The following is a 53,884-nucleotide window of genomic DNA, read 5'->3' as shown; positions in this document are numbered from 1 at the left end:
CGGTTTGGTGGTCATAGCGTGAGCAAAACACCCGGTCCCATTCCGAACCCGGCCGTTAAGTGCCACCGCGCCAATGGTACTGCGACTCAAGTCGTGGGAGAGTAGGTCACCGCCAAACCTAGCAAAAACCCCAACCTCTCTCAAAACGATGAAAACAACCTGTCGCGGGGTGGAGCAGCCCGGTAGCTCGTCAGGCTCATAACCTGAAGGTCGTAGGTTCAAATCCTACCCCCGCAACCAAATTGATTTGCTTGAGGTCGTCCGGTGGCAGCCCGGCGGCCTTTATGGCTTGTCTGGCAGGTCACTCGGCGTGAAGGCCGCGACGGCCTGCGGATCCATTAGACGCTCTTTGAGCAGATCAAGGATCGCGACATAATCGCGACCGACCGATGTGAACCCACCTCCACATCCGCCCCATTTCAGTAACCCGGTCCACAAGTTTGTCCGAACAAACCAAATCCGGGCAGGGACGTGAAACAAATCCCGCCTTTCGGCGTTCTTCACCGACACTGACTTCGGAGGGCTCCCCATGAACAGAAGCACGGCCGCGAAACGCGGCTCGATCGACGCGGTTACTTTCTTCAGGTCTGTCCGGCAGCGATCCCAGGAGCTCACCGCGCCATTGGTGCCCGAAGACATGATGCTCCAGTCGATGGAGGACGCCAGCCCGGTGAAATGGCACCTCGCCCACACCACCTGGTTTTTCGAGGAGTTTATCCTGAAGCCGTATCACAGTGCCTACCGCTCGCCCGACGAGCGGTTCGCCTTCCTGTTCAACTCGTACTACGTGCAGGCCGGTCCCCGCCACGCGCGGGACAAGCGCGCGATGGTTTCGCGGCCCGATGGGGAAGCGGTCACTGCCTATCGAGCGCATGTGGATGCGGCGCTGTGCGATCTCCTGTCCTCTGGATCCGAGGACGCCGACACGGTCGCGGATCTTGTCGAGTTGGGGTGTCATCACGAAATGCAGCATCAGGAACTCCTGGTGACGGACCTGTTGCACGGCCTGTCCTACAACCCGTTGATGCCTGCGTATCGCGACCCTGAGCCGATACCGGTCACCGAAGAGGTCGCGCTGAGCTACACCGGCCATGACGGAGGGCTGATCGAGATCGGGCATGACGGACCCGGGTTTGCCTATGATTGCGAAGGGCCGCGTCACAAGACCTGGCTGGAGCCATTCAAGATCGCAGACCGGCCGGTGACCAACCGCGACTGGATCGCCTTCATGGAGGAGGGCGGCTACGAGACGCCGACGCTTTGGCTCATGGACGGCTGGGCGTGTTGCCAGAAAGAGGGCTGGGATACGCCGCTTTACTGGTGGCGGCAGGACGATGAATGGTGGACCTACACGCTACGCGGGCCGCAGCCGGTAAACCTTGATGCGCCCGTGGTCCATGTCAGCTATTACGAGGCTGACGCCTTCGCCCGCTGGGCCGGGGCGCGTCTGCCGACCGAGGCCGAATGGGAAGTGTCGTTTCGCGACAGGCCCATCGCCGGAAACTTCCTCGATAAGGGCCAATTGCGGCCGCTGCCCGGCGGGGGACCTTGGGGAGACGTCTGGGAATGGACGCAAAGCCCCTTCACGCCTTATCCGGGGTTCCGCCCGCCAGAGGGCGCCCTCGGCGAATACAACGGCAAATTCATGGTCAATCAATACGTTCTGCGGGGCGGGTCCTGCGCGACGCCCCTGGCCCAGATGCGCCCGACTTACCGCACCTTCTTCTACCCGCATCAGCGCTGGCAGATGCTGGGGCTGCGTTTGGCGCAGGACGCCTGATATGGACAAACCCCTCGTCTCGAACCGCGCCCTTCTCATGGATGCGCTGGCCGGACTGCGCGCAAAGCCCAAGCGGATGCATCCAAAGTGGTTCTATGACCATGCAGGGAGCAAAATATTCCAGCGCATTACCGAACTGCCGGAATATTATCCGACCCGCACCGAGATTTCGATCCTGCGCCACGAGATCGACGCCATCGCCTCTTATGTACCTGAAGGCGCGGCGTTGATCGAGCTTGGCAGCGGTGCCAGCACGAAGACCCATATTCTGCTCGGGGCGCTCAAGACGCTTGACGCGTATGTCCCCATCGACGTGTCGGGCGACTTCCTGCTTTCCGTCGCCGACGATCTCGCCCGGGCGTATCCTGCCCTGACCGTCGCTCCGTTGGTGGGCGATTTCCTGGAGGACCTGGCGCTTCCGTCAGCCACCGACGGGGCACCCAAGGTCGCCTTTTTTCCCGGTTCGACCATCGGCAACCTCGAGCCGCCCGAGGCGCTGGACCTGCTGAACCGACTCCGGTCCTGGCCCGACATCTCGGCCTTCATACTTGGCGTCGACCTGGTGAAGGCACCACGGACGCTCATCCTTGCCTATGACGACCCTGCCGGCGTGACGGCCGAATTCAACAGGAACCTGCTGCATCGCATGAACCGTGAAGCGGGTGCTGATTTCCAGACCGAGGAATTTGCCCATGACGCACGCTGGAACGCGGCCCTGTCGCGGATCGAGATGCATCTGGTCAGCCGCAAGGTGCAAGAAATCCACCTTGGCGCAGATCGTATCGCGTTTGACGAAGGCGAAAGCATTCATACCGAGAGCAGCCACAAGTACACCCGCAACGCAGTCGAGGATCTTGCAGCCGGGGCAGGGTGGCACGTTGCCGAATTTCTCACGGATCCGGACCGGCATTTCGCCGTGACGGTGCTGGTTCCGGCGCAGACGCGATCAGCCTGATCCATGCGCTTCGTGACGTCACGCGCATCCCGGATGACAGAGGCATTTCCTGTTTCGCAAGTGGCGTTGGGCCAGACGACGCGCTCGCCGCCCCTGTATCAGGGGACGCGCGCTTGCGTGACATGAAGGATGGTCCCGCACGACACTCAGGAGATGCGCGATCTCCTTCATGGTTTGGGCGCCGAGCGACCTTTGGCCTTGTGGACCGAGCAACAGGCTCTCGCAAAAAGCACCGTTAGCGAGCAGGATCTCGTGATGGTCCAGAAGTACATGCAGATAGGTCACGTTCCAGGCAGATTGATCTGTTCTGATCCCGTTCACGCCAACCAGGTGCTTGGCAGCAATCAGCACCTCATCGGTTTCGAACATGCGACCTGCGATGCGCGAGCGAACCAGAACCCGGTGCTGTGGCGACACATAAAGATCGTGTTCCGGGACATTTGGACCGAGCGCGCCGGAAGGGATGAAGACCGGTCGCAGTTTCGGATAGCGCAACATGGTGGTGACCGGCACAGACCGTCCCCCAACCCAACGGACGGTCTGTGCGCCCCGATCGAGTGTCTCGACATCGTCGCCGATCTTGAGGGCTTCGACGGCGATATCCGACCCGTTGCCAAGCCGGATCTTCGTTCCAGCGCAGAAACAAACTACACTTACATCGTCGTTTCGAGTTGAAACGAGGGCGGCGTCGCTGCCGCCAACATCGGTCAACTCACCGGTTCTGATTTCGGCGATCTTCAAATCGCCATAGCGGTCGCTGGGAAGGATGAAATGGCGGGTTTCAGAGGCGTTCGAAACAGTCAGGAAAATGACATCGAGATTGCTTTCGCTCTGGGGGTCGAAGCTGAGATTGGTGCCGTCGGCCGCGGTGAATCTGCCGCTGCTTGACGGCTCCTGGATCAGGTCGATCCGGTAAGCCACGCCATCGAGGACAAAGACGTCACGCTCATCGAATTCACCGTCATCGAATTCCGAGGAGACCGCCCCGTCAGCTACACCCAGCAGGTTGCCATTCGCCTGCGAATAAGTGGTATGCTGACTGATATACGTGACTTCGATGAGGTCGAAAATTGTAGCCATGATCCGGCAGGACGTACTTGAGAAAGATTAAGATTTGCTTTGGTATGCACTCTGAGTTTCAATTGCTTGCGAGTGGAAAGATGCGACGGGAAAGACGCGCCGACCCGGCGGCGTGGAGCCTCTTGTCGCACAAGCAACGCCCCTCTTCTTTCCTGCGCAATCTGAAACCTGGAATTCCGATTTCGCTTGGGGTCGTCTGATGTTAAGACCGTTTCAAACCTGACCGAACCTATCGGAAATGGGGCGCGCCCTTTTCGGAAAAGCGACACTCTCATGGCTGACATCACGATCAATCCGGGAACACCCACGCGTTCGCTTCGCGGCCGTATACCTTGGGTGCTTGCAGGCATCATCGCGGCGATCTGCGTGTTGCCTCATATCAGCGTGCTTATCGCCGCGTTGCTCGGGTCGACCGATACGCTGCAATCGCTCGCCGAAACCGTGCTTGGCCGCTTCACACGGGCGACCTTGGTGCTTTTGGTGCTGGTCGTTTGCTTCAGCACGATCATCGGGACGCTGACCGCCTGGCTTGTCACAACCACGGATTTCCGCGGGCGGCGCATTCTTGAAATCGCGCTGGTGCTGCCCTTGGCTTTTCCCGCCTATGTACTGGCTTATGCCTACACGCATGTTCTCGATCATCCGGGTGTCGTGCAATCGACGTTGCGGGCGATGACGGGATGGGGACCGCGGGATTACTGGTTCCCTGAAATCCGGTCATTGGGCGGGGCGGCGGCCATGCTGACGCTGGTGCTTTATCCCTATGTCTACCTTTTGGCGCGGGCGGCCTTTGCCGGACAAAGCGCGACGACCTTCTATGCGGCGCGGTCGCTGGGTCAGTCCCGGCTGGGTGCGTTTTGGCGGGTGTCATTGCCGATGGCGCGCCCGGCGATTGCCTCGGGGGCCATGCTGGTGGGCATGGAGACCATCGCCGATTTCGGCACGGTGTCCTATTTCGGCGTGCAGACCTTCGCGGTGGGGATCTATTCGAGCTGGTTCACATTTGCCGACCGCGCAGCTGCCGCGCAATTGTCGCTCGGGCTTCTGGCGTTTGCATTGCTCCTGGCCATTCTCGAGCGGATCAACCGTGGCGAGGCGCGCTATGCCTTCGGCCGCAAGTTCGAGCAGATGCCGCGCGTCACGCTCAGGGGCATGTCCGGCGGCCTGGCGTTCCTCGCCTGCTTCTTGCCCGCGTTCCTGGGATGCCTGCTGCCGGTTTTCATGCTGTCGGAGATGGCGATCGGGTCCGAACAAAGCCTGTTCAGCCCGCGTTACCTGCAATTCGCCCGCAACTCCGTCACGCTGGGCCTTTGTGCCGCGGTCATCACCGTTGCCGTTGCGCTGCTGTTCGGCAGCTTGGCACGCAACCGGAAATCCCTTTTCGCGACCATCGTTCTGTATATCGGCCGGCTTGGCTATGCAGTGCCCGGTGGAGTCATCGCGGTGGGGTTGCTGGTGCCATTCGCCTATTTTGACAACACGCTGGACGCCTATATGCGCGAGACCTTCGATATCTCCACGGGCTTGCTGTTCACGGGATCGATCTGGCTGTTGGTCTGCGCCTACATGATCCGTTTTCTGGCTGCTGCCATCGGAGCTTATGAAGGCGGGGTCGCCGTCATCAATCCGAACATGGATGCGGCGGCACGTGTGCTGGGCCAAAATGAATGGGGCTTGATGCGGCGCGTGCATTTCCCGCTTTTGCGTCCCAGCCTTTTCACTGCATTGTTGATCGTCTTCGTCGACGTGATGAAGGAATTGCCTGCGACCCTGATCATGCGACCCTTCAATTTTGACACCCTGGCTGTTCAGGCGCATCGCCTGGCGTCTGACGAGCGGTTGTCTGGGGCCGCAGTGCCAAGCCTGGTCATCGTGGCCATAGGGACCCTGCCGGTCATCCTTCTCTGTCGCCGCATCCGAAACGAACAGGGCAAAACAAAAGAGGGCGCCTGAGCGCCCTCTGCCGTTGTCTTCCGTGGGTCCTTACTCCCAGCCGACCTCGTTGAAGATCTCTTGGGCACGCGGCGTGTTCTCGCCGAAGACCGACAGGTTGACATCGTCCATGCGGAACAAACCAAGGCTGGCAGGGTTCTCGGCCAGGCCGACGCCCGGAACCGCAGCGTATTCGTTGTTCTGGTTCGCGAAGTAACTCTGCGCGAAGTCGGATGTCATGAACTCGAGAAACTGAACCGCGTTCTCCTTGTTCGGCGCGTTTGCGGTCACACCCATGGCTGCGACGTTCACATGTGCGCCGCGACCCGACTGGTTCGGGAACACCCATCCGAACATGTCGGTGCTGCCCGACAAGCCATCGACGCCGCCGTCAAGGCCGCGCAGGAAATAGTAGGTGTTGGCCACAGCGATATCGCATTCACCGGAAACGACGCCACGCAACTGGTCCGTATCACCGCCCTGCGGTTCGCGCGCCATGTTCGCGACGACGCCTTCCGCCCAGTCCTTGGCGGCTTCTTCACCATTGGCCGCGATGATCGAGGCCATCAGCGATTGGTTGTAGACGTTCGAGGACGACCGGATACAGATTTGGCCTTCGTACTGCGGATCAGCGAGGGCTTCGTAGGTCTGCGGCGGGTTTTCGACCTCTTCCTTGTCGTAGAAGATGATCCGCGCGCGTTGCGACATGCCGAACCAATGCCCGTCGGGGTGGCGCAGATGTTCCGGAATGCGGTTCTCGAGAACCTCCGAGTCGATGGGTTGCAACAGACCCGCTTCGTCTGCCCGCCAGATGCGCCCTGCATCGACGGTCAGGAAGATATCAGCCGGGCTGTTCTGCCCTTCGGCATTCAGGCGCGCGATCAATTCGTCCGCATCCCCCTCGATCCGGTTCACGGTGATCCCTGTCCGCTCGGTGAATTCGTCGTAGATCACCTGGTCATTATCATAATGCCGCGAAGAGTAGATGTTCACCTCTCCCTGGGCCATGGCGGCAGTGCTGAGGGCGGTGCTGGCAACGAGGGCCAGCGTCGAGGTTGTCCATAGGACTCGCATGAGAATCTCCGTTGTGTGTATTCTTTACGAAAATAGTCAGTTACATGATTCACGCAGGCGATCAACTCATTCCGACTAAATCTGTCGGAAATATTTTCGCAAAGCCGTCCAGCAGATCGGTTGTCGACGGGCTTGTGGATCGCCCAGGACCCGCAAGCGGCATCCGGCCAAATGTGGTCGTGAAGGGCGACACGGGATGCGGGTCTTGGTGTCCTGACTTTGCAACACGGAGCGCCTGAGACAAACCGACCACTGCCGCCAACACAGACGCGGGTTGACGACTCTGTTGCCGCGGGTGCAGATGGCCTTGTTTACGGTCTGGGCGTGTCAAAGCGTCCGGTGAAAAGGGAACGCGGTGCTTCGTAAGAAAATTCCGCGACTGCCCCCGCAACTGTGAGCGGCGAGCGACGCTGATTTTGCCACTGGGGCCCGAACGGGCACTGGGAAGGCCAGCAGAGCCGAGACCCGCAAGTCAGGAGACCTGCCGTATGACAACACCCAGTCCGGTCGCGGGGTGCGACAGGGCGGCGGCACGTCCGTAGTGGTGTCTTTCACCGTCTGCGGATGCCTGTGCATTCCAGATACTTGTTACCATTCCGGCGCGATGCGCCGGTTCAGGCCGGGATCCATGTCATGGCACGCCTCACCACCAAACTACTTCTTTGCACCACCCTTGTCGCACCGTCCGTAGCGGCAGCGCAGGACCTGGGGGGCGCGGTTATCGAACTGGAAGAGATCGTCGTCTTCGGCGGTCTGCTTCCCACGAACCTCGACACCACGGGTGCCACGATCGACGTTGCCGAAAGCGACGACATCCTGCGCGCAGGGCTTGGCGCGACCGCGGCCCTTGATGCTTTGCCGGGCGTGGCCGTCAGCGCAAATGGCGGTCTGGGCGGCAGTGCCACGGTCCGTGTCCGCGGACTGAGCGGGCCTTATGTCGGCGCACGCATCGACGGGATCGACGTAACCGACCCGTCGGGGCCGCAGACCGCCTTCAATTTTGGCACGCTGATGACCGGCGCGCTGGATCGTGTCGCCGTCGTGAAGGGCACGCAATCTGCCATCTACGGGTCCGACGCCATCGCCGGCGTGGTCGAGATCGAAAGCTGGCGTCCCGAGGTGTCGGGGTTCTCCGGGCAAGCGCAGGTCGAGGTCGGAAGCTTTGAAACCCGCGCGGCCAACCTGAGATTCGGCTATCTCGATGACCGGACCGAACTGGCCTTGAGCCTCGGCCGCGTCACGTCCGAGGGCTTCTCGGCGCGTGTGGCGGACGATGAAAACGATGGCTTCGAGCAAAGCAGCGTCAATCTTTTTGCGGCATACCAGATCAGCGATACCATCCGAGTCGGTCTGACCGGGCTCTGGTCGGACGGGACTGCGGAATTCGACCGGTCCGATTTCGACCCGACCGGCGAGATCGACGAGACACGGCGCGGATTGCGGATGTTCGGCGAAATGCAGACCGGGGCTTGGTCGCACGAGCTGTCCTTCAGCCGCTACGAGATCGACCGCTTCGATGCCGACGGCTTTACGCGCAACTTCCTTGGCGAACGCGATATCGCGGCTTATCTGGCCCAAGGCGACATATCACCGAACATGACGATCGCACTGGGGGCGGACTGGACAGAAGAGCGGGCCGAACTGGATGGTGACGCTTATGACGCGTCGAACTCCGCCGTCTTCGCCGAACTGAAAGCCACGCCCTCCGACGCGGTCGAACTGTCGCTGACCCTGCGCTACGACGATTACTCGGATTTCGACGGCCAGCTTTCGGGTCGCGCGGCGCTGTCCTATCAGTTGAACGAGGCGACCATTGTTCGCGCCTCGCTCGGCACTGGCTACCGCGCGCCCTCGCTCTACGAGCGCTTTGGTCCCTATGCCGGATCGCGGCCACTCGACCCGGAGGAGAGCCTGAGCTTCGATCTGGGGGTCGAACACAGCTACGGCGATCGCGGGTCGGTCAAGGCGACGCTGTTCTGGTCCGAGATCGAGAACCTGATCGGGTTCGGGTCTTCTCCGAACTGCCTGCCGTCGCAGGCTTTCGGGTGCTACATCCAGACCGATGGCACGACCGAAACCCGGGGTCTTGAACTGAGCGGGTCCTACAGGATCACCGACCGGGTGCGGCTGTCGGGCGGCTACACGCTGACCAACGCGGAAAACAATGGCAACCGGGTCGTGCTGGTTCCGCGTCATGACCTGTCGCTGGCGCTCGAAGCCGATGTCACGGATCGCTTGCAGGTCGGTGTCAACATGATCCGCGTGGCCGACACGCTTGACGGGTTCGGCACGCCGACGCCGCTCGAGGATTACACCGTCTGGGACGTCTCGGCACGCTATGCCGTTACAGACACGGCGTCGGTCTACGGGGCCATCGATAACGTGGCCGACACGTCTTACGAAACGGTTCGCGGCTTCAACGCGCCCGAGCGGACCATCCGCTTCGGCATCGAAACGTCGTTCTGATCGATGTGGCGTCTCGCGACGCTGACAAGCCTTGTGCTGGCCCCGATGTGGGCCAGCGCTTCCGACCTGCCGCGTGTCGTGTCGGTCAATGCCTGTACCGACCAGCTTGTGATGCTGCTGGCCGACCCCGGGCAGGTCATTTCCCTCAGCCAGTTGTCGGATGACCCGCGCGCATCGGTCCTGACGGAAACGGCACGGCAATTTTCCAAGAACAACGGGCAGGCCGAATCCATCGCCGTGGACAATCCGGATGTCGTGGTCGCCAACGTCTATGATGATCCCTCCCTGATCGGGCTGCTGCGCGCCATCGGAATCGAGGTGGTTCAGTTTCCCGTCACAACCGCGTTGTCGGACATTCCTGACGAAATCCGCATGATGGGCGACATCCTGAAACAGCAGGCCAGGGCCGATGAGATCGCGTCTGATCTGGAGCGCGACCTTGCGGCCTTGACGGAACCGGACGACACCGCGCCGCTTGCCGCGTTCTTCTTTCCGAATGGATACGCGCTGGGTGCCGGAACGCTGAGCCACGATATCGTCACGGCGGCAGGTGCACGGAACCTGTCGGTGGAATTGGGTTTTCAGGGCAATGGCACGCTTTCACTGGAACAGGTCATTCTGAACCAGCCCGACTTGCTGATCGGGGCGCGCCCCTTCGACGGGTTTTCCCTGTCGGAAAATATGGCGACGCATCCGGCGCTTTCCGCGTTCCCGGTCCTCAACACCTCGGTCGACTGGGTCTGCGGAACACCGTTCGTCATGCGCGCCGTGTCAGAGGTGGCTGACAGGATCACGGACCTGAGACGGGATTGACAGCCTGTCGAAGCGCGGCATTGACATCCGGATCGTAGCGCAAGGACCGGGTCAGGTGAATCCCGGTCCATGCCGCTCCGGTCTCGAACGCGCCTGACCTTCTGCCATCCCGCAAGAGCCGCGCCGGGATCGAAGTCGCCATCGCAAAGGCTGTTTCCGCAGAAAGACCCACCGTGTCGATCATCACGGCAAGGGCTGTCGGCAGGTCGAGATCCGCCCCGGCAAGGGTTCCGTCCTCAAGCGTCAGCCGACCGTCACGACGCAGAACACGGCGCCCGTTTAACCGGAATTCGGTGATCTCCGATCCCGCCGTCGCCATCGCGTCGCTGACCAGGAACAGCGCACCGGGCGAAGACTTGACCGCCAGCGCTGCGCGCAGGGTCGCGGGATGCACGTGAATGCCATCCGCGATCAGCCCGGCATGCGCGGCGCCGCAGTTCAAAGTCGCGCCGACCAGTCCAGGCTCCCGGTTTCCCAATTGGCTCATCGCATTGAAAAGATGCGTGGCGCCGACTGCCCCGGCCGAAAACGCGGCACTGGCCTGTTCGAAGCTGCAATCGGAATGGCCAAGCGACACGACCACGCCCGCAGCAACGAGCCGAGCAATCTGGTCCGGCCCCACGGTTTCCGGTGCCACCGTGACCATCACGTTCGGCAGGCGATTTGCGGCGTCGATCAACCGGGTTTCATCCTCGTCCGTCATGGGCCGGATCAGGGATGCGTCATGTGCGCCCTTGCGGACAATCGACAGATGCGGTCCCTCGATGTGAATGCCTATGATGCCCGGCACGCCCTTGGCGATGGCGGCTTCGACAGCATCGATCGCGGTTTGGGTCTTTTGCGGCGTGTCGGTGATCAGTGTCGGCAAGAGCGCCCGCGTCCCAGACGCGAAATGCGCCCGGGCAATCGTTTCGAGGCCCGCGATATCCGTCGCGTCGTTGAACATCACACCACCGCCGCCGTTGACCTGAAGGTCGACAAATCCGGGCAAGAGCGTGCCGTCTGGAACGGTTTTCAGGGGAACGCCCGCAGGAATGTCCCGTGTCGGAACGATGCCGGCAAACACCGCGTCATCCAGCAGGATCGCGCAGCCCGTGTGTAGGGTCTGCCCGTCGAAAATATCGGCTCCGGTCAAGGCGCGTCGGGTCATATCGTCGGGGTTGCTTTCGTATTCTGGGTCTCGTGCGCAGGCTAGCCGGGGCCCTGGACAAACGCGACCGTTTTGCGTCTCAGGGGGCCCGCGCCATCTGGCGGGCCAGATGAAGCGCGCCGTCAAGCGCCGTTCCCATCGGTTCCGTCAGCCGCGCCTGAAATGACCCGTCCAGCCACTGCGCGAAGCGCGGCCCGATCCCGCCGGTCAGACAGACGACATCCTTGTCCGCAAGCTGTGCCGCGTGCAGGCAGTGGTTCAGATAATCGGCGCCCTCCGCCATGACCGCGATGGCATTGACATCCCCGGCCTCGGCTGCGTCGAGAACGACCGGAGCGAATTTCGCATACTCCGCTGGCGAAGCATGCCGGGCGAAGGCAATCAACGCGCTTGCGTCCGAGTCGAAGCTGGCCAAAAGGGCGTCAACCATGTCGGACCTATCCATAAGCCCGTCGGATACCATGGCACAGCGCTGCAAGATGGCCCGACCGATCCACGCGCCGGACGCCTGGTCACCCAGCTGGAGACCCCAGCCGCCAAGATACCGGATGTCGTCGCCGTGTTTCACCGCAACGAACGAACCGGTTCCGATCGCCACCAGGGCGCCATCCCGATCCCCCAAGGCACCCACGACAGCAATCAGCTGGTCGTCGGTGACGGTGGCGTGGCGCAGCGGCATGTCCGCCGCAAAAGCCGCGGCATCCTTCGGTGACATGATGCCGGCCAGTCCGATATGGGCCGGAGCCTCTGCCAGTTGATCGAGTGACAGGCCAGCAGACGATGCGGCCGCTGCCAACGCGTGCAGAAGGTTGCGTGCCGTGCCTGCGTGGTCGCTTGTGTAGTTCGCCGCACCGCCTGTCGCCAGCCCGACGATCTTCCCGTCGGCGTCACTGATCGCGACGCGGCAGCCCGTCCCGCCGCCGTCCATGCCGATAAGATATTGCGAACTCTGGTTCATTTCGCGGGTCTAGCACAGGGACACAAGAGCTGTGCAGCAGATTCGTGCGCCTTGAGCGCAAAGGTAACACTAAGGATCCGCACGGTTTGCCCTAAATTCAGGCAAGTGGCTGCCCGTGCCCGCCGGCAACCGAAGCGATGCGCGAAGACGTTGAAACTGCTCGAAAGCCGTGATTGTTTAACACATGCTTCAAGACGCTCCGAGCAAGGAAAAGACTCCGGTCCTCAGTCGCGCCCTCGCTGCCAAGGTCAGCGAGATATACCCGGATTTCGACGCGGATATCCTGACTTCCAAGGTCATCGACGCGTTCTGGCCCGAGGGAACACACCGGCGAAAGCGCGGTCGCAAGCCGGGCAACGCGCTCTGGTCACAGAAAGACGCGCTTCTCATCACCTACGGCAATTCGATTGTCGATGGCGTGCACAAGCCACTCGATCTGCTGAACGATTTCCTGCGCAGATACCTGGATGGCGTGGTCGACGGCGTTCATATCCTGCCGTTCTTTCCCTACACGTCGGATGATGGTTTCGCCGTCACCGACTACACCGCGGTCAACCCTCAACTTGGGGACTGGGCGGACATCAATCGCATCGCCGGCGAGTTCAAGCTGATGTCGGATCTGGTGCTCAACCACGTGTCGAGCCAGGGAACATGGTTCAATGCCTACCGCCAGGGCCAGCCGCCCTATGACCGGTTCTTCTTCGAGGCGGACCCGACGGACGATCTGGACATGGTCGTGCGCCCCCGCACCACCCCGTTGTTGCAGAAGGTCGAGACCAAGAACGGCCTGCGCCATGTCTGGTGCACGTTCAGCCATGACCAGATCGACCTCGATTTCCGCAACCCGGATGTGCTCTTGGAATTCCTGCGGATCATCCGCACCCATATCGACAACGGGGTGCGGATCATCCGGCTGGATGCGGTGGCCTTTCTGTGGAAGGAAATCGGCTCGCCATCGATTCACCTGCCGCAGACCCACGCCATCGTCAAATTGATCCGCCTGCTCTGCGACTATGCAATCGAGCCCGTTGTCCTGCTGACGGAAACCAATGTGCCCAAGGCCGAAAACCTGAGTTATTTCGGCAAGCGGGACGAGGCGCACGTGATCTACAATTTCCCTTTGCCGCCGTTGATCCTGCACGCGTTGCTGTCGGGTTCGGCAAGGAACCTTGATAAATGGCAAAGGTCGATGCCTCCGGCGCCGTTGGGCTGTGCCTATCTGAATTTCACGGCCAGCCATGACGGAATCGGCATGCGCCCCGCGGAAGGGGTGCTCTCGGCCGACGATCAGGCGGCGATGATCCGAACCGTCGAGGCGGCGGACGGGCTGGTGTCGATGCGGGCGTTGCCGGGCGGAGGCGAAGCGCCCTATGAGTTGAATACCACCTATTTCGCGGCGCTGAGCCGGACCTTCGATGGACCGGATGACCACCATCTCGAACGCTTTCTGTGCTCGCAGACCATCGTGATGTCGCTCGAAGGCATTCCGGCCTTCTACATCCATTCGATGCTCGGGACGCCGAACGATTCAGAGGCTGTCGTGCGCCGTGGCATGAACCGCGCGATCAATCGCCACCGGTGGGACTACGGCATCCTGCAAGGCCATCTGGACGACGCTGACAGCATACATGCGCGCGTGCTGGCCGGGTTGAAGGCGCGTTTGAAAATCCGGCAGAACCAGTCGGCATTCCACCCCAACGCCACCCAGTTCACGGTGAACACAGGCGATCAGCGCGTCTTCGGTATCTGGCGGCAAAGCCTGGACCGGCAGCAATCGGTCTTCGCCTTGCACAATGTCAGCCGGGACATTGTGACCCTGCCCATATCGGCGCTCAACATCATCGAAGACGAGGTCTGGCAGGACCTACTGTCAGGCGATGCGGTTTTCGACGAGGATATCGTGCTTGCTCCGTATCAGTGCCGCTGGATCAGCAACGCGGGTCACTGATAGTCCTTCGAATCCGCCAGAACCGCGACCTGCATGTCGCGCAGGAACGTCGGATCGGCGGCATGCACGCGGTTCCACGTCGAGATGAACGGGGTCTCGTGCGGGTTGTCCAGGAACGTCTGCCCGGCGCGCATGATGTTCTCGGCAAAAAGCTCGATCGAGGCTTCCTCGGAATGGCGGTCGACGCTCAGCCCGTTCATCTGTGCGTCGGTATAATAGGCATCCAGAAGGTCCAGCGCGCTGCGGTAATACGTGGCCTTGAGCGTGCGGAACACGTTGGTGGTGAAGATCGTCCCGTCGGCCGCCAGTTTGCGGAAGATCGCCTTGCAGATGTCGGTCGACATGCGGTTCAGCCCGGTTTCAGCGTCCTCGGGGCTCAGGTCCTGATGTTTGTGATCGTAGGCGTCGGCAATCTCGACCTGGCAGACCGCCTTGGGGGCAAGGTTGCGCCATGCCTCCGACAGGACACCGATTTCGAGCCCCCAGTCCGACGGTATACGCAGGTCGGGCAGGATATTGGTGCGCATCGCGAATTCGCCCGAAAGCGGATAGCGAAAGCTTCGCAGGTAGTCGATGTAATCGCGGTCGCCGATCACCCGTTTGAGTGCAATCAGGAGAGGGCTGACCAGAAGCCGCGTGACCCGCCCATTGAGCTTGTCCGATCCGATCCGCGCGTAATAGCCCTTTGCCACCTGGTAGGGAAAGGTCGGGTTGGCCACCGGGTAGATCAGCCGCGCGAGCATTTCATTTGTATAGGTCAGGATATCGCAGTCGTGGATCGCCATGACCGCGCTGTCCTGGCACCCGATGAGGTAGCCGATGGACGACCAGACATTCTTGCCCTTGCCCTGTTCGCCCGGCGCAAGCCCCATCCGATCCAGCCGTTCGTCCAGCGCGATCATGCGCGGACTGTCGTTCCAGATCACGATATGGTTCTGGTTCAGCCCCTTGAAGAACTGCTTGGCGTGGCGGAACTGATCCTCGTCGGCGCGGTCCAGTCCGATGATGATGCGGTGCAGATAGGTGACCTTGGACAATTCGGACAGGATGTTCGGCATCGCATCGGTTTGCAGCTCGGAGTAGAGGCAGGGCAGGATCAGGGACATCTTCCGGGTCTGCGCAAAGGTTTCCAGCGCATAGGTCATTTCCTGTGGCGACCGGGTGCGCAGGTTGTGCAACGTCGCGATGTTGCCGTTCTGGTGAAAATCAACCATGCGAGTGTCTTCCTGTCGTTGCGGGCCTGTTGAGAAAGGCGATCACAGCGGCGTTCCACCCTGTGGGCCCGCTCTCGACGGTTCGAGTGATGCGTCCGTCACCCTCACCGGGCAGGTCCGGCATCGGTGCGCTGTGCGGGTTGGCGACGATCACGCCGTGGTCGGCCTTTTCCAGCATGGCTCTGTCATTCGGCGCATCCCCCAAGGCCAGGGTGGCTTCGGGCTGCAGCACCTCGATGATCCTGTCCATCGCATCGGCTTTGGTCTTGCCGAAGGACAATGTGAGAAATCGACCACCGCGCTGGGCGGTGATGCCTCTTTCGGCCAAAGCCTGCTTGAATGTCTCAAGTTCGGCGGCGCTGCCAGACCAGATGCCGGGTTCGGAAAAATCCCGTTGCCTGGCGCGTTGCGCGGCGTCTGGGGGCAACCCGGTGATCGCGGCGACGTCATTGGCCGACATGTCGCCAAATCCCCGGTAGAGAGAGCGAAGGTCCTGTGGCATAGCCTCAAGGGAACGGCGCAGCGCGGCGTAGGTTCCGGTCGTCGTGCCGCCCGGCAAACCGATGACACCAGAGCCATTTTCGACAATGGCCGGGTAGCTTTCCAGGCCCATGTCGTTTTGCAGCCGGGTGATTTCAGCGGCTGTCTTGCTGCTTGCCAGCACCACCGGGATCTGCAGCGATCGCAACCGGTCAAGCGCGGGTTGCGCGGCATCCCAGCGATAAGTTTCGTGATCCAAAAGCGTGCCGTCGAGGTCGGAAAAGACAACAAGCTTCACAGGACAGGTCATGAGAAGAGTTTCGACCATGGGACAGGGGCGCTCAAGCCAAAAGGACATGGTGCGGCGGGATCAGCGTGGTTTGTGCTGAACTGTGCCCTTTTTCCCGTCGCAGGAAACAGGCGGCCGAACTGCATATTCGGCGGCCCTTTCCGATAGTTGCCCTATTCCGGTCGTTCAGCCCAGCACGGCCTTGATGGCGCGAACGGTGCCCGCGACCACCTGATCGGCCTCTTCCCTGGTCAGGCAGAACGGCGGAGCGAAGCCAAGAATGTCGCCCTGTGGCATGGCGCGGGCGATGATCTTGTCCTGTTCCAGCAGCTTGCCGGAAATCTGCGCACCGATCTTGTCCGCGGGATCGAAGAACACACGGTCCGCCTTGTCCTTCACGAATTCCACGGCACAGATCATGCCCTCGCCGCGCACGTCACCGACATGCGGATGATCCGCCAGGGCAGCGGTCATCGTGTCGTTCAGATACGCACCGACCTCACCCGCATTGGTGATCAGGTTCAGGTCGTCGATCAGCTTGAGGTTCGCGACACCCGCGGCCGCACCGATGGGGTGGGCCGAATAGGTCCAGCCGTGCCCGATGGGGCCATTTTCATCTGTGCCTTGTTCCAAGACCGACCAGACCTTGTCGGACACGATGGATCCGGACAGCGGCGCATAGGCCGAGGTCAGGCCCTTGGCGATCGTGATGATGTCGGGTTCGATGCCGTAATGTTCGGAGCCGAACATCGTGCCCAAGCGGCCAAAGCCGGTGACGACCTCGTCCGCGATCAGAAGGATGTCGTGTTTTTTGAGCACGTCCTGAATTGCGGCCCAATATCCCTCGGGCGGCGGAACGATGCCGCCGGTGCCCAGCAAGGGTTCCCCGATAAACGCGCCAATCGTGTCGGCGCCTTCGCGCGCGATCAGCTCTTCGAGATCGGCGGCGCATTGTTCGACGAACTGCGCCTCGGTCTGGTCGAGGTTTTCCCGGCGATAATAATAAGGCGCCGTCGTATGGATGACCTGTTCGACGGGAAGGTCGAATTTCTTGTGAAACAACTCGAGCCCGGTCAGCGACCCGGTGACAAGGCCCGATCCGTGATACCCGCGCCAGCGCGAGATGATCTTCTTCTTTTTCGGACGGCCAAGGATGTTGTTGTAATACCAGACCAGCTTGACGTTGGTTTCGTTCGCATCCGATCCGCCAAGCCCGAAATAGACCTTGGACATGTGGGCCGGCGCGCGGTCGAGGATCATCTTGGCCAGCGTGATCGACGCTTCCGTGCCGTGCCCGACATAGGAATGGTAATAGGCCAGTTCGCGCGCCTGTTCGGCAATCGCCTCCGCGATCTCGGCGCGACCATATCCCACGTTCACACAGTAAAGACCTGCAAAGGCGTCAAGCAGACGCGTGCCGTTGCGATCCTCGATGAAGACCCCCGACGCGGTCCGGATCACCCGGCTTGGGCTTTCGCCACGCGCATGCTGTGCAAGGTGGGTGGAGGGATGGAAAAAATTGTCCCGATCCCACTGATCGAGCTGGTCGTTTCGCAACATGTCGTTTTCCAGTCATTAAATGTGGCAAATCGTTGTGCACAACAGTCGATAAATCCTGATGCTGTCAAGAAATGTACGAAGAATTTTGCACAGTGTCCGACGGCGACTCCGTCGTGTTGTGCACATCATACAAAATTAGTGGCCGAGGACCAACCATGCCCGAGGGAAATGCCCCGTTCAGCCCAGCGGAATATGACCGCAGGATTGCCCTGACCCGCTATGCCATGGAATTGGCCGGACTGGATGCCTTGTTCATCACCGATCCCTCGAACCAGGCATGGCTGACCGGCTATGACGGCTGGTCTTTCTATGTGCATCAGGGGGTGATCCTGCGGATGGAGGGGGAACCGGTCTGGTGGGGCCGCTACATGGATTCCATCGGCGCACAGCGGACCTGCTGGATGTCGACCGACAGCATCTTCGGCTACGCCGACAGCTACGTGCAATCGGCCATCCGGCACCCGATGCAAGACCTTGCCGAAAAGCTGAAAGGCTTCGGTCTCGAAAGCGCAAGGATCGGTGTCGAAATGGAGAATTACTATTATTCGGCGAAGGCGCATCAGGTCCTGAGCGATGAATTGCCAGCCGCAACACTCTCGGATGCTACCGCAATGGTGAACTGGCAGCGGCTGGTCAAGTCGAAGGAAGAGATCGTCTTCATCCGCAATGCCGCGCGAATTTCGGAACGGGTGATCGAAACGGCGATCGACCGCGCGGCACCGGGCGTACGCAAGAATGACGTGGTCGCCGATATCATGCACGCCGGGATCTCGGGCGTCGATGATCTTTGGGGGGATTACCCGGCCATCGTTCCGCTGACCCCGTCGGGTCTGGACGCCACCGCAGCGCATCTGACGTGGAATGGCGACGTCATGCGCGAGGGCGAGGCGACTTTTTTCGAACTCTCTGGCTGTTATCGCCGCTACCACGCGCCGTTATGCCGGACCGTGTACCTGGGCAGGCCGCCGCAGGAAATGCGGGACGCCGAGGAGGCCCAGCTCGAGGGCATCGAGGCGGCGCTTGACGTGGCTCGGGCGGGGAACCGGACCTGCGACATTGCAAAGGCGCTGGTGGATGTGCTTGAACAGCACAGGATTTTCCGCGAAGGCCGTTGTGGCTATCCGATCGGCCTGAGCTATCCACCGGATTGGGGCGAAAGGACCGCGTCGCTCCGAATTCAGGACCAGACCATTCTGCAACCGGGGATGACGTTCCATTTCATGCCGGCGCTCTGGATGGACAACTGGGGCCTGGAGACGACCGAGACCATCCTTATCACCGAAAGCGGAGCGGCGGAGGCTCTCTGCAACGTCGAACGGAAACTTTTCGTAAAGGACTGACATCGTGAACCATCTGCAGCGCACGACGGAAATCCTTGGTGATCTGATCGCCTATCCGACGGTGTCGGTGGACAGCAATTTTGACATGATCCTGCATATGGCCGGCTTGCTCGAAGATGCCGGTGCGCGCTGTGACGTGATCTCCTCGCCCTGCGGGACAAAAGCGAACCTGTTTGCCACGCTGGGCCCGGATCGCAATGGCGGTATCCTTCTCTCGGGGCACAGTGATGTCGTGCCGGTAACAGATCAGGCATGGACCCGCGATCCATTCGTCATGGACGAAGCCGACGGGCGCCTTTACGGGCGCGGCTCTTGTGACATGAAGGGCTTTATCGCCGCGGCATTGGCGATGGCTCCGCATTTCGCCGAGCGTGTCGCCGCCCGCCCCCTGCATTTCGCCTTTACCTATGATGAGGAGGTCGGCTGCATGGGCGCCCGGCATCTTGCCGACGAACTCTCCGAACGAGGCCTGACGCCTGGCGTGGCGATCATTGGTGAGCCGACCGAGATGCGCATCATCGACGGCCACAAGGGGTGCAACGAATACACCACCCGGTTCAATGGTCTGGCCGGGCATGGCTCCCTGCCCGATCATGGCGTGAACGCTGTCGAATACGCTGTGCGCTACGTCAATCACTTGCTGGGTCTCAAGGATGCCTTGCGGGAACGCGCTCCGAAAGACAGCCCCTTCGATCCCCCCTGGACGACGGTGAATGTCGGGGCGCTGACGGGTGGCGTCGCTCACAACGTGATCGCGCCGTCAGCCGAAGTGGAATGGGAGATGCGGCCGGTCCAGCCCGGCGATGCAGATTTCGTCAAACAGAGCCTTCAGCACTATTGCGAGACCGAACTTCTGCCCCGCATGAGGGCGGTTCATCCGGGTGCCTACATCACCACCGAGATCATCGGCGAGGTGGCCGGCCTGATCCCCACCGACGAGAACGAGGCGCGCCGGATCATGGCCGAACTGACCGGCGCCAACAGCAGCGATGTCGTGGCATTCGGGACGGAGGCGGGCATTTTTCAGGCGATGGGCACGGATGTCGTTGTCTGCGGTCCCGGATCCATCGAACAGGCGCACAAGGCCGACGAGTACCTTGCCATCGAGCAGCTTGCCCAATGCCTGACCATGCTCGAAAGCTTGGGAGATCGGCTGTGTGACTGATCCTCCCGTCACCGACGAGAGCCTCACGGTCAAGGATCGTCACGCAGCGATGCACCGCACGATCCGTCAGCGGATCTGCCTTCTGGATGTAGCGCCCGGTGCGCAGCTTTCGGAAACCGCCTTGGCCGAGGAGTTCGGAACCAGCCGTACTCCGGTGCGCCGTGTCCTTGCCCGTCTGGAAGACGAAGGTCTTGTCCAGTCGGTGCATGGCGTCGGAACGCTTGTCACGGACGCCGACATCACCGAGTTGAGCCAGGAATACCGTCTTCGGGTCGAACTGACCGCGCTGACCGGACGGCTGGACCCGGTCCCGCCGAACGGCGATTTCCCGCAACGGCTGCAGGACCTGATCGACCGGTCGAAAGCGATGATCCCCGACGGCACCCCGCGCGCCTTCACTCAACTCGACATGGACGCTTTCCACACCCTGAGCGAGCTTACCGCAAACGAACCCCTTCGCCAGGTGCTCGAACGCCTTTATTTCAAGACCAAGCGCCTTTGGCTTGTGCGCGCCATCGCGGCCGAACTCGACCTGATCGCGGAATACCGGATATTCCTGCATGAACTCGAGGCCATCCAGATCGCGCTGCAATCCGGTGATCTCGAGGCGGTTGCGCGCATCCAGCAAGCCCATATTTCCATGAGCTTCACCCGTCTCTTGCAGCTGCACGACTGATTTCAGGCGTCATCCGAGCCCGGTTTGACAGTCGTTTTGCAGACCTGTCCGACAAGGAAACTTTTCGCGCCATCGGTTGTTTAAGCGGTGTGGTGTGGAACCGCGCCGCAACCGGAAAGGGGCGTTCTATCATGGCATCGCGGGCAATCTGGAAAGGGCAGTTGAGGCTTTCCCTGGTGTCGATCCCGATCGAAATCCACTCTGCCCGCAATTCGGGGGCGCGCGTGTCGTTTCGCCAGATTCACCGGCCTTCGGGCAAACCCGTTCACTACCAGAAGGTGGTGCAAGGGGTCGGACCCGTCGAAAGCGATGACATCCTGAAGGGCTACGCGACCGATGGTGACGAGTATATCCTGCTGGAAAAGGACGAGATCGACGCGATCAAGCTGGAGACGAAGAAGACATTCGAGCTCGTCCAGTTCGTCGAGGCGACGGAAATCGCGCCGATCTGGTTTGACCGTCCCTACTATGTCGTGCCGACCGACGAATTGGCCGAGGACGCCTATCGCGTGGTGCGCGACGCGTTGCGCCAGACCGGAAAGGCAGGGCTTGGCCAGCTGACCATGCGCGGCAAGGAGTATCTCTGTGCGGTTCGGCCCTGTGGCGACGGGCTTCTGATGGAAACGCTGCATTACGAAAAGGACATTCGGAGTGCTGATCCGCTGTTTTCCGGGATCGAAGATGAAGCCTCCGACGAGGAGTTGCTGGGGGTTGCAACCCAGCTGATCGAAAAGAAAACCGCGCCCTTCGATGCGTCTGCCTTCGAGGACAATTATGCGACGGCGCTTCGGGACCTGATCGACCGAAAGATGAAATCCAAGAAGACACCGCGCGCCAAGGCTTCGGACGACCGGGGCGGAGGCGAGGCAGAGAACGTGGTCGACCTGATGGATGCGCTCAAGAAAAGCCTCAAGACCAGCAAGAGCGGCAATGGGCGTAAATCCAGCCCCGGCAGGTCGCGGAAGAAAGCTTCGTGAGTACGCTCGACGCATATCGTCAGAAGCGCGACTTCGATGTCACGCCTGAACCGCGCGCCGAGCTGGTCGATGCCGGGGGCGACCGTCTTTCCTTCGTGGTGCAGAAGCATGATGCAAGCCGGTTGCATTATGATTTTCGGCTGGAATGGGAGGGCGTTCTGCTGTCCTGGGCGGTCACCAAGGGGCCCTCGACCGATCCGTCCGAAAAACGCCTTGCCGTGAGGACCGAGGATCACCCCGTCGCCTACGGTGACTTCGAAGGAACCATTCCCAAGGATCAGTATGGCGGCGGCACCGTCATGCTTTGGGATGCTGGCTGGTGGGAGCCTCTGGACGATCCCGAAGACGGGCTGGCCAAGGGCAAGCTTCGTATCCGCCTGCATGGCGCGCGCATGAAGGGTGGGTGGGCTCTGGTCCGGATGCGCGGGCGGAAGACCGAAAAGCGGGAAAACTGGCTGCTGATCAAGGAACGTGACGACTTTGCCGGGCGGAGCGCGGATGCCCTGACCAACAAGCACAAGACCAGCGTCACTACGGGCCGATCAATGCGTGCCATCGCGTCGGACAAGCGCGCGGCAAAGCCTGCAAGGCACGACAAGCCGCTTCCCCGCTTCCGAAAGGTTCAGCTTGCGACGCTTCAGGATGCCCCGCCAAGAGGCGACGGCTGGCAACACGAGGCGAAGTTCGACGGCTATCGGTGTCTGATGGCCGTCGGCAAGGGTGGGGTTCGGCTTTACACCCGAAACGGAAAAGACTGGTCGGACCGCTTTGGCGCGCTTTGCGAACATGCTGCTGCCCTGGAGTGCGACGCCGCGTTGATCGACGGCGAGGTGATCGCGGGCGGGGCCGGAGGCGATTTCTCGGCCTTGCAAACCGCCCTGAAATCCGGCGACCCACTGACCTTTTACGCCTTCGATTGCCTGCATCTGGACGGTCGGGATCTGACGGACGATGCGCTGTCAGACCGGCGTGCGGAATTGGAAAGCCTCTTTGACAGTGTGCCGCCCCGGGGTCCGCTTCGCCTGAGTCCCGTTATTGAGGGCGACGGCGATGCGGCGCTTGAAGCCATGTGCGAGGCAGGTGGAGAAGGCATCGTCTCCAAGCGCCGCGATGCGCCCTATCGCGGCAGCCGCAGCCGATCCTGGATCAAGTCCAAATGCGTGCGGCGGGCGGAATTCGTGATCGGCGGATGGTCTCCGTCGGACAAGCGTGGGCGCCCGTTCTCTTCGTTGCTACTTGGAAGTTTCGAGGGTGGCGAATTGGTTTACCGGGGTCGGGTCGGCACGGGATTTGACGAGGACGATTTCAGGGACTTGGGCGGGCACTTCAAATCGCTTTCGCGCAAGACCGCGCCATTTCAGGGCGATCTGCCATCGGAAACCAAAGGGGCACACTGGCTGTCGCCCCGGATCGTGGCCGAGGTCGAATATGCCGAGTTCACCAGCGAGGGCCGCATTCGGCACGGCGTCTACAAAGGCCTTCGCGAAGACAAGGAGGCGCAGGACGTGAGTGCGACCGCAGAAGCTGAAACGGATGGTGGGGACCAGACGATCTCTGGAGTGAGGGTGTCCAGCACCGGCCGCGTCGTCATTCCCGAGACCGGGCTGACCAAGGGCGATGTCGCCCGGCATTATGAGCGTGTCGCCGAACGCATGCTGACATATACGGCGGAACGGCCTGTGTCCCTGCTGCGCTGCCCGGATGGCATATCGGGCGATTGCTTCTTCCAGAAGCATGCGGGAAAGGGATTTCCGGACGGGGTCAAGTCCCTGCCGATCGAGGAAAAAGACGGTGGCGCAGAAGAATACATGTATGTCTCGACCCCGAAAGGCCTGATCGGGGCGGCGCAGATGGGGACCCTAGAGTTCCATATCTGGGGGGCTGCGCGCGACCGGATCGAGCGGCCGGACCGCATGGTGTTCGACCTGGACCCGGATGAGGGGCTGGACTTCGAAGACGTGAAACGCGCTGCTGTCGAGGTGCGCGACGGGCTGTCGGTCTGCGGACTCGAAAGCGCCCCGATGGTGACCGGTGGCAAGGGCGTGCACGTCATCGTTCCGCTGCGGCGGATCACCGAATGGGATACCGTGAAATTTTTCGCCAGAACCTTTGCGACCATTCTCGCCGATCGTCACCCGGATCGCTATACCGCGACCATGTCCAAGGCCAAGCGCAAGGGCCGGGTTTTCGTCGATTGGCTTCGTAACGAGCGCGGCGCCACCGCCGTTGCCCCTTATTCCCTGCGCGCCCGCTCCAGCGCCGCGGTCGCGGTCCCCGTCACTTGGGACGAGCTTGAGCGTCTCGACCGCCCCGACATGTTTCAGGTCGGCGACATGGAAGGCCGCCTCGCCCAGCCGTGTCCGCTTGCGGCTGTTCAGGACAAGGGCATCGGAAGCAGCGTCGTCGAGGCGCTTGATGAGTGGTCGCAGGCGTGATTTCGGCGGCTTCAAGACACTACGACCAGTGAACAGCCTGTAGTTGCATTTTAGATACCCTTTGTATCCGCATTCCATTATTCTTTGCAGACAAAAAGCTTTCCTCGTATCCCGGCACAAAATATGACGGACAGGTCTTGGCGTCATGGTGCGCCCCGGACATCGCAGCGGCTTCGAACTGTGCCATTTACGCAACAGCAGCGATTTTTGGCGCCAGGATCTTCATATACGCGGGCCGCTGGCCCAATTGCTGACTCTCCACGGGCCATCGGGCAGAACGTGGCGACAGCGTGACACTCTCGCAAGGCAGGCGTGGCAGAATGCTTCGATCCATCTCGGGATATTTCCTGATCATCGCCGTTTCGGTCATCGCCGGCGTGGGCATCACCATCGTGAACGGTCAGCGCTACCTTGCCGAGCAACGCTTGCAGGTTACGCAGATCAGCGCGTCCATTGCGTCGGAAATCACGAAATCCCTGAACGAAAAGGTTCTGATCACCAAAGGCATTGCAGCGGTCTTCGAAGCGGAGCCGGACCTTCCCGCCGACCGGTTCGCCCAGATCGCAAAAAAGATGGTTCAGGAGGCGGAGGACATCATCAATGTCGCAGCGGCACCGGACCTCGTATTCAAGTATGTTTTTCCGCTCGAGCAAAACCAGGCGGTGATGGGGCTAGACCTTCGGGACCGGTCCGACTTCATGGGAGGCGTCGATCAGGCGATGCTTCTCGGCGAAACACTGGTCGATGGCCCGTTCGAACTGGTTCAGGGTGGGCAAGGGTTCATCACGCGCAGCCCGGTCATGTATCCGTCGGGCACCGGAGCGTCGCAGGGTGTCTGGGGCGTGGTGTCGTTGGTGATCGACAAGAACCGGTTCTTCAGCGCCGTCGAAGATCTGCATATGTCGCATGGTCTTGATATCGTCATCGAGACGGAACGGGGTGAGAGTCTTTATGGCCAATCCGAGGTGATCGAAGGCGACCCGGTGCTGACGCGGGTTACGGCCCCCGGTGTAAGCTGGACGGTGTCTTCGGTTCCTCGGGGCGGTTGGCCGAAAACGCCTCCGAACTTCAACCTGCTGTGGGGGCTTGTCGCCCTGGCGGCCATTGTGGCCATATTGGTAAAGCGGTCCTTCGACTGGCTGTTTGCAAGAAGTGTCCGCGCCGAGACCCAGCTCATGGAGGCGATTGAAGCCCTGGACGATGGTTTCGCACTGTACGATTGCGATGACCGTCTTATCCTGTGCAACAACCGCTACAAGGAAATGTACCCGGCATCGGCCGATGCCATGATCCCCGGCCGCCGCTTTGAGGACATCGTCCGTTACGGACTGGCCCGAGGACAGTTCAATGCCGCCTTGGGCGATGAAGAGGCATGGCTCTCGAAGCGGCTAGAATTGCATCGCACGGCCGGTCGTCCAATGGAACAAGGATTGAACGACGGTCGATGGCTGCGCGTTGTCGAACGTCGGACGCCGTCGGGGAACACGGTCGGGTTTCGGGTCGATATCACGGAGCTGAAGGCTGCCCTCGCAAAGGCCGAAAAGGCGAGCGCGGCGAAAACCGAATTCCTGAACACAATCAGCCACGAATTGCGGACGCCGTTGACGGTGGTGCTTGGGTACAATGCGTTCTTGCGCAAGCCAGAAACACTCCCAACCTACATGGCTCTTGCGAAAACCGTTGATGCAGAAAGCAACGTGGCGCTTTCGCAGGCATTGGACGCTTACCAAGCTGACATCGATCGTTTCGCCATGCAGATCGACGTCTCGGGCCAGCAACTGATGGGCCTGATCGGCGGAATTCTCGATCTTGCCGCCATTGAAGAAGGCACGCTTCGCCTGAAGCGCGAAGTGGTGAATCTGAGAAAGCTGTGCGACGAAGTTGCCGCGGAAATGCGGCCATTCGCCGACAAGAAAGGTCTTGAACTGACCGTGTCTGGCGACGCTGGCAAGGTTTTCGCCGATCCCTTGCGCCTGAAGCAGATCGCATCGAATCTGATTGTCAACGCCATCAAGTTCACGGATCGCGGAGAGATATCGGTTCACTTGGGCAAAGATGGTTCAAAGGCATGGGTAGAGGTTCGGGACTCCGGCCGAGGCATTGCCGCGGCCGATCTTGACAGGATTTTCGACCGGTTCGCACAACTGGATGCCTCCAACACGCGGGATAATGGCGGTGTCGGTTTGGGCTTGCCGATTTCCAGCGAACTTGCGGTGCTGCATGGCGGTAGAGTGACCGTGCAGAGCATCGAGGGTAAAGGCAGCGTTTTCCGCCTTGAACTGTCACACGCGCAGGCAGAAACCGAAGCCGCGTGACCTGACCATCTCCGAAATTTTTCCTTTTTTGACTGCTTTGGTGCCGCATTGGTGCCGAATTCTTGGGCGAAGTTGTCGAGATCAAACACAATGAACCATTCAGAGTTCTCCGATCAACATGAGTGTTCCAGACGAGTCATGCCCAAGTATTTAAACGATTTTCCGATACCGAATATGCTGGCGGACCTTGGCTTTCGTTTCCTGGTCGTGCTCGGCCTTTCCGCAGGGGTGGTCAGCCTCGTGCACTCCGCGAATCTGGGTGACGCCTGGACAAAGACGACGGCAATGTTCCTGCTGGCCTCGGCTGCCGTGGCCAGCGTTCTGAACATCGCCCGGACCCGCAGGGTTGCTCAACGCATCGCAGTGAACCAACGCTCGGTCGAGGTCCACGAGAAAGCCCTGAACCAACACACGATCGTCATGGCGACCGACGCGCGCGGCAGGATCAATTCCGTAAACCAGAAGTTTACAGAGACATTCGGCTATCAGGCGGATGAAATCATTGGCGTGGCGACAACCGTCCTGGCCTTTGACGACGAGGCCAAACAGACGATGTTCCAGGTTCGCAAACACGTATTGGATGGCAATGTCTGGTCGGGGTTCCACAAGCTTCGGAGCCAGTCGGGCTGTTTCATCACCGCTCAGATAACCGTGTTTCCGAAGATCGAGCAGACCGGTGCCGTGTCAGAGCTGGTTTCCGTCATCACGGACGTGTCGAGCGCCATGGCGCAAAGTGCCGAAAAGGGCCGGAACGATGTTGTCGAAGTTCTTCCGGACGGGGTGTGCATCTATGATCCGTCGTCCTTCGAGATCACCTATGCCAACAAGGTCTTTCGTCGCCGCACCGGCTGGTCCGCCGACAATCTGGATTCACGGTCGATCACAAACCTGTTTTCCGAGTCGCAGCTTTCCAGTCTCTATCGCAACCTCGGTCCCCTTCTGAAGGGCGAAAGAACACAGAACGTATTCGAAACCGAGGACGAATTCGGCCCGGTAGAGGTGCTGACGCATGTTGTCGAAGACATGGACGGCAAGCGCAGTCTCATTTCCGTCATGCGGGACATCACCGAGCGGAAGCAGGCCGAGGACCTCAAGTTAAGTTCGGTGTCGACCGTAAGCCACGAATTGCGCACCCCGCTGACCTCTATCAAGGGGGCATTGCGCCTGCTCGACTCGGGCGTCATGGGCGATATGGAGCCGAACGTTGCCAAGTTGGTGAACGTGGCGCATCGCAATTCCGATCGACTTCTGGCGATCGTGAACGATATCCTCACACTCGAAAAACTGCAAAACGGTGACCTGTCGATCGATACACAAGCTGTCGATCTTCGCGACATTCTGAGTGAAGCCGCTGAATCGAACGCTCCCTTTGCCGCAGAGTGCAATGTGAAATTCGTAGTCCTTTCGGCCGACGAGCCAGCATTCGTCAATGCCGATCCGAACAGATTGATGCAGGTCATGTCGAATTTGATGTCAAATGCTGCAAAGCTTTCCCCAGAGGGGGAAGCCGTTACGCTAAAGCTCTGCGATTGCGAAGACTTCTGGCGGGTGAGTGTCGCGGATAACGGTCCGGGCGTTCCGGAACACGCACGAGACACGCTGTTCGACAGCTTCATTCAGGTGGAAGGTCTGAAGAACAAGAAGTTCGCAAGCACTGGGCTGGGCCTGACCATCTGCCGTGAAATCATCCGGCAGCACGGCGGCATCATCTCTTTTGAAACCGAGGTCGGAAAAGGAACGACGTTCTACTTCGAACTCGAAAAATCAAGTCGGGACGCTAGGGTCATGGATGTGCCGGCTGTTGCCTAATCTTTGAAGAATGGAATCGGGAATGTCTGAGCTCAGAACAATACTGCATGTCGACGATGACGAGGATATCCTTGAAATCGCGCGGATGGCCTTGGAGCTCGTCGACAACTTCGAACTCCACCAGTTCAGCTCGGGGCCGGATGCACTGGAGGGCTTGAAGACCCTTTCGCCGCAACTTCTCCTCCTGGATGTGATGATGCCCGGAATGACCGGGCTTCAAATGTCGGAGATCGTCAAATCGGACCCGAGGCACGGTGATATTGCCACCATCTTCATGACCGCAAAGGCGGAAGACACGGCCTCGAAGGAGCTTTTGGACAGCGGCGCCCTCGACGTGATCACGAAACCCTTCGATCCGATGTCCCTGGGTGAGCAGATCCGCACCATCTGGGCCACCAGAAAGGCCGCCAGGCTTCAGGCGATCTGACGTCCCGGTCATCCGAGGCCTGTTCGCAATTCTTCAAAAACCGGCCACGTTCATGCCATCTTTTGGGTTCAACCGTTAAGATACTGGGAGAACTAGCAGCAATATAGGGGCGAACCATGCGAATTTTGGCTGTCGATGACGATCCGGACTTCTTGGCGCTTTTCGTAAACGCATTGGATGGGATGGGTTACACCGACGTGACCACAGCCCTTTCCGGGCAGCGGGCCATAGATCTGATTGAAGACAGCCAATTTGGCTTCGAGTGCCTGATCCTCGATATCAAAATGCCCGAGATGAGCGGGATCGATCTGTGCAAGATCATTCGTGCGCACCCGGACTACGCCGAAGTGCCAATCGTGATGAATACGGCAATGGCCGAGAAGCGGTACATCGACGACGCCTTCGCGGCTGGCGCGACCGACTATCTGACCAAGCCGATTGACGAGGTGGAAATCAGAAGCCGCCTTGGAATGGTTCAGCTTCTGATCAAGGAGCGGCTTCGCGCGGACCTGAGCAATCAAACGGTCGGTGGATCGGGTTCGGCTTCTCATTCCATCGGATTTTACGACAGCATTCCAATGAAGCGCATCGACGGCGGCATCGACGTCCTGGCGATGGAGAACTACCTCAATGCGCTTGGCATCTTTCGGGCCCTGTCGGTCATCGCCGTCGGCGTGCACGTCTCGAACGCGCGGGAAATCTATGATCTGGAAGGAGGCGCCGTCTTCGCCGAGGCGATGCTGGATGTCGCCACCTGCATTTCGGATTGCCTTCCGTTCTCGGCCAAGATGATTGCATACAAGGGCGGCGGTGAATTCGTCTGCCTTCTGCCCAAGCAACGCGAGCGTGAATGCCTGGCCCTTGGCGACACGTTGCTGGGCTTCATGACCGAATTTCAGCGACTGTACGACGACATGGAAGTTCGCCTGCCGGTCGTTTCCGTTGGAACCGTTGTGTCGTGTCGGGCAACCAACATCACCAATCCGACGCGTCTGATCAATGAAGCGATCCGCTCTGCAAAAGAGAACGAGGTGAAGGACGCGCGGTATGCTTTCTAGGTCGCCCCTGGAACAATCCCTCGTGCCAGAGCCCGCCCGGCAAGGCTTTGTGGATATGCGGCGTCGGGTGGAGGATATCCGGCGGAGGTTTCTGGACCGGTTGCCGGACCGTTACTATCAGATCACGACGCTTTGCCGTGCCCTGGACAGCGGGCAGGGGGGGGCAGAGGCGATCGACGGTATTGCCGAGCGTGCTCACAAGATCGCCGGTGTCGCGGACACATTGGGATATCCGGAACTTGGTGCGCGGTCTGCGGCTGCGGATCTCTCGTTATCCCAGATGCGCACTGCCAGAGACTGGGAGAATGCCCGCCCGGCCGTACGAGCCCTGGTCGACGAGATTGCGCGGACAATCCGCCAATCCGGATAACGCGCAATAGGGCGAAGTTCACGCGCGTGACGCCAATCGTTCAGAGCGCATCATCCGAAACCAGCCGCATTCCCAGATGCGCGGGTGGTGTCCCAACGGCACAACCACCGCGGGCCGGATCACGGACAAGGTAAGACATGGCGGCGAGGTGTTCGCCGCCGACAAAGAAAGCGGGGCAGCGGGCAGGGTCGACGCCCTCGGACGCACCGGCATAGCACTCTTTCGTCCATTCCCACACGCTACCGTCCAGGTCGGCAATGCCTTCGGGCGAGGTCGAAAAACTGCCCTGCGATCTAAGCGCACGCGGTGCCAACCCTTCGGTCAGGTAGGTCGAAGCCCAGGTGAGCGAGGGATCGGTGAACAAGGGATCAGGCTCTTCGGGAAGCACGGATGCCGCCATGAAGTCCCATTCTTCGGCTGTCGGCAGACGGAATGTGTGTCCTGTCACGGAATTGATCCAGCCCAGGTATTCCTGCACGTCAACATAGCTGAGGCCGGTGGCCGGAGTGGCGTCGGGATCCTGGTTCGGTCGTGCGTGCAATTCAAGGGTGCAGACGCCCTGCGCGTGGCAGGTATTCCATTCGGCAATGGTCACTTCGAACCGCTGGACATGGATCGTCCCGCCATCCGGAAGCATGACGGGCCGATCCGCCATGACAGGCATGAACGCAGGCTCGGGGACGCGCTGCATGAGCGCGCCCCCGATGGCGACCGCCGCCAACAGACCCAGAGGCACAAAATGAAGGGACATTCTGAAACGAGGTGCAAGGCTGTCGACGGCGATCATTGGTCAGGTCTTTCAAGTTGCGGGAGCGGTCAGGTTGCAAAGGCTCTTGGTGCCACGACCTGCTCCATCAGGTCGTTGTCCCATTCGCCCTCGACCACGAAATGCGCGGTCGCGCCCAGCAGCACACCCTCGATCAGGTTGTGGTTCACATAGGCGTACACGCCCGGCTGTTCGAAGGTATACATCGCCGCCACGGCACAGCCGCCACGCACAAACCAGGTTTCCATGTCCTGCATCGGGGCATCTGTGAAGGACGCTTCCCAGACATAGTTGCCATGTCCGCCGATCAGGTGCGGCCGCGAATCCCGGTTGGCCTGGTTGTGGATCATCAGGACGGTTTCGCCGACCTTGGCCTTGAGCGCGTGTTCCCCGGTCAGGGCACCCACCGCGCCATTGAAGACCGAATGTGTCGGGATCAGGGTCCGCATCGCCTCAAGACTGTCGGCATAGTCGTCACCAGCGGTTTCGTAGAATTTGTAGTCTCCGTTGTCGTCGATAGGCAGGTAGTAATCCTGTTCGCCGATATAGGCGATGCTGTCATAGCGCAGCGGGTTGCCATTCTTGTCTTTCAGCCCGTCGCGCGGCAGCACCATGACAGCACCGTTCATGCCGTGAGTGACGTGGTACGGGATCATCGCACCACCCGGGGCGCAGTGATAGGTAAAGCAGCCCGGCTTGGTTGCCTTCCAGCGCAGCACGGTTTCCTCTCCGGGATAGACGTGGGTCAGACCACCACCACCCAGGGCACCGGTCGAGGCGTGGAAATCGATATTGTGTTCCATCATGCTGTCGGTCGGATTGCGCAGGGTCAGTTCGACCATGTCGCCCTCATGGCAGATGATCAGCGGACCGGGGACCGAGCCATTGTAGGTCAGCGCCCAGATGCTGGCACCGGTGTCTTCGTCGACCACCATCAGCCGCTCGGTGGTTTCCATGGTGATCTCGATGATCTTCGGGCCGCCGGTTGCCACCTGTTCGTGGGCCGGGGCAAAAGGAGGAGCGACCAATTCCTGCTTCACACGTGTGTAGCCTGAAAGGTCCGCGGGTTTGGCAGTGCTTTCGGCGGCCTGCTGCCCCGCGGTCTTGTAGAGCTTTGCCGAGTTGGCATTGATGCCGGTCAGCTTCGGTGCGCGCGGTGTGGCCATGGCGCCAGCCCCTGCCATCGCGGCAGCACCGGCAAGAACGGATCCCCGCAGCACGTTGCGGCGGCTGGTTTTGACAAGTCCGGGGTTGATGAATTTGGTCATGATTCCCTCCAGGGGTTGATGTGGCGGCAGGCGTCATGCCTGCGCGCCGGAATTCGGTCAGAGTTGTCCAAGCTGCGCTTCGAACCGTTGCTTGGCTTTCGGCGGCACGCGCCCTTCGAAGAAATCGGCGGGTGCGTCGACGTCGCCGACGGCGATGGTCATCACCATGCCCATGGCGTAGTGCGGCTTGCAGATCACGCCGTAGACGCCTTCGGCATCCAGCGTGACTTCGAACTCCTCGTTGATCTTGCCGGAGAACGCCTCGGCGCCCTCGGGCAGCATGCCTTTGTTGACCTCGGCATTGTGGCCCCTGTCGGCCGCAACGAACTTGACTGTGTCGCCAGGGGCCGCCTGGATGAAGGCTGGCTCGAATACCATCCGCTCGCCATCGGATCCCTTGTTCAGCATCTGGACTTCGAAGGTTTCCGCGAAAGCGGATGTTCCGATCAGGGCTGCGAGTGCGAGGCTGGTTGCGAAAGTGCGGTTCATTTGTCTGTCCTTTCAGATCGCTTGATTGCTTGACCTGAAGAATAGCCATTCACCGGCGTCGCAATTTGCTCTGGCGCAAACTTCCGGGCGATTGCATCTGCGGAATGCGTGATCCGGTCGTGGTCTCGACTTTCGATCTGTGCCAAGAGGGACGCCATGGAAGATCTCCCGCCCAGAAAGACACTGCCGCGGCTCGATGAGAGTCTGCTGACGCATCTGCCGCCGTTCTCGCGTCTCGAGAAACGTCAGATCCGCACGATCCTGGATCAGGCGACCTCGCGCCGTTACCTGCCCGGGGTCGCCGTGTTCGAGGAAGGCCACGAGGCCGAACGATTCTACATGTTGCTGGACGGCTATGTCCGCGTCGTACGCATCACGCCCACCGGCGAACAGGTCACCGCGCTGCATATCCCCGCGGGGCAGCTCCTGGGCATCGCAAAGGCGATCGGGCGCGACACCTACCCGGCCACGGCGATGACAGCGACCGAATCCATTGTCATCAGCTGGCCAACGCGGCTTTGGGACACCTTCGTTGCCGAGTATGACGGCTTTGCCACCGAGACCTACAAGACCTTGGGCCACCGGGTGGGCGAAATGAACACGCGCATTGTGGAACTTGCGACCCAACAGGTCGAGCAGCGCGTCGCCAACGCGCTCTTGCGCCTGATCAACCAGACCGGCCGCAAGGTCGAGGGCGGGATCGAGATCGACTTTCCGATCACCCGTCAAGACCTGTCGGAACTGACGGCGACGACCCTGCACACCGTGAGCCGTCTTCTGAGTGGATGGGAAAAACGCGGGCTGGTTGAAAGCAAGCGCAAGCGGATCAAGGTGTGCGACCCACATGCGCTGGTGGTGCTCAGCCAGGGGTGAACGGATCGTTTCAGGGCTGCCATTGCGGGCGTCTGAGCCGTTTCGACGTTTCGGGCGATATCTGGGCCCGGGGCCTCAAGAGCCGCCTTCAAATAAACCCCATGGGCGATTGTCGCCTCGCGTGGCATGCTTCTCGGATGCAAACAAACTTTCGGGAAGAGTAGCGCGTTCATGGGCCAGGAAATGGATTATCTCGAAATATTCGGATGGCTTGGCGCGATCTTCACACTAAGCGCCTATTCGATGCGAAACATGCTTCCACTCCGCTGCATTGCACTTGCAGCGAACGTCGCCTTCATAACCTATGGGGCGTTGGTTCCGGTCTATCCCATGCTCGCCTTGCACGTTTCCCTCTTTCCTCTGAACCTGTTTCGCCTCTGGGAAATCCTGGTCAGCATGAGAAGGATGAACGAGGCGCGTTCGAGCGAGCGCCCCCTGGACGTTCTTCGCCCCTTTCTGAAACCGACACGATTTTCGGATGGTGATGTCCTCTTCCGTCGCGGAGATACGCCGGACCGCGTTTACTATGTCGATACCGGCACGGTTGAATTGCCGGAACTTGGCGAGTTTCTGACCGCCGGCACCTTGTTCGGTGAAATGGCGTACTTCACCGACTCCGCTGCCCGCACCACGTCCGCGATATGCAGGTCCGACTGCACGATACTTACGATCGACGAAAAGACCTTCATGAGCCTCTACCGTCAGCATCCGGAATTCGGTCACTACGTCATCCGGCTCATTGCGCAACGCCTGATCAAGGGCAGCAGCGTGAATTCCGATCTCTATGACGGCTTCAAGACGTCTCCAGACGGCTGAACCGCAGAAGGCATTCGGCGACAGCGCAACGGCCTTGTGTCTCTCGACGCCCTGACCATTCCAGCTTCACTCGCGTGTCGCCTGCATCAACTCCTCGAGAAACGCGTTTTCATCCAGATGGTATTCGGCGCAGGCGTCGGTGACCGTGTGGAACGGGCTGATCAGGCAGCCGACGCACAGCATCCTGTGGCGCACGAAGACGGGGATGGTCCTGGGCCAATGGGTCATCAGGTCCGCAAGCGGCAGGTCGGGATCGTCCAGACGGGGATTGCGCATGGCAGGCTCCTTTCCCAGACATGTCTAAAGATGCAATCGCGCCAAACGTTGTGCTGGCGCAAACTTTGCCGCGCAGGCCCCGTCTAGAACAGGTCATCCCGAGTTCAAGGAGGCCTGAGCATGGCTGAAATCTTAACGAAATCGCGGGCGCGCAACATCTTCTACGGAGGCTCGATCTTCTTTGTCGTGATCTTCGTGGCGATGACCGTCCATTCGCACCGATACGTGGTGCAGACCTCGACCGCCGGCATGGCGCTCAGCGAGGAGGTCATTCACGGCAAACACGTGTGGGAGCAGAATTCCTGCATCAACTGCCACAGTCTGCACGGCGAAGGCGCCTATTTCGCCCCCGAGGTCGGCAATGTCATGACCCGCTGGGGTGTGCAGGACAGCCCCGAAGACGCGTTCGAAATCCTGCAAGGCTGGATGGAGAGCCAACCCAGCGGCATCGAAGGCCGCAGGCAGATGCCGGCATTCAACCTCAGCGACGAAGACATTCGCGGGCTCGCGGAATTCCTACGCTGGGCCGATCAGACAGACACACAGGGCTGGCCGCCCAATGACGCCGGATAAGGAATAGACAGATGAAATACCAATCTCAAAAGGTGGCGTACTGGTACTTCCTTGCCGCGATGGCGCTGTTCGGCATCCAGGTGCTGGGCGGTCTGCTGGCAGGGTGGGTCTATGTCTCGCCCAACTTCCTGGCAGAGATCCTGCCGTTCCACATCATCCGCATGATCCACACAAACGCGCTGATCGTCTGGCTGTTGCTGGGCTTCTTCGGGGCTGCCTTCTTCCTGATCCCCGAAGAATCCGAGCGGGAAATCTGGTCGCCCAAGCTGGCCTATCTCCAGTTGATCATTCTTGTGGTGGGCACTTTGGGCGCTGTGGGGTCGTATCTTGTCGGTATCCACGGCGGACGCGAATTCCTTGAACAACCGCTCTGGGTCAAGTTCGGCATCCTTGTTGCTGCGCTGATCTTCCTGCTGAACATCTCGATGACCGTTCTGGCGGGCAAGAAAACCGCGATCACCAACGTGTTGCTCATGGGGCTGTGGCTTTTGTCGCTCTTGTGGGTGTTCGCCTTCATCAACCCCGACAACCTGTCGCTCGACAAGATGTACTGGTGGTTCGTCGTGCACCTCTGGGTCGAAGCGACCTGGGAACTGGTGATGGCCGCGATCCTGGCGTTCCTGTTGCTCAAGCTGACCGGCGTTGACCGCGAAGTGGTCGAAAAATGGCTCTATGTCATCGTCGCCACCGCGCTTTTCTCGGGCATTCTCGGCACCGGGCACCACTTCTACTGGATCGGCTTGCCGGGCTACTGGCAGTGGATCGGCTCCATCTTCTCGACCTTCGAGGTCATCCCTTTCTTCCTGATGATGTCCTTTGCCTTCGTCATGGTCTGGAAGGGCCGCAAGAACCACCCGAACAAGGCGGCGCTCCTGTGGTCGCTCGGATCCTCCACGGTGGCCTTCTTCGGCGCGGGTGTCTGGGGCTTCCTGCACACGCTGCATGGCGTGAACTTCTACAGCCACGGCACCCAGATCACCGCAGCACACGGGCACCTTGCCTTCTACGGCGCTTACGTGGCCCTGAACCTCGCGATCTTCACCTATGCGATGCCGATGCTGCGCGAGCGTGCACCCTATAACCAGGTGCTCAACATGGCGTCCTTCTGGCTGATGACCGGCGGCATGGCCTTCATGACCTTCGTGCTGACCTTCGCGGGCACCATCCAGACCCACATGCAGCGGGTCGTCGGCGACTATTACATGGACGTGCAGGACAGCCTGTCGATCTTCTACCTGATGCGCTGGGGCGCCGGACTGGCCGTCGTCATCGGTGCGATCCTGTTCATCTATTCCATCCTGGTCGTCCGCAGAACCGAGGTCATCACCCCCGGTGCCGCCAACCCTGTTCCCGGAGAATAAGCCATGAATATGCAAGTCACACCGACCCTGCCGTTCTACCAACCCACCGGCCGCGAATGCGACCTGTTCGAGACGGCTCATGACAACGGTTTGCCCCTTCTTCTGAAGGGGCCCACCGGCTGCGGCAAGACGCGCTTTGTCGAACATATGGCGGCGCGTCTGGGCAAGCCGCTTTACACCGTCGCCTGCCATGACGACCTGTCGGCAGCGGACCTGATCGGGCGCTATCTGCTCAAGGGCGGAGAGACCGTCTGGGTCGATGGCCCGCTGACCCGCGCGGTGCGGCACGGCGGCATCTGCTATCTCGACGAGGTTGTCGAGGCCCGCAAGGATGTCACCGTCGTCCTGCACCCGCTGACCGATACAAGGCGCACTCTCATGATCGATCGAACTGGCGAAGAACTGGTGGCCCCAAGGGACTTCATGTTGGTTGCAAGCTACAACCCCGGCTATCAGAACGTCCTGAAACGGCTGAAACCATCGACCCGTCAGCGGTTCCTGTCGATCTCGTTCGACTTTCCGGATCCGGAAACCGAGATCGCGGTGGTGTCGCGGGAAAGCCGTCTGGAGCCGGGACGCGTGGCGCCGCTGGTGCGGCTGGCCGGGCATATCCGGAACCTGTCGGGCATGGATCTGGAAGAGGGCGTGTCCACCCGGCTTCTGATCTACGCGGCCACGCTGATCGCCGGGTCCATGGGTGTCGATCAGGCACTCGAGGCCGCTGTCATCGAACCCCTGAGCGACGAGCCGGACGTGCAGCAGGCGCTGCGCGACCTGGTCTCGACCATTTACGGATAAGCGCCATGCACCTTCTCGATCTGATGGAACCCGAAGAGACGGTCGGAAACCTCTGGCACGATATGGCCAGCCGGATCGGGGCAGAGGTCAGCTACCCTGACGCTGCCGTGTCGCTGGTCTCGGTCCGGCCCAGCCTTGCCGTCCTGTTCCGTGCGCTGGGAGGCGCGGCGGGGGTCGAACTGGCCGAGGCGGCGCCGACACTGGCCCGCCATCGCCGTCCCCTGCGCCGCAAGCTGGGGGCGGAGCGGGACCGCGAATGGGTTGCGGGCTTTGACGGCGAACGGCTGACCCTGCCACCGTTTCTGGCAGCGTTCCCGGACCCGGCCCTCAACCGGGCAGCCTATTTCTGGCTCACCGCAATGGCCGCCAAAAGCGCCTTTGATCCCGGCGATCTTGCCGGTGACGGGCCGCTGCACGATTGCGCACAGATCCGCGCCAATGTCGCGGCCTCCGATGCGGTCTATGCCGCCTGTCCGGGCTTGCGCACCACCTATGCCGCGATGGCGCAACTGTGCCTCGATGCCCGGTCCGACATCGCCCGCCCGCCGCAGGAGGCGGTGTTCGAGACAGCGATCCGCGACCAGTTGGGCGGCAGCGCACCGACCCTCACGGTCGATCCGGTCGCAAGATCCCACATGCCCTTTGCCCCCGTGCCGATCTGGCTGCGCTTTGCTCTGCCGGGTTCGGGTAGGGCCGCGGGCGACGAACAGGCCGATCCCGCCGCACCGCCCCCCAACGCGGCGCACACCACGCGCAAGCTGGGCAACCGCAAGGATCAGGACCAGCACAACCGAAAGGACAGCTTCATCATCCACCGGTTCGAATCGATCCTGTCCTGGGTCGAGTCGATGAACATCAATCGCAGCGTCGACGATGATGATGACGAGAACGCTCAGAAGGCGGCAGACGATCAGGACGAGATCACCCTGTCGAAGCAGGATCGCAAGGCGGCGACCCGCCTGCGCCTGCATCTGGACCTGTCGCCCTCGGATGCCGATCACGAGGCCTTGGCCGGGGAGCACACCTATCCCGAATGGAACCACCGCAGCCGCAGCTACATGGACGGCCATTGCCGCGTTCTGGACGCGCCCGCCCGGCCCGAAGGCCCACCTTTCGTGCCCAACGACCGCCGCATGCGCGAGGTGCGCCGCCAGTTCGAGGCGCTGCGCCCGCGCCGCGTGCTGCAACCACGTCAGGTGGACGGAACCGAGCTTGATCTGGATGCGCTGCTGACAGCACGCGCCGATCTGATGGCAACCGGGCGCGGGTCCGACCGCATCTGGCAATCGGCGCGCCAGACCGAACGGGACCTGTCCGTGGCCTTCCTGATCGACACGTCGCGGTCCACCGAAGCCGCCATCGGCGATACCTCCGTGATCGAGGTGGCTCGCGAAGCGATGGCGGCCTTGGCAGGTGGCATCGACGCGGCGGGCGACCGGCTGGGTATCTGGGGGTTTTCCTCGCTCCGCCGCGACAGGGTGTTCCTGACCCGCTGCAAGACTTTCGAGGACCAGATGTCATCCGACATCACCGCCAATATCGGCGCGTTGCGGCCTGGTCACTATACCCGCCTCGGCGCGGCCATCCGGCATGTCAGTACGCAACTGGCCGACCAGCCCAGCGCCCGGAAGCTGCTGATCGTGTTGACCGACGGCAAACCCAATGACCTGGACCATTACGAAGGCCAGCACGGCATCGAAGACAGTCACATGGCCGTGCGCGAGGCCCGAAACGCGGGTCAAAGCCTGCATGGTATCATCATCGACGAAGACGGGCAGGACTGGTTCGCTCGCATCTTTGGCCGGGGCGGCTTTACGCTGCTGCCCAATCCCGAGCGCCTGACCAAGGCGCTGCCCGACATCTACCGCACCCTGACACAGGAGACCTGACATGCGTATTCTCACCTCGATCATTGCAGCCGTGCTGGCATCCCCCACACTGGCATCAAGCTTCGACCGACCCATTCCGCAGGCCCAATCCGCTACCGCGGAATTCTGGTTCGCGATAGGCAGCATCGCGCTGATTGCGGCGCTGGTGCTGGTGCAACGGCTGGTCGCCCGCACATGACGCGGCAAGGGTGGTCCACAACACGGATCGCGATCGCGCTCTACCCGTTCGGGGCAGGGGCGGCGGCGGTCAACGTGTTCTTCGCCTCGCTGATCTTCAGCTGGGTTGGCGGGCCGGTGGCCTCGACCGCCGCGTCCATCGGCATTGGCTGCGCCATCGGAGCACCCGCCACCTGGTACTTTGCGCGCCACATTCGTTACTTGATGGATGTGGCCGACAGAGACCCCGCGCCATGAAGATCGACATCACCAGCGGCGAGCCGGTGATCGACGCGTCCGATCTGGCGGAACTGCTTGATCTGGCGCCGCGAGAGGTTCGCGAGAAGATGAGATCTGGCGACATCACCAGCCGCTTCGAAATCGGCGAAGGCGCGGATGCCGGCCGGTTTCGCCTGACCTTCTTTAACGCCGGACGGCGTGTTCGCCTGACATGTTCCGATGACGGTACTGTCCTGACACGCATCCGAACCAGCAACGGAGCCACGTGATGGCACAGACATCGGCAGAACAAATGCGCGCCTGGACGGGGCCTGCGCTTTTCAGCTTTGGATTTCGCCCCTTCTTCCTGTTCGGTGCGGTTTGGGTCGTGCTGGCAATGCTGCTCTGGTTGCCGGCCATGACGGGGGCGCTCACATTGCCGACGCGGCTGGACCCGGTGTCCTGGCATGCGCATGAATTTCTTTTCGGCTATCTGGGCGCGATTCTGGCCGGGTTCCTGTTGACCGCTGTTCCGAACTGGACCGGGCGGTTGCCGATGGTGGGTTGGCGGCTGGCGGCGCTGTTCACGCTGTGGGTGCTCGGGCGCCTTGCCATTCTTGGCTCTGCCAATTTGCCCGCCGGCACCGCACCGGCAATTGACCTCGCGTTTCCGGTCGTTCTCGGTGCGTTGATCCTGCGCGAGATCGTCGCCGGGAAGAACTGGCGCAACCTGATCGTGTTTGCGCTCTTGGCCGTTTTCACGCTTTCCAATGCGGTGTTCCACTACGAGGCCCTGAGCGGGAGCTATGCGGCACAGGGATACGGCCTGCGGCTTGGCCTTGCCATGGCGGTGATGATGATCGCCGTGATCGGTGGGCGGATTATCCCGTCCTTCACCCGCAACTGGCTGGCACGCACCGAAAGATCTGCGCGCCCCGCGCCGCCGATGCAACGCTTCGACAAGATTGTCCTGTTGGCGAGCCTTGGCGCTCTGGGGCTCTGGGTCGCATACCCGGACAGCATCCAGACGGGCATGGCATTGGTCGTGATGGGCGCCCTGCACCTGGCCCGACTGACCCGCTGGCAGGGGCATCATACCCTGGCCGAGGCGCTGGTCTGGGTGTTGCATGTCTCTTACGCGTTCCTTCCGATCGGGGCGCTCGCCCTCGGGACCGCGATCGTGCTGGGTCACCCCACGGCAGCCGCACAACACCTCTGGATGTCAGGGGCCATCGGTGCCATGACGCTGGCCGTGATGACACGGGCGACACTCGGACATACCGGACAGGACCTGGTTGCAGGCAGGGCAACGCTGGCGATCTATCTGTGTCTGTTCGGATCGGTGGCAGCCCGGTTCGGGGCATCGGTGCTGGTGGAATTGAGTTACGTGTCCGGGCTCTTGTGGCTCATCGCATTCGCAGGGTTCGCCGTGGCCTACGGCCCGATCTTGGTGCGCCCCAAGCCGGGGAAAACCGCATGAGCTGGGTTGGTTATGCCGCCGTTTTCGCCGCGTTCTTCCTGACGCACTCGATTCCGGTGCGCCCGGCGGTGAAATCGCACCTGACCTCCGCATTGGGCGCGCGTGGCTTCGGGTTGGGCTACTCGATCCTGTCGCTCGGCATGCTGACGATCCTGATCTGGTCAGCAGGACAGGCCCCCTATGTCCAGCTTTGGCCCCAGGTTCCGTGGCAGCGCCATGTGACGCATCTGGGAATGCTGGCGGTCTGCCTGTTGTTGGCCCTGAGCATCGCTCGGCCCAACCCGTTTTCCTTCGGCGGCGCCCGAAACGAGGCATACGATCCCACGCGGCCGGGCATCACCGGCTTGACCCGTCATCCGATCCTGAACGCACTCGCCCTTTGGGCAGGTGTGCATCTGCTGCCAAACGGAGACGTCGCCCACATCCTGCTGTTCGGCGTCCTTGGCGTCTTCGCAATCGCCGGGCGCAGCCTGATCGACAGGCGCAAACGCCGCATCATGGGCGCGGAGCAATGGCGTTCCCTGGACAAATCCCGCCGCGCCGCGCCCAAGCTTCACGCCCCGCGTTCGTGGCCTCGCACCGTCCTGCGCATACTGCTCGGTCTGGGGGCCTTCGTGGCGCTGATCCTTGCGCACCCTCATGTGATCGGCGTGCCGGCCTTGTAGCGCCGACAAGCGGTCATCTGGCCAAGCCGATAGCTTCAGAGCATGCCGTGAATCGCCAGTTTGGGACGAGATCCGAACGCTCGGGCAAGGGGGGCTGGAACTGGCGATGAACGCGCCCCGAAGCTGATTTCACCGCAAAGGAATAGGACGTTGTTCCTCGATGGCTTCCATGGCGAAGTATGAGGTTACGGTTTCCAGCTCGATGTTCTCGATCAGCCGTTTGTACACGCTGTCGTATCCGGACATGTCTCGGACGACGATCTTCAGCAGGTAATCGTATTCGCCACCGATGCGGAAGAAGTCGATCACCTCCGGGATGGCTGAGACATGGGTTCGGAACTGCTGGAGCCACTCCGCCGAATGGTGGCGCGTCTTGATCATGGAGAAAACCACAAAACCGCCGCCGAGACTTTCTCGATCGATCACAACCGTGCGTTTGCGGATCGCGCCGGAAGCTTCCAGCGCCTTGAGACGGCGCCAGCAGGCATTCTGCGAAAGCCCCACCTTTTCGGCCAGCGCGCGTTGCGGTTGTGCAGCATCTCGCTGCAATTCCTCAAGGATGCGGTGGTCAAAGTGATCTAAAATTCGTGCCATTATTCGATAATAGTACTCAAATTATCCGACACAAAGGCAAATTTATGTGAAAATCCTCCCGAAAATTGCGTCATAGTTGCTCTTGTCAAATCAGAGGAAGACATGACTGCGCTCGATACTTTCAAGACCGCGCTGCAAAGCGCCGAAGTACATGATCGGGTCCGCGAGGGCCTCATTGGCGAAGATGTGCATATTGCCGGTCCGTTCGGTGCCCGTCCGTTGATCTATGCCGACTACGTGGCTTCCGGCCGCGCTCTGACCCAGGTGGAAGATTTCGTGCGCGATCGCGTGTTGCCCTATTATGCCAACACTCATACGCAAGCGTCGTTCTGCGGCGAATACATGTCCAAGCTGCGCGAGGGTGCGAGGGCCGAGGTGGCCAGGCTGACCGGCGCGGGCGCGGGCATGAGCGTCGTGTTCGCGGGTGCGGGCTCGACCGCCGGGATCAACCGCGTTGTTGGTCTTCTCGGTCTTTCCGGATTGGTTCGCGCGGGTGAGCGAGTGGTGGTCCTGACCGGACCCTACGAGCATCATTCAAATATACTCCCTTGGCGAGAGACTGGTGCAGAGGTGGTCGAGATCGCCGAAGCCCCGGGTGGCGGGGTCGACATGGACGATCTGGAGCGCGCATTGAACGCTGCCCAAGGGGCGGGGCGGATTGTTGGCACCTTTTCGGCGGCCTCGAACGTGACCGGCATTCTGACAGATGTGGACGCCGTGACGCGCAAGCTTCGCGCGCATGGCGCATTGGCAATATGGGATTACGGCTGTGCCGGTCCCTATTGCGAAATGGATATGAAGGCCGGGACCGATGCACAGAAAGATGCGTTGGTTTTTTCGGCTCACAAGTTTCCGGGCGGACCAGGAGCGAGTGGTGTTCTGGTGATCCGCGATGGGATCGTCCGTCGTACCACGCCGACGCTCCCCGGCGGCGGCACGGTAAATTTCGTATCGCCTTGGGGCCACATCTATTCTGACAGACTGTCGACGCGGGAAGAAGGTGGCACTCCGAACGTGATCGGCGACATTCGCGTTGCGCTGGCGATGCTGGTCAAGGAAGCACTGGGTCAGGGCTGGCTCGACGAGCGGCACGAAAAACTGCGTGCGCGGGCGGTCAAGGCTTGGGGGAAGAATGACCGGATCGAGCTGCTGGGCATTCCGAGTGCAAACGCGCTTCCGATCTTCTCCTTCCGTGTGCGGGATGCAAAAGGGGGGCTGCTGCATCATCAGTTCTTTACACGCCTGCTCAGTGACCTGACCGGGATCCAGGCGCGAGGAGGGTGCGCTTGTGCAGGTCCTTACGGTCACCGTCTGCTTGGATTGGGCAAAACCGAATCCGATGCTACCATCGAGGCATTGGGTAGAGGCGATGAAATCGCCAAACCCGGCTGGGTTCGTCTGAATTTTTCAGCTTTGATGACCGATGAAAAGGCGGACACGATTATAGCTGCGGTCGATGATCTGGCAGCGGTTGCCACAGATTATGTCGATCAGTACCGTGTCGATACAGGAAACGGCAGGTTCAATTCTGAAAGCTTTCCCAAGGAAATGCTCGTGTCATGATCGCAACCTTGTTCAGTCCTATGGCCAACGCAGCGTTCCGGACGCTTTTCGCTGCCCAGATCTTCTCGCTTTTGGCGATTGGCCTGATGACCGTCGCAATGTCGCTGGCGGCCTACCGGATTGGCGGGGCGGCGGCGGCTGGACAGATCCTCGGCTTTCTTCTTGCGGTGAAGATGGTGGCATATGTCGGCGTCTCGCCGCTGGCCGAAGCGCTGTTTTCCGGGCTTCGGCGCAGACGGGTGATGGTGGGGCTGGATGTGGTGCGCATGCTACTGCTGCTGCCCATGGCCTTTGCGACGCAAACCTGGCAAATAGCCGTATTGGCATTTTGCTTCTTCGCGGTCTCGGCGGGGTTCACGCCCCTGTTCCAATCCGTGATACCCGATGTGCTGACGGATGAGCACGGCTATAGTCGGGCGTTGGTGTGGTCGCGGATCGCGTATACGCTGGAGTCGGTGCTTTCACCGGTGATCGCAGCCATCGTCATGCAGATGGTTGCATCTGCGTTTTTGTTCTGGGTGGCGGCCGTGGCCTTTCTCGGGTCCATTGCAATGCTGCTGCTGACACATTTCCCGGCGGATAGCGTGGATCCGAGAAAGGGATCGTTTATCGCAAGGGCGTCAAGGGGGTTGTCCATATACCGCAGGACCCCGAGGTTGCGTGGGCTGTTCCTGCTGAATTTCGCGTTATCGCTCGGAATGGCTTGGGTGCTGGTCAATTCTGTCGTTCTGGCCGGAGTGCGTCTGGGGAATGCAGAAGCGGAATTCCCGGTTCTCATGACGTTCTACGGGCTGGGTGCAGTGATCGGCGCTGTTCTGGTGCCGCGCCTGATCGAGGCTCTGCAAGAGCGCCGCACGATGGCTGCGGGCGCGGTTCTGCATGCGATGCTCGGCTTTGCGATCGTGCTGCCGCTTGGCTACGCTGGGTACATGGCACTTTGGGTCGGTTTCGGGCTTGCTGCGTCGCTGGTGCTGACGCCGGGTGGTCTCGTAATTGCGCGCTCCGCCGCGAGGGCGAACCGCGCGGCAGTGTTCGCAGCACAGTTTTCGCTGTCCCACGCGGGATGGATGGTGGCCTACCCGCTGGCTGGTGAACTGGGGGCACGGGTCGGACTGGAAACGGCGCTCATGATTTTATCGGGACTGACCATCGGCATGGTGATTCTGGCGCTGCGGGCTTGGCCCTCGACCGACCCGCTGACCCGCGAACATGAGCATCCCGAACTGCCTGCGGATCATCGTCATCTGCGTGAAATCCCGGCGCATGGGCAGCGGCAACGGCATGCCCATGCCTTTCATATTGATGATCTTCACCCTAAATGGGGAAATCCGTCCAATATTTTCGTGAACGAACCGATGACTTACAGGAAGATGAAATGACATTGGATACCACTCCCAAGATCGATGGTTTGGGTCTGCCCGCGCTCGAAGCGCGGTTGAGTGAAGACCTGAAATTCCTCTGTTGGCCGGGCAAGGATTGGGTGCCTCCTCGTGAAGGCGTCAGCGATATGGTGATCATCGGCGGCGGCATGTGCGGCATGGTGGCCTGGATGGCGCTGAAGACCGGTGGTATTCACAATATTCGGGTTTTGGACCGCAGCCCGGAAGGCTTGGAAGGCCCGTGGCTGACCTATGCGCGCATGGAGACGCTTCGGTCCCCAAAGGAACTGACCGGCCCGGCCTATGGCCATGGCGCGCTGAGCTTTCAGGCGTGGTACCGCGCGCAGTTCGGGTCCGACAAGTGGGACGCGCTGGATAAGATCCCGCGGCCGATGTGGATGGAATACCTTCAGTGGTATCGCAGGGTGCTTGAGATTCCGATCGAGAACGGAGTGTCTGTCGATCGGGTGGTACCCGAGGGCGAGTTGCTGCGCCTTCACCTGTCGGGCACGACGGCGACGTCAATCCTGACCCGCAAGGTGGTTTTTGCCACCGGGCGCGATGGTACCGGCGAGCCGAATATCCCGGGTTTCGTGCAAGGCCTGGACCGCAAATTCTGGGCTCATAGCGCCGACGAGATCGATTTTGACGCGCTGAAAGGCAAGCGCATAGCGGTGGTGGGCGTTGGTGCCTCTGCTGTGGACAATGCCGCCGAAGCGCTGGAGCACGGAGCAGCCGAGGTTCGCCACCTGATCCGCCGTAAGGAAATGCCGACCATCAACAAGATGATGGGCATTGGCTCTTTCGGTTTTACCGCCGGTTTCGCCAGCCTGCCCGATGAATGGCGCTGGCGCTTCATGCAATATTCCTTTGCCACGCAGACGCCGCCGCCACATGGCTCCACCAAACGTGTCAGCCGCCATCCAAATGCTCATTTTCATTTTGGCAAGGCGGTGGAGACAGCAACCGAGAGCGATGGCGCTGTCATCTTGGGCTTTGCCGATGGGACCAAGTATGAAGCGGATTTCATGATCCTCGGCACCGGCTTCAACATCAATCCGATGTCGCGGACCGAGTTCGGTGAGGCCGCGAACGACATCCTTCTCTGGCAGGACGTCTATACGCCACCGGCTGCTGAAGCCTCCAGCGATCTGGGCCGGTTTCCTTATCTGAACGATGATTTCACCTTCCGTGAGAAGGTGCCCGGGCAGGCGCCTTGGCTGTCCAATGTCTACTGCTTCAACTACGGCGCCTCAGCCAGCCTCGGCAAGGTCAGTGGCGACATTCCGGGGATCTCGGAGGGGGCCGGCTGGATGGCGCGCGCCCTTGCGGCGAAGCTTTACGCCGAAGACATAGACAAGCACTGGCAGGCGATGCTGGACTACGACAAACCGGAACTCGATGGCAGCGAATGGGTCCCATCAGAGGCGGCCTTCGCGGGAAAGAAAGAGAAAGTGGCCTGATAGATATGAATACAACTGCATTGAAAAGCGCAGGATTGGGCAACGCTCCCGGGGATGCCGTCGAGGGACGTGCAAAGATCTTCAAAATGACCCAGGCTGCCGAAGAGGCCGTGCTGAGGCCGCAGGATTACGGACGATGGTCGCATGAACTCCGGGCCGCCTTTGCAGCGCGGATCGCGTTACAATATGACGAACGCGCACTCTCCGACCAATATGCAGCGAGCGCGGGCGCTTTCGCTTCGCTGGCGGAACCTTCGCAGGATGGGGCCGACGATGGGCTCGAGACCGTTGTTGCGTTCATGGACAAGGTCGCTACCGACACCCGCAATGTAACTGCGGCAGACATTGCAGGTCTGCAGGCGGCGGGCATCTCGGATGCCGACATCGTACGGCTTTGTGAGCTGAACGCCTTTCTTGCATATCAGCTTCGGGTGATTGCTGGACTGCGGTTGATGAAGGATGGTTACGCATGACCGAAGTGATCACGAAATTTACACGCACCGTCCCGCATTGGCAGCCTCGTGTGAAGCCCGTCGACCTGAAGGACGCAAGCGCCGATCAGCTGGCCGCGCTGCAGGTCACGCCTTCGAACACCAAGATATCCGAATACGTGCTTACCCTCGCGCATGACGTCGAGAGCTTGCAGGTACGTTCGCCGCTATTCAACGCCATTATGTATGACCGGGGTGGGATGAGCCGAGCCGAGCGGGAGCTGGGTGCGCTGGCGGCTTCAATGGTCAACCATTGTATCTATTGTGCCGCCGTGCATGCGGCGCGTCATGCGGATCTCGAAAAATCTACAGATGTGACAGACAAGCTGTTCCGCGACGGTGCGCAGGCGGAACTTGACCCGCGGGACCGGGCCATCTTTGACTTTGCGGTCGCACTGTCGGAGACGCCGTCACAGGCGGGTCCGCAGCATATGGCGGCACTGATAAGCGCAGGTCTGGATGAGGCCGAAATTCTGGACCTCATCTTGTCTTCCGCGCTTTTTGGGTGGGCTAACCGACTAATGCATGTGCTCGGCGAACCGGTTCGGCCCCCGAAGACTGTTGGTTGAATACGTGCCGTTTAAGGGGATGACATTCCACCATGGCATTTTTCCATGAAGCAGCTGACATAGCGAAGCAGGTAGGGATTTTGGGCAAAACTGTAGGATTGGCGGGCGCGGGCTCGATCGCATTCGGAACAGCAGCGTTGCTGCATGATGCGGGTCATGACCCGATGCTCTGGTCGCCTTCGGGCAGTGGCACGGCAGACCTTGCGGCGGGGCAGGCTCTGACTGCTGTCGGGGCATTGGAGGCCACGCTGAAACCCCGAATTGCGGACAACCCGGATAAGCTGGCGCGACAGAATGACGTTCTGATTGTCGCACTGCCGGGTTATGGCCACAAAGCTGTGCTGGACGCGTTGGCGCCGCATATCGAGGAACGTCATCACGTGATTGTTTCTTCGCACGCTTCCTTGGGTGCGATCTATCTGATGCAACTTCTGGCCGAGCGGGGCATCACCGTACCGATCACCGCCTGGGGCACCACGATCTGTACCGGTCGGCGGCAATCCGGGGCCGAGGTCAAGGTAAACACAGTGCGCAGCCGCGTCGATCTCTGCACGGTTCCCGAAGCGCGTTCCAACGAGGCGCTCTGCCTTTGTCAGACGCTGTTTGGCGATCGATTCCAGCCGCGTGACGGGTTGCTCGCGATCTCGCTCTCGAACCTCAATCCACAGAACCATATGGGCATTGCCTTGGGCAATATCACCCGGATGGAACACGGCGAGACCTGGAGCCAGGGCGCGAACGTCACGCCGAAGGTGGGACGCCTGCTGGAACAACTGGATCTGGAACGCCTGGAAATCGCCGGGGCGCTGGGTCTTGAGGTGAAGACGATCTTCGAGCATTTCCACCTGTCGTTCCATGTCCCAATCGCCTCGATTTCGGAAATGAATCAGCAGATGCACATGCAGGGCAACGGTGGCATCGGACCGGCTACCGCCGACAGCCGCTACGTCACCGAAGACGTCCCTTACGGGCTGGTCCTGACCGCCGCACTTGGTCGGCTGACGGGACACCCGGCGCCACTTCACGAGGCAGGCATCCGGATCTTTTCGGCCATGTACGGGCGGGACTTCGAAGAAGAGAACGAGATTCTGAAAGCCCTTGATCTGAGCAGCCACAGCCTTGAAGATCTGAGGCGGGCGGCAAAAACCGGTCTGCTGCAATAGCCATTTTGCACCGTCCGACACCAATTTACGACCGACCAACAAGAAACTGCCAAACCCAACAAGGAGAACAGCCATGTCAAAACTGATCCTAAATCGCCGCCGCTTTCTGCATTCGGCCGCTGCGACCAGCGCAGTGCTGGCCTCGCCAATGTATATTCGGCGCGCCTCGGCCCAGTCGAGTGGAGAGGTCAATATCTGGACCTACAACGACTTTGTGCCGGAAAGCTTCCAGAAGCAGTTCGAGGCGGATACCGGAATCAAGGTGAACATCCGCTTGGTGGACGACCAGGGCAAACAGTTTAACCTCTTGGCCGCCGAGCAGCCAAATCCCACCGTTGACATCATGACTGTCGCGGGCCACCGCTTTCTGCAGTTCATCGACAGTCAGTTGCTCGCGCCGCTGGACACCGACCGACTGTCCAACTGGAACAACATCAACCCCACATTCTCGGAATCCGACTGGGCCACGATCAATGGCAACAAGTGGGGCGCACCAATCCTGTCCGGGATGGAAGTGCTGTCCTACAACACCGACTTCGTCACCCAGGAAGAGGCGATGACCTGGGACACGCTGTTCAGCGAGGACTACAGGAACCAGACTGCCTATATCATTCAGGATATGATGAGCGTCGTCATGCTGATGATGGGCTATGACGGCAACATGGTCGAGTACATGGATGACCCGGAAAAGGCTGCGCAAATCGTGGAGGAGGCCAAGAACTTCCTGATCGAGCACAAGCCGCTGGTCCGCAAGTACTACGACAGCGGCGCCGAATTCCAACAGATGATGGTCAACCAGGATATAGTGCTGGGTCACAGCTGGAACGGGCCCGCCGCGGCGTTGATCAACGACGGCTTCCCGCTGGGCATGACGATACCGAACGAAGGCTCCTACGGTTTCGTCTACACCTACAACATCGCCAACAACGCGCCCAACGCGGACAACGCGTACAAATTCCTCGACGCGATCCTCGCCTCTCCCGAGATCGGCGCGGCGATGACCAAGGCGTCGGGCTTCATCTCGACCTACAAGGGTGCCGATCAATACCTCAGCGAGTTGGAGAGAAAGTCGACCTCGTTCCCTGAAGAGCAACTGGCCAACCTGCAATTCTTCCGCGCCGAGGCCAACGACCTGAAATACAGCCTCGTCGATCCCGCGGTCGAGGCGATTAAGGCGGCCTGACCTTACGGTCTTCCGAAATCCGCTCCCGGCCGGCCGCGCGCCTGCCGGGAGTAAATCTTCCGAAAGTCGACAGCATGACGCAGAACGTATCCTCGGAGCAGACCACACGAAACATCGGAGGCGGCAATTCAACTCCGGTATTCTGGGGCCGCTTGTCCGGCTGGGGGCCGTATCATGCGTTGGTGCGGGTTGCGACGGCCTCGCCCCGCCGGCAGTTCCTGATCCTCGCCGCCTTTCCCATCCTGTGGGTGCTTTCGCAGCACCTGGGCCCGATGCTACAGATGTTCCGGGTGTCGCTGACCGATGCCTATCCTGTCGCACCGGGCGTGGAACAGAACTTCACGCTCGATAACTATGTCCGCTTCTTCGGCGACAGCATCTTCTGGATGCCGTTCTTCCGGACGCTGATCTTTGCCGGGGTATTCACCTTCTGTACCCTGCTCATCACCTACCCCGTCGCCTATTTCCTGGCCCGTCACGTAAGCCGCAAGAACCAGATGCTGTTCCTGCTTCTCCTTCTGATCCCGTTCTGGGTGGGCGAGATCGTGCGAACCTATGCCATCATGATTTTGCTGGGGAATACCGGTGCCGTGAATCTGGTGCTGACAACGTTTGGTCTCGTCGATCGACCCATCCCCTTCATGTATACCAGCTTCTCAATGGGGGTCGGCATCGTTTACCTGACCTCGCTCTACATGCTGCTGCCGCTGTATTCGGCGCTGGAGAAGCTGCCCAAGAGCATGAACGAGGCAGCCGCCGATCTGGGTGCGGGGGCGTGGACCCGTTTCCGCCGGATATCGCTTCCGCTGACGATCGAGGGCATTTCCTCGGGGTGCACACTTGTGTTCCTGATCTCGACCGGTTTCTACGCGACCCCGGTCCTGCTGGGCGGGCCGTCGACCACGGTCTTCGCCGAGACCATCGCGGGCTTTTTCCACGTCGCCGGTGATCAATGGCCCACCGGTGCGGCCTTTGCCACGATCATGTTCGCGGCAGCGCTGCTGATCACGGCGGCCTTCCAGAAGATCATGAGTGCCTTGCGTAAAGGAGACCCGAGATGAACGATCGTGTAGAGTTGTTCCGCGGCAACCGCATCTTCCTCACCTGTGTCTACTGGGCATTTGTCCTCTATGTCTTCGTGCCGCTGATCCTCATGGTGATGATGGGCTTCAAGGATTCAAATTTCATCGGCTTTCCGATCCGGTCCTGGACGCTGGATTGGTACACCGGGATCTTCGCCGATACCGAAGTCCTGTCGACCTTTGGCTACTCCGTCTCCATCGCGGTGCTTTCGACGCTGATCTCCGTGATCGTCGGCATCTGGATCGCCGTACTTCTCGAGGGGCGCAAATTCACGGGCCGCGCCCTGCTCTTCGGACTGACGTTGCTGCCGGCGCTGGTGCCGGGGATCATCTCGGCCATCGCGTTCCGCATCTACGCCCGTTGGCTTGGGATCGAACCGGGGATGGGCGCAATCGTCTGGGCGCACGCTGTGCACAACGTGCCTTTCGTGGTTCTGGTGATCATGGCACGCCTGTCCACCCTGCCGAAAAGCCAGATTGAGGCGGCGCGCGATCTTGGCGCCGACCCGGTGATCGCCTTTATGCGGGTGACGATGCCTTACCTCATTCCGGCTATTCTCGGAGCTTCGATCTTCTGCCTGCTGCTGTCCTTCGACGATTTCGTCCGCTCCTTCTTCTTGGGAGGTTACGAGCCGACGCTGCCAGTCCTGATATTCGCCAAACTCCGTTCGGGCATGAGCCCGGAAATCAACGCAATAGCGACCGTCGCGCTGATCCTGACGGCGGTGGTCGGACTCTGGGCCGAGCGCTTTACGCGCCGCATGAACAAGGAAACCTGAGGCATGATCCAAGACAAGCCGCTCGCCCGCATAGAAGGACTGTCGAAACATTTCGGCGACACCATCGCACTGGAGAACCTGACGCTCGACATCGCGCAGGGCGAATTCGTGACCTTCCTCGGCCCGTCGGGCTGCGGCAAATCCACGACGCTTCGCATTCTTGGCGGATTCGAACGCCCGACCTCCGGCAGGGTGATAATCGACGGAGAAGATGTGACCAACCAGCCGCCCGAAAAACGCCATGTGAACATGGTGTTCCAGGACTATGCGCTGTTCCCGCACATGACCGTCGCGCAGAACATTGCTTTCGGCCTGGAGCTGAAGGGAATGGGCAGGGCGGATATCAAGCGCCGTTCGGACGAGATCATGTCCTTCCTCGAACTCGATACCTTGGGCAGCCGCTACCCGGCACAATTGTCCGGAGGCCAACGGCAGCGCGTGGCTCTGGCACGTGCTCTGGCGCCCGATCCGGCTCTTCTTCTGCTGGACGAGCCGCTTGGCGCGCTGGATGCCAAGCTTCGGGGCCAGGTTCAGCAGGAGCTCAAGTCGATCCAGCGCCGAACCAGCAAGACGTTCTTTTTCGTGACCCACGATCAGGAAGAGGCATTGACCATGTCCGACCGCATCGTGGTCATGAACGCAGGCCGCGTGGAGCAGGACGGCACACCCGAAGAACTGTATTTCCGGCCCGCAAGCCGTTTCGTGGCGGAATTCATCGGCGAGACCAACCTGCTCTCGGGGCTGATGCGCGGCACCGAGGACGACAAGGTGGTGATGGACTGGGAGGGCATGACCCTTTTCGGCAAGGCTCCAGGGGGTCTCCCGGGCAAAGGCCAGCCGATCACAGCATCGGTGCGGCTTGAAAAGCTTGGTTTCCACGCCGAACGCCCGCAGACCGCCAATGCGGTGCAAGGGCGTGTCGTCGGCAAGACCTTTCTCGGCAGCCGCATGGCCATGCAGATCGCAGTCGGCGAAAGGAGCAATACACTGCTCAAGGCCTATGTGGATGCCGAAACTGGCCAGTCGGTTGGCAGTGATATGATCTGGGTTGGGTGGGATGCGGACAACATGACCGTATTGAACGACTGAGCCTGCGGGAAGGTAGCGTGCCCAGCGCCGCTGTTGCAGTTGCCGCCATCATTCGGTCAAGCTGCTGGTATGGTGCGGGCAGCTATGGTGACTGGTCCCACCCCTGATGCGGTACTACGGGTCGCACGCCGCCTCCGCATGCCAGGGCTCTGGCGGGCAAGCCACAGGTGTGCCATTGACCGTCGGCGATGGCGACCATTGTAGCCGTCAGGTAGGTGGAAATTTACGGTTGAGTCAGCAGCGCCCGCTAAAGGGCGCCGCCTGTGGCCAGAAACAAGACCGCAACACCGGACTTCGGGACGGTGAGCCGGGATCCTGGCCTCATGGAAGGAGCGCGCTGCTCTCGCAGAACGATCAGAACCAATCGTCGTCGCCAAAGACGGACGCTTCCTCTTCCTCGAGGACACCACTGTCGTCTTGGTCGTACTCGCCGAAGACGGCATCTCCGAACTCGTCTTCAGTCAGTTGTGCGTCGGCGTCGGCGTCGGCCTCAGCGAAGCCTCCCGCGTCATAGTCATTCTCGAACCCGGTGGAGTACTCGAACTCGGAGACCAGCTCGTCGTCGTTCTCGTCCCACTCATCGAACACCTCGATCTCGCCAAACCCGGCGTCGAATTCTTCCTCGCTCA

51 protein-coding genes, 1 tRNA gene, 1 rRNA gene and 1 riboswitch are annotated in these 53,884 nt (G+C 60.7%); of the genes, 39 read left to right on the top strand and 14 right to left on the bottom strand.

Annotation, left to right across the window (positions count from 1 at the left end; translation table 11 throughout):
* The first annotated feature begins 3 nt into the window (after nucleotides 1–3).
* The 4 genes from rrf to egtD all read left to right on the top strand — a co-directional run bounded on the left by rrf (nucleotide 4) and on the right by egtD (nucleotide 2,735).
* Nucleotides 4–118, top strand: a 5S ribosomal RNA gene (gene rrf, locus LCF60_RS14055).
* A 45-nt stretch (nucleotides 119–163) separates the two neighbouring features.
* Nucleotides 164–240 (top strand) — tRNA-Met (locus LCF60_RS14050).
* Between the two features lie 289 nt (nucleotides 241–529).
* Nucleotides 530–1,780: an ergothioneine biosynthesis protein EgtB gene (gene egtB / locus LCF60_RS14045; protein WP_292292589.1), complete on the top strand. Its 1,251-nt coding sequence runs from the start codon at nucleotides 530–532 to the stop codon at nucleotides 1,778–1,780.
* 1 nt (nucleotide 1,781) lies between these two features.
* On the top strand, nucleotides 1,782–2,735 hold the full coding sequence (gene egtD, locus LCF60_RS14040; protein ID WP_292292587.1) for an L-histidine N(alpha)-methyltransferase: 954 nt from the start codon (nucleotides 1,782–1,784) through the stop codon (nucleotides 2,733–2,735).
* Between the two features lie 18 nt (nucleotides 2,736–2,753).
* On the opposite strand, the gene LCF60_RS14035 is transcribed toward egtD, so the two are convergent.
* Entirely contained in the window at nucleotides 2,754–3,815 is a 1,062-nt protein-coding gene (locus tag LCF60_RS14035) for a Hint domain-containing protein (RefSeq protein WP_292292585.1), read from the bottom strand.
* Nucleotides 3,816–4,088: 273 nt separating this feature from the next.
* Here LCF60_RS14035 and LCF60_RS14030 point away from each other — a divergent pair, with 273 nt between their 5' ends.
* The gene (locus LCF60_RS14030) at nucleotides 4,089–5,768 is read left to right on the top strand and encodes an iron ABC transporter permease (protein WP_292292583.1); all 1,680 of its coding nucleotides are present in this window, start codon (nucleotides 4,089–4,091) and stop codon (nucleotides 5,766–5,768) included.
* Nucleotides 5,769–5,798: 30 nt separating this feature from the next.
* On the opposite strand, the gene LCF60_RS14025 is transcribed toward LCF60_RS14030, so the two are convergent.
* The gene (locus LCF60_RS14025; protein ID WP_292292582.1) at nucleotides 5,799–6,821 is read right to left on the bottom strand and encodes a Fe(3+) ABC transporter substrate-binding protein; all 1,023 of its coding nucleotides are present in this window, start codon (nucleotides 6,819–6,821) and stop codon (nucleotides 5,799–5,801) included.
* 297 nt (nucleotides 6,822–7,118) lie between these two features.
* Nucleotides 7,119–7,325: riboswitch (cobalamin riboswitch) on the top strand.
* A 129-nt stretch (nucleotides 7,326–7,454) separates the two neighbouring features.
* Between LCF60_RS14025 and LCF60_RS14020 the strand changes: the two genes are divergently transcribed.
* Together LCF60_RS14020 and LCF60_RS14015 are read left to right on the top strand one after the other, a co-directional pair.
* On the top strand, nucleotides 7,455–9,287 hold the full coding sequence (locus LCF60_RS14020; RefSeq protein WP_292292580.1) for a TonB-dependent receptor: 1,833 nt from the start codon (nucleotides 7,455–7,457) through the stop codon (nucleotides 9,285–9,287).
* 3 nt (nucleotides 9,288–9,290) lie between these two features.
* Nucleotides 9,291–10,100 carry an ABC transporter substrate-binding protein gene (locus LCF60_RS14015; RefSeq protein ID WP_292292579.1) on the top strand — a complete coding sequence of 270 codons (810 nt, stop codon included), beginning with the start codon at nucleotides 9,291–9,293 and terminating at the stop codon, nucleotides 10,098–10,100.
* Here the strand turns inward: LCF60_RS14015 and nagA are convergent.
* Complete coding sequence (nagA, locus tag LCF60_RS14010) at nucleotides 10,078–11,250, bottom strand: N-acetylglucosamine-6-phosphate deacetylase (protein WP_292292578.1); 1,173 nt, start codon at nucleotides 11,248–11,250, stop codon at nucleotides 10,078–10,080. The two genes, LCF60_RS14015 and nagA, sit on opposite strands and share 23 nt — an antisense overlap.
* Before the next feature lie 79 nt (nucleotides 11,251–11,329).
* Nucleotides 11,330–12,208 carry a BadF/BadG/BcrA/BcrD ATPase family protein gene (locus LCF60_RS14005; RefSeq protein WP_292292577.1) on the bottom strand — a complete coding sequence of 293 codons (879 nt, stop codon included), beginning with the start codon at nucleotides 12,206–12,208 and terminating at the stop codon, nucleotides 11,330–11,332.
* 184 nt (nucleotides 12,209–12,392) lie between these two features.
* Between LCF60_RS14005 and LCF60_RS14000 the strand changes: the two genes are divergently transcribed.
* On the top strand, nucleotides 12,393–14,156 hold the full coding sequence (locus LCF60_RS14000) for a sugar phosphorylase (RefSeq protein WP_292292576.1): 1,764 nt from the start codon (nucleotides 12,393–12,395) through the stop codon (nucleotides 14,154–14,156).
* Here the strand turns inward: LCF60_RS14000 and LCF60_RS13995 are convergent.
* The 3 genes from LCF60_RS13995 to LCF60_RS13985 all read right to left on the bottom strand — a co-directional run bounded on the left by LCF60_RS13995 (nucleotide 14,150) and on the right by LCF60_RS13985 (nucleotide 17,699).
* Nucleotides 14,150–15,370: a glycosyl transferase gene (locus LCF60_RS13995; RefSeq protein WP_292292575.1), complete on the bottom strand. Its 1,221-nt coding sequence runs from the start codon at nucleotides 15,368–15,370 to the stop codon at nucleotides 14,150–14,152. The two genes, LCF60_RS14000 and LCF60_RS13995, sit on opposite strands and share 7 nt — an antisense overlap.
* Complete coding sequence (locus tag LCF60_RS13990) at nucleotides 15,363–16,160, bottom strand: HAD-IIB family hydrolase (protein WP_292292574.1); 798 nt, start codon at nucleotides 16,158–16,160, stop codon at nucleotides 15,363–15,365. Before LCF60_RS13990 ends, LCF60_RS13995 begins: the two co-directional genes overlap by 8 nt.
* Nucleotides 16,161–16,325: 165 nt before the next feature.
* A complete protein-coding gene (locus LCF60_RS13985; protein ID WP_292292572.1) occupies nucleotides 16,326–17,699 on the bottom strand; it encodes an aspartate aminotransferase family protein in 1,374 nt (457 codons plus the stop codon).
* A 155-nt stretch (nucleotides 17,700–17,854) separates the two neighbouring features.
* On the opposite strand from LCF60_RS13985, the gene LCF60_RS13980 reads away from it, so the two are divergent.
* From LCF60_RS13980 to LCF60_RS13935, 10 genes are all read left to right on the top strand, one after another.
* A complete protein-coding gene (locus LCF60_RS13980; RefSeq protein WP_292292571.1) occupies nucleotides 17,855–19,039 on the top strand; it encodes a M24 family metallopeptidase in 1,185 nt (394 codons plus the stop codon).
* A 1-nt stretch (nucleotide 19,040) separates the two neighbouring features.
* Nucleotides 19,041–20,204 (top strand): acetylornithine deacetylase, encoded by a 1,164-nt coding sequence (gene argE, locus LCF60_RS13975; protein WP_292292593.1) that lies wholly within the window; start codon nucleotides 19,041–19,043, stop codon nucleotides 20,202–20,204.
* Nucleotides 20,197–20,880 (top strand): GntR family transcriptional regulator, encoded by a 684-nt coding sequence (locus tag LCF60_RS13970; protein WP_292292570.1) that lies wholly within the window; start codon nucleotides 20,197–20,199, stop codon nucleotides 20,878–20,880. The genes argE and LCF60_RS13970 overlap by 8 nt, the downstream gene beginning before the upstream one ends.
* Before the next feature lie 131 nt (nucleotides 20,881–21,011).
* Nucleotides 21,012–21,857: a Ku protein gene (locus tag LCF60_RS13965; protein ID WP_292292569.1), complete on the top strand. Its 846-nt coding sequence runs from the start codon at nucleotides 21,012–21,014 to the stop codon at nucleotides 21,855–21,857.
* The gene (gene ligD, locus LCF60_RS13960; RefSeq protein WP_292292568.1) at nucleotides 21,854–24,292 is read left to right on the top strand and encodes a DNA ligase D; all 2,439 of its coding nucleotides are present in this window, start codon (nucleotides 21,854–21,856) and stop codon (nucleotides 24,290–24,292) included. The genes LCF60_RS13965 and ligD overlap by 4 nt, the downstream gene beginning before the upstream one ends.
* A gap of 320 nt (nucleotides 24,293–24,612) precedes the next feature.
* Nucleotides 24,613–26,607 carry an ATP-binding protein gene (locus LCF60_RS13955; RefSeq protein WP_292292566.1) on the top strand — a complete coding sequence of 665 codons (1,995 nt, stop codon included), beginning with the start codon at nucleotides 24,613–24,615 and terminating at the stop codon, nucleotides 26,605–26,607.
* 90 nt (nucleotides 26,608–26,697) lie between these two features.
* The gene (locus tag LCF60_RS13950; RefSeq protein WP_292292565.1) at nucleotides 26,698–28,416 is read left to right on the top strand and encodes an ATP-binding protein; all 1,719 of its coding nucleotides are present in this window, start codon (nucleotides 26,698–26,700) and stop codon (nucleotides 28,414–28,416) included.
* 22 nt (nucleotides 28,417–28,438) lie between these two features.
* Complete coding sequence (locus LCF60_RS13945; RefSeq protein ID WP_292292564.1) at nucleotides 28,439–28,843, top strand: response regulator; 405 nt, start codon at nucleotides 28,439–28,441, stop codon at nucleotides 28,841–28,843.
* 125 nt (nucleotides 28,844–28,968) lie between these two features.
* Complete coding sequence (locus LCF60_RS13940; protein WP_292292563.1) at nucleotides 28,969–29,901, top strand: response regulator; 933 nt, start codon at nucleotides 28,969–28,971, stop codon at nucleotides 29,899–29,901.
* 22 nt (nucleotides 29,902–29,923) lie between these two features.
* Nucleotides 29,924–30,271 (top strand): Hpt domain-containing protein, encoded by a 348-nt coding sequence (locus LCF60_RS13935; protein ID WP_292292561.1) that lies wholly within the window; start codon nucleotides 29,924–29,926, stop codon nucleotides 30,269–30,271.
* Nucleotides 30,272–30,311: 40 nt separating this feature from the next.
* Here LCF60_RS13935 and LCF60_RS13930 read toward each other — a convergent pair whose 3' ends face one another.
* The 4 genes from LCF60_RS13930 to LCF60_RS13915 form a co-directional block, all read right to left on the bottom strand.
* Nucleotides 30,312–31,022, bottom strand: coding sequence for an SUMF1/EgtB/PvdO family nonheme iron enzyme (locus LCF60_RS13930; protein WP_292292559.1), 711 nt, complete (start codon nucleotides 31,020–31,022; stop codon nucleotides 30,312–30,314).
* Between the two features lie 65 nt (nucleotides 31,023–31,087).
* Entirely contained in the window at nucleotides 31,088–32,305 is a 1,218-nt protein-coding gene (nirK, locus tag LCF60_RS13925) for a copper-containing nitrite reductase (protein ID WP_292292558.1), read from the bottom strand.
* 57 nt (nucleotides 32,306–32,362) lie between these two features.
* A complete protein-coding gene (locus tag LCF60_RS13920) occupies nucleotides 32,363–32,794 on the bottom strand; it encodes a pseudoazurin (protein ID WP_292292557.1) in 432 nt (143 codons plus the stop codon).
* Nucleotides 32,791–32,952, bottom strand: a complete 162-nt coding sequence (locus LCF60_RS13915) for a hypothetical protein (RefSeq protein ID WP_292292555.1) — start codon at nucleotides 32,950–32,952, stop codon at nucleotides 32,791–32,793. The genes LCF60_RS13920 and LCF60_RS13915 overlap by 4 nt, the downstream gene beginning before the upstream one ends.
* On the opposite strand from LCF60_RS13915, the gene LCF60_RS13910 reads away from it, so the two are divergent.
* Together LCF60_RS13910 and LCF60_RS13905 are read left to right on the top strand one after the other, a co-directional pair.
* Nucleotides 32,951–33,667 carry a Crp/Fnr family transcriptional regulator gene (locus tag LCF60_RS13910; RefSeq protein ID WP_292292554.1) on the top strand — a complete coding sequence of 239 codons (717 nt, stop codon included), beginning with the start codon at nucleotides 32,951–32,953 and terminating at the stop codon, nucleotides 33,665–33,667. The two genes, LCF60_RS13915 and LCF60_RS13910, sit on opposite strands and share 2 nt — an antisense overlap.
* Before the next feature lie 171 nt (nucleotides 33,668–33,838).
* On the top strand, nucleotides 33,839–34,483 hold the full coding sequence (locus LCF60_RS13905; protein WP_292292553.1) for a cyclic nucleotide-binding domain-containing protein: 645 nt from the start codon (nucleotides 33,839–33,841) through the stop codon (nucleotides 34,481–34,483).
* Between the two features lie 66 nt (nucleotides 34,484–34,549).
* Here the strand turns inward: LCF60_RS13905 and LCF60_RS13900 are convergent, their stop codons facing one another.
* Nucleotides 34,550–34,759, bottom strand: coding sequence for a DUF1858 domain-containing protein (locus tag LCF60_RS13900; protein ID WP_292292552.1), 210 nt, complete (start codon nucleotides 34,757–34,759; stop codon nucleotides 34,550–34,552).
* Nucleotides 34,760–34,879: 120 nt separating this feature from the next.
* Here LCF60_RS13900 and LCF60_RS13895 point away from each other — a divergent pair, with 120 nt between their 5' ends.
* From LCF60_RS13895 to LCF60_RS13855, 9 genes are read left to right on the top strand one after another with little or no spacing between them, the layout of a single operon-like run.
* Nucleotides 34,880–35,332 carry a cytochrome c gene (locus LCF60_RS13895; protein ID WP_292292551.1) on the top strand — a complete coding sequence of 151 codons (453 nt, stop codon included), beginning with the start codon at nucleotides 34,880–34,882 and terminating at the stop codon, nucleotides 35,330–35,332.
* Between the two features lie 11 nt (nucleotides 35,333–35,343).
* Nucleotides 35,344–36,693 (top strand): cbb3-type cytochrome c oxidase subunit I, encoded by a 1,350-nt coding sequence (locus LCF60_RS13890; protein ID WP_292292550.1) that lies wholly within the window; start codon nucleotides 35,344–35,346, stop codon nucleotides 36,691–36,693.
* A gap of 3 nt (nucleotides 36,694–36,696) precedes the next feature.
* Entirely contained in the window at nucleotides 36,697–37,491 is a 795-nt protein-coding gene (locus LCF60_RS13885; protein ID WP_292292549.1) for a CbbQ/NirQ/NorQ/GpvN family protein, read from the top strand.
* 5 nt (nucleotides 37,492–37,496) lie between these two features.
* Nucleotides 37,497–39,380 (top strand): VWA domain-containing protein, encoded by a 1,884-nt coding sequence (locus tag LCF60_RS13880; RefSeq protein ID WP_292292548.1) that lies wholly within the window; start codon nucleotides 37,497–37,499, stop codon nucleotides 39,378–39,380.
* Between the two features lies 1 nt (nucleotide 39,381).
* Complete coding sequence (locus LCF60_RS13875; RefSeq protein WP_292292545.1) at nucleotides 39,382–39,558, top strand: protein NnrT; 177 nt, start codon at nucleotides 39,382–39,384, stop codon at nucleotides 39,556–39,558.
* On the top strand, nucleotides 39,555–39,794 hold the full coding sequence (locus LCF60_RS13870) for an NnrT protein (protein WP_292292544.1): 240 nt from the start codon (nucleotides 39,555–39,557) through the stop codon (nucleotides 39,792–39,794). The genes LCF60_RS13875 and LCF60_RS13870 overlap by 4 nt, the downstream gene beginning before the upstream one ends.
* Nucleotides 39,791–40,045 (top strand): DUF6522 family protein, encoded by a 255-nt coding sequence (locus LCF60_RS13865; protein WP_292292542.1) that lies wholly within the window; start codon nucleotides 39,791–39,793, stop codon nucleotides 40,043–40,045. The genes LCF60_RS13870 and LCF60_RS13865 overlap by 4 nt, the downstream gene beginning before the upstream one ends.
* Entirely contained in the window at nucleotides 40,045–41,235 is a 1,191-nt protein-coding gene (locus tag LCF60_RS13860; protein ID WP_292292540.1) for an NnrS family protein, read from the top strand. The genes LCF60_RS13865 and LCF60_RS13860 overlap by 1 nt, the downstream gene beginning before the upstream one ends.
* Nucleotides 41,232–41,900, top strand: coding sequence for an NnrU family protein (locus tag LCF60_RS13855; RefSeq protein ID WP_292292538.1), 669 nt, complete (start codon nucleotides 41,232–41,234; stop codon nucleotides 41,898–41,900). Before LCF60_RS13860 ends, LCF60_RS13855 begins: the two co-directional genes overlap by 4 nt.
* A 129-nt stretch (nucleotides 41,901–42,029) precedes the next feature.
* On the opposite strand, the gene LCF60_RS13850 is transcribed toward LCF60_RS13855, so the two are convergent.
* The gene (locus tag LCF60_RS13850; RefSeq protein ID WP_292292536.1) at nucleotides 42,030–42,494 is read right to left on the bottom strand and encodes an Lrp/AsnC family transcriptional regulator; all 465 of its coding nucleotides are present in this window, start codon (nucleotides 42,492–42,494) and stop codon (nucleotides 42,030–42,032) included.
* A gap of 102 nt (nucleotides 42,495–42,596) precedes the next feature.
* On the opposite strand from LCF60_RS13850, the gene LCF60_RS13845 reads away from it, so the two are divergent.
* The 10 genes from LCF60_RS13845 to LCF60_RS13800 all read left to right on the top strand — a co-directional run bounded on the left by LCF60_RS13845 (nucleotide 42,597) and on the right by LCF60_RS13800 (nucleotide 53,255).
* Nucleotides 42,597–44,057: an aminotransferase class V-fold PLP-dependent enzyme gene (locus LCF60_RS13845; RefSeq protein WP_292292535.1), complete on the top strand. Its 1,461-nt coding sequence runs from the start codon at nucleotides 42,597–42,599 to the stop codon at nucleotides 44,055–44,057.
* On the top strand, nucleotides 44,054–45,436 hold the full coding sequence (locus LCF60_RS13840; protein WP_292292533.1) for an MFS transporter: 1,383 nt from the start codon (nucleotides 44,054–44,056) through the stop codon (nucleotides 45,434–45,436). The genes LCF60_RS13845 and LCF60_RS13840 overlap by 4 nt, the downstream gene beginning before the upstream one ends.
* A complete protein-coding gene (locus LCF60_RS13835) occupies nucleotides 45,433–46,899 on the top strand; it encodes an NAD(P)/FAD-dependent oxidoreductase (RefSeq protein WP_292292531.1) in 1,467 nt (488 codons plus the stop codon). Before LCF60_RS13840 ends, LCF60_RS13835 begins: the two co-directional genes overlap by 4 nt.
* Nucleotides 46,848–47,372 (top strand): hypothetical protein, encoded by a 525-nt coding sequence (locus tag LCF60_RS13830; RefSeq protein WP_292292529.1) that lies wholly within the window; start codon nucleotides 46,848–46,850, stop codon nucleotides 47,370–47,372. The genes LCF60_RS13835 and LCF60_RS13830 overlap by 52 nt, the downstream gene beginning before the upstream one ends.
* A complete protein-coding gene (locus LCF60_RS13825; RefSeq protein ID WP_292292527.1) occupies nucleotides 47,369–47,959 on the top strand; it encodes a peroxidase-related enzyme in 591 nt (196 codons plus the stop codon). Before LCF60_RS13830 ends, LCF60_RS13825 begins: the two co-directional genes overlap by 4 nt.
* Before the next feature lie 80 nt (nucleotides 47,960–48,039).
* A complete protein-coding gene (locus tag LCF60_RS13820; protein ID WP_292292525.1) occupies nucleotides 48,040–49,122 on the top strand; it encodes an NAD/NADP octopine/nopaline dehydrogenase family protein in 1,083 nt (360 codons plus the stop codon).
* Between the two features lie 73 nt (nucleotides 49,123–49,195).
* Entirely contained in the window at nucleotides 49,196–50,305 is a 1,110-nt protein-coding gene (locus LCF60_RS13815) for an extracellular solute-binding protein (protein ID WP_292292523.1), read from the top strand.
* A gap of 74 nt (nucleotides 50,306–50,379) precedes the next feature.
* Nucleotides 50,380–51,366, top strand: a complete 987-nt coding sequence (locus tag LCF60_RS13810; RefSeq protein ID WP_292292521.1) for an ABC transporter permease — start codon at nucleotides 50,380–50,382, stop codon at nucleotides 51,364–51,366.
* Between the two features lie 14 nt (nucleotides 51,367–51,380).
* Nucleotides 51,381–52,166 (top strand): ABC transporter permease, encoded by a 786-nt coding sequence (locus LCF60_RS13805; protein WP_292292592.1) that lies wholly within the window; start codon nucleotides 51,381–51,383, stop codon nucleotides 52,164–52,166.
* A gap of 6 nt (nucleotides 52,167–52,172) precedes the next feature.
* Entirely contained in the window at nucleotides 52,173–53,255 is a 1,083-nt protein-coding gene (locus LCF60_RS13800) for an ABC transporter ATP-binding protein (RefSeq protein WP_292292591.1), read from the top strand.
* A 354-nt stretch (nucleotides 53,256–53,609) separates the two neighbouring features.
* Here the strand turns inward: LCF60_RS13800 and LCF60_RS13795 are convergent.
* The coding region (locus LCF60_RS13795; RefSeq protein WP_292292520.1) for a hypothetical protein at nucleotides 53,610–53,884 on the bottom strand (275 nt) is incomplete at its 5' end.

Origin of the sequence: Marivita sp., assembly GCF_020055635.1 — a bacterium.
In the GTDB taxonomy this organism is placed as follows: Bacteria; Pseudomonadota; Alphaproteobacteria; order Rhodobacterales; family Rhodobacteraceae; genus Marivita.
The sequence above is the reverse complement of the archived record's forward strand: the minus strand, read 5'-3'. Positions and strand labels throughout refer to the sequence as shown.

Bases quoted from the DNA above. Each gene is read 5' to 3' on its own strand.
- LCF60_RS13810 (WP_292292521.1), top strand. From the start codon at position 50,380: ATGACGCAGAACGTATCCTCGGAGCAGACCACACGAAACATCGGAGGC.
- LCF60_RS13905 (WP_292292553.1), top strand. From the start codon at position 33,839: ATGGGCCAGGAAATGGATTATCTCGAAATATTCGGATGGCTTGGCGCG.
- LCF60_RS13985 (WP_292292572.1), bottom strand. From the start codon at position 17,699: ATGTTGCGAAACGACCAGCTCGATCAGTGGGATCGGGACAATTTTTTC.
- nagA (WP_292292578.1), bottom strand. From the start codon at position 11,250: ATGACCCGACGCGCCTTGACCGGAGCCGATATTTTCGACGGGCAGACC.
- LCF60_RS13860 (WP_292292540.1), top strand. From the start codon at position 40,045: ATGGCACAGACATCGGCAGAACAAATGCGCGCCTGGACGGGGCCTGCG.
- LCF60_RS13920 (WP_292292557.1), bottom strand. From the start codon at position 32,794: ATGAACCGCACTTTCGCAACCAGCCTCGCACTCGCAGCCCTGATCGGA.
- LCF60_RS13870 (WP_292292544.1), top strand. From the start codon at position 39,555: ATGACGCGGCAAGGGTGGTCCACAACACGGATCGCGATCGCGCTCTAC.
- LCF60_RS14000 (WP_292292576.1), top strand. From the start codon at position 12,393: ATGCTTCAAGACGCTCCGAGCAAGGAAAAGACTCCGGTCCTCAGTCGC.
- LCF60_RS13830 (WP_292292529.1), top strand. From the start codon at position 46,848: ATGGGTCCCATCAGAGGCGGCCTTCGCGGGAAAGAAAGAGAAAGTGGC.
- LCF60_RS13980 (WP_292292571.1), top strand. From the start codon at position 17,855: ATGCCCGAGGGAAATGCCCCGTTCAGCCCAGCGGAATATGACCGCAGG.
- LCF60_RS13965 (WP_292292569.1), top strand. From the start codon at position 21,012: ATGGCATCGCGGGCAATCTGGAAAGGGCAGTTGAGGCTTTCCCTGGTG.
- LCF60_RS13950 (WP_292292565.1), top strand. From the start codon at position 26,698: ATGAACCATTCAGAGTTCTCCGATCAACATGAGTGTTCCAGACGAGTC.
- LCF60_RS13835 (WP_292292531.1), top strand. From the start codon at position 45,433: ATGACATTGGATACCACTCCCAAGATCGATGGTTTGGGTCTGCCCGCG.
- LCF60_RS13885 (WP_292292549.1), top strand. From the start codon at position 36,697: ATGAATATGCAAGTCACACCGACCCTGCCGTTCTACCAACCCACCGGC.
- LCF60_RS13930 (WP_292292559.1), bottom strand. From the start codon at position 31,022: ATGTCCCTTCATTTTGTGCCTCTGGGTCTGTTGGCGGCGGTCGCCATC.
- LCF60_RS13875 (WP_292292545.1), top strand. From the start codon at position 39,382: ATGCGTATTCTCACCTCGATCATTGCAGCCGTGCTGGCATCCCCCACA.
- LCF60_RS13840 (WP_292292533.1), top strand. From the start codon at position 44,054: ATGATCGCAACCTTGTTCAGTCCTATGGCCAACGCAGCGTTCCGGACG.
- LCF60_RS13910 (WP_292292554.1), top strand. From the start codon at position 32,951: ATGGAAGATCTCCCGCCCAGAAAGACACTGCCGCGGCTCGATGAGAGT.
- LCF60_RS13865 (WP_292292542.1), top strand. From the start codon at position 39,791: ATGAAGATCGACATCACCAGCGGCGAGCCGGTGATCGACGCGTCCGAT.
- LCF60_RS13945 (WP_292292564.1), top strand. From the start codon at position 28,439: ATGTCTGAGCTCAGAACAATACTGCATGTCGACGATGACGAGGATATC.
- LCF60_RS13990 (WP_292292574.1), bottom strand. From the start codon at position 16,160: ATGACCTGTCCTGTGAAGCTTGTTGTCTTTTCCGACCTCGACGGCACG.
- nirK (WP_292292558.1), bottom strand. From the start codon at position 32,305: ATGACCAAATTCATCAACCCCGGACTTGTCAAAACCAGCCGCCGCAAC.
- LCF60_RS13845 (WP_292292535.1), top strand. From the start codon at position 42,597: ATGACTGCGCTCGATACTTTCAAGACCGCGCTGCAAAGCGCCGAAGTA.
- LCF60_RS13995 (WP_292292575.1), bottom strand. From the start codon at position 15,370: ATGGTTGATTTTCACCAGAACGGCAACATCGCGACGTTGCACAACCTG.
- LCF60_RS13955 (WP_292292566.1), top strand. From the start codon at position 24,613: ATGCTTCGATCCATCTCGGGATATTTCCTGATCATCGCCGTTTCGGTC.
- egtB (WP_292292589.1), top strand. From the start codon at position 530: ATGAACAGAAGCACGGCCGCGAAACGCGGCTCGATCGACGCGGTTACT.
- LCF60_RS13890 (WP_292292550.1), top strand. From the start codon at position 35,344: ATGAAATACCAATCTCAAAAGGTGGCGTACTGGTACTTCCTTGCCGCG.
- LCF60_RS14030 (WP_292292583.1), top strand. From the start codon at position 4,089: ATGGCTGACATCACGATCAATCCGGGAACACCCACGCGTTCGCTTCGC.
- LCF60_RS14025 (WP_292292582.1), bottom strand. From the start codon at position 6,821: ATGCGAGTCCTATGGACAACCTCGACGCTGGCCCTCGTTGCCAGCACC.
- LCF60_RS13895 (WP_292292551.1), top strand. From the start codon at position 34,880: ATGGCTGAAATCTTAACGAAATCGCGGGCGCGCAACATCTTCTACGGA.
- LCF60_RS13825 (WP_292292527.1), top strand. From the start codon at position 47,369: ATGACCGAAGTGATCACGAAATTTACACGCACCGTCCCGCATTGGCAG.
- LCF60_RS13900 (WP_292292552.1), bottom strand. From the start codon at position 34,759: ATGCGCAATCCCCGTCTGGACGATCCCGACCTGCCGCTTGCGGACCTG.
- LCF60_RS13850 (WP_292292536.1), bottom strand. From the start codon at position 42,494: ATGGCACGAATTTTAGATCACTTTGACCACCGCATCCTTGAGGAATTG.
- LCF60_RS14015 (WP_292292579.1), top strand. From the start codon at position 9,291: ATGTGGCGTCTCGCGACGCTGACAAGCCTTGTGCTGGCCCCGATGTGG.
- LCF60_RS14020 (WP_292292580.1), top strand. From the start codon at position 7,455: ATGGCACGCCTCACCACCAAACTACTTCTTTGCACCACCCTTGTCGCA.
- LCF60_RS14035 (WP_292292585.1), bottom strand. From the start codon at position 3,815: ATGGCTACAATTTTCGACCTCATCGAAGTCACGTATATCAGTCAGCAT.
- LCF60_RS13880 (WP_292292548.1), top strand. From the start codon at position 37,497: ATGCACCTTCTCGATCTGATGGAACCCGAAGAGACGGTCGGAAACCTC.
- LCF60_RS14005 (WP_292292577.1), bottom strand. From the start codon at position 12,208: ATGAACCAGAGTTCGCAATATCTTATCGGCATGGACGGCGGCGGGACG.
- LCF60_RS13815 (WP_292292523.1), top strand. From the start codon at position 49,196: ATGTCAAAACTGATCCTAAATCGCCGCCGCTTTCTGCATTCGGCCGCT.
- LCF60_RS13915 (WP_292292555.1), bottom strand. From the start codon at position 32,952: ATGGCGTCCCTCTTGGCACAGATCGAAAGTCGAGACCACGACCGGATC.
- egtD (WP_292292587.1), top strand. From the start codon at position 1,782: ATGGACAAACCCCTCGTCTCGAACCGCGCCCTTCTCATGGATGCGCTG.
- LCF60_RS13855 (WP_292292538.1), top strand. From the start codon at position 41,232: ATGAGCTGGGTTGGTTATGCCGCCGTTTTCGCCGCGTTCTTCCTGACG.